Origin of the sequence: Streptomyces sp. NRRL S-337 (genome assembly GCF_000720175.1) — a bacterium.
Taxonomy (GTDB): Bacteria; Actinomycetota; Actinomycetes; order Streptomycetales; family Streptomycetaceae; genus Streptomyces; species Streptomyces siderophoricus.
Genome location: NZ_JOIX01000039.1, coordinates 1 through 55089 on the forward strand (window position 1 = coordinate 1; position 55089 = coordinate 55089).

Annotated in this window: 54 protein-coding genes and 1 other RNA gene (1 of these 55 only partly in view); 25 read left to right on the forward strand and 30 right to left on the reverse strand. The window is 72.4% G+C overall.

Features of this window, described 5'->3' with window-relative positions:
• Positions 1-496 precede the first annotated feature (496 nt).
• The 6 genes from npdG to IG62_RS0124870 all read right to left on the reverse strand — a co-directional run bounded on the left by npdG (position 497) and on the right by IG62_RS0124870 (position 5687).
• On the reverse strand, positions 497-1228 hold the full coding sequence (npdG, locus tag IG62_RS0124845; RefSeq protein WP_030807405.1) for an NADPH-dependent F420 reductase: 732 nt from the start codon (positions 1226-1228) through the stop codon (positions 497-499).
• 78 nt (positions 1229-1306) lie between these two features.
• Complete coding sequence (locus IG62_RS0124850; RefSeq protein WP_030807408.1) at positions 1307-2182, reverse strand: carbohydrate ABC transporter permease; 876 nt, start codon at positions 2180-2182, stop codon at positions 1307-1309.
• Entirely contained in the window at positions 2179-3165 is a 987-nt protein-coding gene (locus IG62_RS0124855; protein ID WP_030807411.1) for a carbohydrate ABC transporter permease, read from the reverse strand. Before IG62_RS0124855 ends, IG62_RS0124850 begins: the two co-directional genes overlap by 4 nt.
• Positions 3162-4514 carry an ABC transporter substrate-binding protein gene (locus tag IG62_RS0124860; RefSeq protein WP_030807414.1) on the reverse strand — a complete coding sequence of 451 codons (1353 nt, stop codon included), beginning with the start codon at positions 4512-4514 and terminating at the stop codon, positions 3162-3164. The genes IG62_RS0124855 and IG62_RS0124860 overlap by 4 nt, the downstream gene beginning before the upstream one ends.
• Positions 4511-4795: a sialidase family protein gene (locus IG62_RS0124865; RefSeq protein WP_030807416.1), complete on the reverse strand. Its 285-nt coding sequence runs from the start codon at positions 4793-4795 to the stop codon at positions 4511-4513. Before IG62_RS0124865 ends, IG62_RS0124860 begins: the two co-directional genes overlap by 4 nt.
• 208 nt (positions 4796-5003) lie before the next feature.
• Positions 5004-5687 carry a FadR/GntR family transcriptional regulator gene (locus IG62_RS0124870; protein WP_030807419.1) on the reverse strand — a complete coding sequence of 228 codons (684 nt, stop codon included), beginning with the start codon at positions 5685-5687 and terminating at the stop codon, positions 5004-5006.
• A gap of 195 nt (positions 5688-5882) precedes the next feature.
• Between IG62_RS0124870 and IG62_RS0124875 the strand changes: the two genes are divergently transcribed.
• Both IG62_RS0124875 and IG62_RS0124880 read left to right on the forward strand, forming a co-directional pair.
• Positions 5883-6896 (forward strand): dihydrodipicolinate synthase family protein, encoded by a 1014-nt coding sequence (locus IG62_RS0124875; RefSeq protein ID WP_051798536.1) that lies wholly within the window; start codon positions 5883-5885, stop codon positions 6894-6896.
• Positions 6897-6938: 42 nt separating this feature from the next.
• The gene (locus IG62_RS0124880; protein ID WP_030807425.1) at positions 6939-7622 is read left to right on the forward strand and encodes a hypothetical protein; all 684 of its coding nucleotides are present in this window, start codon (positions 6939-6941) and stop codon (positions 7620-7622) included.
• A 267-nt stretch (positions 7623-7889) separates the two neighbouring features.
• Here the strand turns inward: IG62_RS0124880 and IG62_RS0124885 are convergent, their stop codons facing one another.
• The gene (locus IG62_RS0124885) at positions 7890-8123 is read right to left on the reverse strand and encodes a hypothetical protein (protein ID WP_030807428.1); all 234 of its coding nucleotides are present in this window, start codon (positions 8121-8123) and stop codon (positions 7890-7892) included.
• A 66-nt stretch (positions 8124-8189) separates the two neighbouring features.
• Between IG62_RS0124885 and map the strand changes: the two genes are divergently transcribed.
• Together map and IG62_RS0124895 are read left to right on the forward strand one after the other, a co-directional pair.
• Positions 8190-9047, forward strand: coding sequence for a type I methionyl aminopeptidase (gene map, locus IG62_RS0124890; protein WP_030807431.1), 858 nt, complete (start codon positions 8190-8192; stop codon positions 9045-9047).
• 170 nt (positions 9048-9217) lie between these two features.
• A complete protein-coding gene (locus tag IG62_RS0124895) occupies positions 9218-9916 on the forward strand; it encodes a heme oxygenase (biliverdin-producing) (RefSeq protein WP_030807434.1) in 699 nt (232 codons plus the stop codon).
• 30 nt (positions 9917-9946) lie between these two features.
• Here IG62_RS0124895 and IG62_RS0124900 read toward each other — a convergent pair whose 3' ends face one another.
• Positions 9947-10612: a PhzF family phenazine biosynthesis protein gene (locus IG62_RS0124900; RefSeq protein WP_030807437.1), complete on the reverse strand. Its 666-nt coding sequence runs from the start codon at positions 10610-10612 to the stop codon at positions 9947-9949.
• Between the two features lie 436 nt (positions 10613-11048).
• Here IG62_RS0124900 and efeO point away from each other — a divergent pair, with 436 nt between their 5' ends.
• From efeO to IG62_RS0124920, 4 genes are all read left to right on the forward strand, one after another.
• Positions 11049-12200, forward strand: a complete 1152-nt coding sequence (gene efeO, locus IG62_RS0124905; RefSeq protein ID WP_030807440.1) for an iron uptake system protein EfeO — start codon at positions 11049-11051, stop codon at positions 12198-12200.
• Positions 12201-12246: 46 nt separating this feature from the next.
• Entirely contained in the window at positions 12247-13572 is a 1326-nt protein-coding gene (efeB, locus tag IG62_RS0124910) for an iron uptake transporter deferrochelatase/peroxidase subunit (protein ID WP_051798544.1), read from the forward strand.
• Positions 13573-13639: 67 nt separating this feature from the next.
• Positions 13640-14632: an iron uptake transporter permease EfeU gene (efeU, locus tag IG62_RS0124915; protein ID WP_030807446.1), complete on the forward strand. Its 993-nt coding sequence runs from the start codon at positions 13640-13642 to the stop codon at positions 14630-14632.
• Positions 14583-15494, forward strand: coding sequence for a hypothetical protein (locus IG62_RS0124920; protein WP_030807450.1), 912 nt, complete (start codon positions 14583-14585; stop codon positions 15492-15494). The genes efeU and IG62_RS0124920 overlap by 50 nt, the downstream gene beginning before the upstream one ends.
• Before the next feature lie 116 nt (positions 15495-15610).
• On the opposite strand, the gene IG62_RS0124925 is transcribed toward IG62_RS0124920, so the two are convergent.
• Positions 15611-16363 carry a bifunctional DNA primase/polymerase gene (locus IG62_RS0124925; protein WP_030807453.1) on the reverse strand — a complete coding sequence of 251 codons (753 nt, stop codon included), beginning with the start codon at positions 16361-16363 and terminating at the stop codon, positions 15611-15613.
• A 163-nt stretch (positions 16364-16526) separates the two neighbouring features.
• Complete coding sequence (locus IG62_RS0124930; protein WP_030807455.1) at positions 16527-17144, reverse strand: TetR/AcrR family transcriptional regulator; 618 nt, start codon at positions 17142-17144, stop codon at positions 16527-16529.
• A gap of 125 nt (positions 17145-17269) precedes the next feature.
• On the opposite strand from IG62_RS0124930, the gene IG62_RS0124935 reads away from it, so the two are divergent.
• Entirely contained in the window at positions 17270-17449 is a 180-nt protein-coding gene (locus tag IG62_RS0124935; protein ID WP_030807458.1) for a DUF6243 family protein, read from the forward strand.
• 21 nt (positions 17450-17470) lie between these two features.
• Here the strand turns inward: IG62_RS0124935 and IG62_RS0124940 are convergent, their stop codons facing one another.
• The 4 genes from IG62_RS0124940 to IG62_RS0124955 form a co-directional block, all read right to left on the reverse strand.
• On the reverse strand, positions 17471-18427 hold the full coding sequence (locus IG62_RS0124940) for a small ribosomal subunit Rsm22 family protein (protein WP_030807460.1): 957 nt from the start codon (positions 18425-18427) through the stop codon (positions 17471-17473).
• A 364-nt stretch (positions 18428-18791) separates the two neighbouring features.
• On the reverse strand, positions 18792-19838 hold the full coding sequence (locus IG62_RS0124945) for a serine hydrolase (RefSeq protein ID WP_030807462.1): 1047 nt from the start codon (positions 19836-19838) through the stop codon (positions 18792-18794).
• A gap of 77 nt (positions 19839-19915) precedes the next feature.
• Positions 19916-21235, reverse strand: coding sequence for a multidrug effflux MFS transporter (locus IG62_RS0124950; RefSeq protein ID WP_037839246.1), 1320 nt, complete (start codon positions 21233-21235; stop codon positions 19916-19918).
• A 103-nt stretch (positions 21236-21338) separates the two neighbouring features.
• Positions 21339-22970 (reverse strand): alkaline phosphatase D family protein, encoded by a 1632-nt coding sequence (locus IG62_RS0124955; RefSeq protein ID WP_030807466.1) that lies wholly within the window; start codon positions 22968-22970, stop codon positions 21339-21341.
• 175 nt (positions 22971-23145) lie between these two features.
• Between IG62_RS0124955 and IG62_RS0124960 the strand changes: the two genes are divergently transcribed.
• The 3 genes from IG62_RS0124960 to IG62_RS0124970 all read left to right on the forward strand — a co-directional run bounded on the left by IG62_RS0124960 (position 23146) and on the right by IG62_RS0124970 (position 26310).
• Positions 23146-24072 (forward strand): DUF4429 domain-containing protein, encoded by a 927-nt coding sequence (locus IG62_RS0124960; RefSeq protein ID WP_030807468.1) that lies wholly within the window; start codon positions 23146-23148, stop codon positions 24070-24072.
• 52 nt (positions 24073-24124) lie between these two features.
• Entirely contained in the window at positions 24125-25060 is a 936-nt protein-coding gene (locus IG62_RS0124965) for an SDR family oxidoreductase (protein WP_078872222.1), read from the forward strand.
• A gap of 221 nt (positions 25061-25281) precedes the next feature.
• Positions 25282-26310, forward strand: coding sequence for a trypsin-like serine peptidase (locus IG62_RS0124970; RefSeq protein WP_234326723.1), 1029 nt, complete (start codon positions 25282-25284; stop codon positions 26308-26310).
• 19 nt (positions 26311-26329) lie between these two features.
• Here IG62_RS0124970 and IG62_RS0124975 read toward each other — a convergent pair whose 3' ends face one another.
• Positions 26330-26632, reverse strand: coding sequence for a hypothetical protein (locus IG62_RS0124975; protein ID WP_158795099.1), 303 nt, complete (start codon positions 26630-26632; stop codon positions 26330-26332).
• Between the two features lie 111 nt (positions 26633-26743).
• A complete protein-coding gene (locus IG62_RS0124980) occupies positions 26744-28318 on the reverse strand; it encodes a S53 family peptidase (protein WP_030807477.1) in 1575 nt (524 codons plus the stop codon).
• Positions 28319-28466: 148 nt separating this feature from the next.
• Between IG62_RS0124980 and IG62_RS0124985 the strand changes: the two genes are divergently transcribed.
• Positions 28467-29045: a dihydrofolate reductase family protein gene (locus IG62_RS0124985; RefSeq protein WP_030807480.1), complete on the forward strand. Its 579-nt coding sequence runs from the start codon at positions 28467-28469 to the stop codon at positions 29043-29045.
• Between the two features lie 22 nt (positions 29046-29067).
• Here IG62_RS0124985 and IG62_RS0124990 read toward each other — a convergent pair whose 3' ends face one another.
• The 5 genes from IG62_RS0124990 to rnpB all read right to left on the reverse strand — a co-directional run bounded on the left by IG62_RS0124990 (position 29068) and on the right by rnpB (position 33231).
• Complete coding sequence (locus IG62_RS0124990) at positions 29068-29898, reverse strand: transporter substrate-binding domain-containing protein (protein ID WP_037839249.1); 831 nt, start codon at positions 29896-29898, stop codon at positions 29068-29070.
• 199 nt (positions 29899-30097) lie between these two features.
• Entirely contained in the window at positions 30098-30826 is a 729-nt protein-coding gene (locus tag IG62_RS0124995; protein ID WP_030807486.1) for a hypothetical protein, read from the reverse strand.
• A complete protein-coding gene (locus IG62_RS0125000; protein ID WP_030807489.1) occupies positions 30823-31317 on the reverse strand; it encodes a hypothetical protein in 495 nt (164 codons plus the stop codon). The genes IG62_RS0124995 and IG62_RS0125000 overlap by 4 nt, the downstream gene beginning before the upstream one ends.
• 199 nt (positions 31318-31516) lie before the next feature.
• Positions 31517-32206 carry a DUF429 domain-containing protein gene (locus IG62_RS0125005; RefSeq protein WP_030807492.1) on the reverse strand — a complete coding sequence of 230 codons (690 nt, stop codon included), beginning with the start codon at positions 32204-32206 and terminating at the stop codon, positions 31517-31519.
• Between the two features lie 622 nt (positions 32207-32828).
• Positions 32829-33231, reverse strand: an RNA gene (rnpB, locus tag IG62_RS43390) — RNase P RNA component class A.
• Positions 33232-33391: 160 nt separating this feature from the next.
• Here rnpB and IG62_RS0125015 point away from each other — a divergent pair.
• Both IG62_RS0125015 and IG62_RS0125020 read left to right on the forward strand, forming a co-directional pair.
• Positions 33392-34201 (forward strand): MerR family transcriptional regulator, encoded by an 810-nt coding sequence (locus IG62_RS0125015; RefSeq protein WP_030807498.1) that lies wholly within the window; start codon positions 33392-33394, stop codon positions 34199-34201.
• Entirely contained in the window at positions 34198-34887 is a 690-nt protein-coding gene (locus tag IG62_RS0125020) for a hypothetical protein (RefSeq protein ID WP_234326724.1), read from the forward strand. The genes IG62_RS0125015 and IG62_RS0125020 overlap by 4 nt, the downstream gene beginning before the upstream one ends.
• A 50-nt stretch (positions 34888-34937) precedes the next feature.
• Here the strand turns inward: IG62_RS0125020 and IG62_RS0125025 are convergent, their stop codons facing one another.
• Entirely contained in the window at positions 34938-36422 is a 1485-nt protein-coding gene (locus IG62_RS0125025) for an RNB domain-containing ribonuclease (protein WP_030807504.1), read from the reverse strand.
• Positions 36423-36693: 271 nt separating this feature from the next.
• Here IG62_RS0125025 and yaaA point away from each other — a divergent pair, with 271 nt between their 5' ends.
• Entirely contained in the window at positions 36694-37491 is a 798-nt protein-coding gene (gene yaaA / locus IG62_RS0125030; RefSeq protein WP_030807505.1) for a peroxide stress protein YaaA, read from the forward strand.
• Between the two features lie 128 nt (positions 37492-37619).
• Positions 37620-38276, forward strand: a complete 657-nt coding sequence (gene eda / locus IG62_RS0125035) for a bifunctional 4-hydroxy-2-oxoglutarate aldolase/2-dehydro-3-deoxy-phosphogluconate aldolase (protein ID WP_030807508.1) — start codon at positions 37620-37622, stop codon at positions 38274-38276.
• Positions 38277-38394: 118 nt separating this feature from the next.
• Here the strand turns inward: eda and IG62_RS0125040 are convergent, their stop codons facing one another.
• Genes IG62_RS0125040 through IG62_RS45085 form a run of 3 tightly spaced genes read right to left on the reverse strand, consistent with a single transcriptional unit; the run spans position 38395 to position 41261 of the window.
• Entirely contained in the window at positions 38395-39639 is a 1245-nt protein-coding gene (locus IG62_RS0125040) for a bifunctional RNase H/acid phosphatase (protein WP_030807511.1), read from the reverse strand.
• A 3-nt stretch (positions 39640-39642) separates the two neighbouring features.
• Positions 39643-40386, reverse strand: coding sequence for a zinc ribbon domain-containing protein (locus tag IG62_RS0125045; RefSeq protein WP_199812525.1), 744 nt, complete (start codon positions 40384-40386; stop codon positions 39643-39645).
• The gene (locus tag IG62_RS45085) at positions 40383-41261 is read right to left on the reverse strand and encodes a Nif3-like dinuclear metal center hexameric protein (RefSeq protein WP_030807518.1); all 879 of its coding nucleotides are present in this window, start codon (positions 41259-41261) and stop codon (positions 40383-40385) included. The genes IG62_RS0125045 and IG62_RS45085 overlap by 4 nt, the downstream gene beginning before the upstream one ends.
• A gap of 231 nt (positions 41262-41492) precedes the next feature.
• On the opposite strand from IG62_RS45085, the gene IG62_RS42235 reads away from it, so the two are divergent.
• Complete coding sequence (locus tag IG62_RS42235) at positions 41493-42839, forward strand: hypothetical protein (protein WP_037839251.1); 1347 nt, start codon at positions 41493-41495, stop codon at positions 42837-42839.
• Positions 42840-43000: 161 nt separating this feature from the next.
• A complete protein-coding gene (locus IG62_RS47915; RefSeq protein ID WP_199812521.1) occupies positions 43001-43168 on the forward strand; it encodes a hypothetical protein in 168 nt (55 codons plus the stop codon).
• A 76-nt stretch (positions 43169-43244) separates the two neighbouring features.
• On the opposite strand, the gene IG62_RS0125065 is transcribed toward IG62_RS47915, so the two are convergent.
• From IG62_RS0125065 to IG62_RS0125075, 3 genes are all read right to left on the reverse strand, one after another.
• Positions 43245-44189, reverse strand: a complete 945-nt coding sequence (locus IG62_RS0125065; RefSeq protein WP_030807525.1) for a 3-oxoacyl-ACP reductase — start codon at positions 44187-44189, stop codon at positions 43245-43247.
• 104 nt (positions 44190-44293) lie between these two features.
• On the reverse strand, positions 44294-45370 hold the full coding sequence (locus IG62_RS0125070; protein WP_030807528.1) for a Zn-dependent alcohol dehydrogenase: 1077 nt from the start codon (positions 45368-45370) through the stop codon (positions 44294-44296).
• Positions 45371-45546: 176 nt separating this feature from the next.
• A complete protein-coding gene (locus IG62_RS0125075; protein ID WP_030807531.1) occupies positions 45547-46422 on the reverse strand; it encodes a MaoC/PaaZ C-terminal domain-containing protein in 876 nt (291 codons plus the stop codon).
• A gap of 556 nt (positions 46423-46978) precedes the next feature.
• On the opposite strand from IG62_RS0125075, the gene IG62_RS0125080 reads away from it, so the two are divergent.
• From IG62_RS0125080 to IG62_RS0125090, 3 genes are read left to right on the forward strand one after another with little or no spacing between them, the layout of a single operon-like run.
• Positions 46979-47926 carry an ABC transporter ATP-binding protein gene (locus IG62_RS0125080; protein ID WP_234326725.1) on the forward strand — a complete coding sequence of 316 codons (948 nt, stop codon included), beginning with the start codon at positions 46979-46981 and terminating at the stop codon, positions 47924-47926.
• Positions 47926-48654 carry an ABC transporter permease gene (locus IG62_RS0125085; RefSeq protein WP_030807537.1) on the forward strand — a complete coding sequence of 243 codons (729 nt, stop codon included), beginning with the start codon at positions 47926-47928 and terminating at the stop codon, positions 48652-48654. The genes IG62_RS0125080 and IG62_RS0125085 overlap by 1 nt, the downstream gene beginning before the upstream one ends.
• A 24-nt stretch (positions 48655-48678) precedes the next feature.
• On the forward strand, positions 48679-50061 hold the full coding sequence (locus tag IG62_RS0125090; RefSeq protein WP_030807540.1) for a sensor histidine kinase: 1383 nt from the start codon (positions 48679-48681) through the stop codon (positions 50059-50061).
• A gap of 1437 nt (positions 50062-51498) precedes the next feature.
• On the opposite strand, the gene IG62_RS0125100 is transcribed toward IG62_RS0125090, so the two are convergent.
• The gene (locus tag IG62_RS0125100; RefSeq protein ID WP_030807543.1) at positions 51499-52605 is read right to left on the reverse strand and encodes a helix-turn-helix domain-containing protein; all 1107 of its coding nucleotides are present in this window, start codon (positions 52603-52605) and stop codon (positions 51499-51501) included.
• Positions 52606-52721: 116 nt separating this feature from the next.
• Between IG62_RS0125100 and IG62_RS0125105 the strand changes: the two genes are divergently transcribed.
• The 3 genes from IG62_RS0125105 to IG62_RS0125110 all read left to right on the forward strand — a co-directional run bounded on the left by IG62_RS0125105 (position 52722) and on the right by IG62_RS0125110 (position 54065).
• Positions 52722-52931, forward strand: a complete 210-nt coding sequence (locus IG62_RS0125105; protein ID WP_030807546.1) for a hypothetical protein — start codon at positions 52722-52724, stop codon at positions 52929-52931.
• Positions 52928-53161 (forward strand): hypothetical protein, encoded by a 234-nt coding sequence (locus IG62_RS47375; protein WP_158795101.1) that lies wholly within the window; start codon positions 52928-52930, stop codon positions 53159-53161. Before IG62_RS0125105 ends, IG62_RS47375 begins: the two co-directional genes overlap by 4 nt.
• Before the next feature lie 265 nt (positions 53162-53426).
• Positions 53427-54065: a response regulator transcription factor gene (locus tag IG62_RS0125110; RefSeq protein ID WP_051798538.1), complete on the forward strand. Its 639-nt coding sequence runs from the start codon at positions 53427-53429 to the stop codon at positions 54063-54065.
• A gap of 27 nt (positions 54066-54092) precedes the next feature.
• On the opposite strand, the gene IG62_RS0125115 is transcribed toward IG62_RS0125110, so the two are convergent.
• Positions 54093-55089 carry the 3' portion of an MFS transporter gene (locus tag IG62_RS0125115; protein ID WP_030807552.1) on the reverse strand. It continues 452 nt past the right edge of the window, so the window shows 997 of its 1449 coding nt (coding positions 453-1449); its start codon lies off the right edge, out of view — the gene reads right to left on this strand; the stop codon is at positions 54093-54095.

Sequence of the window (55089 nt, forward strand, 5' to 3'; positions counted from 1 at the left end):
TGTTTGGGACTGCTGTCGCTTTACGTCCCAAACACCGGCCCCTCCGGCCCGTCCCCTCCCGTTGGGGGAGGGGGAAGAGGTGGGTGGGGGTGGGCGTTGGGGGTACAAGGGGGTCTGCGGACCCGTAGGGGTGGGTCGAACAGATCCCGTAAGGGTCGCGAGGGCCCCCTGCGGGGCCACAACTGGGCGCGCCGGGGAAGCTATTCCCGCTGACCGGCGACGGTCAGGTGTACGCGGCACAACGCGCGCCCCCACTTAGCCGCACACTCCCCCTACCGGGAGGGGACGGGCCGGAGGGGCCGGTTGTGTGGACGTAGAGCGTCAGCAGTCCACACAACCGGCCCCGGAGGCCCGTCACCGCACCCACAACAAACCCAGCCCACCGCAGGCGCAACGGCGAACAACACCCGCGGCGGGACGGCCAGCAACGTACGCGGCGCCGCAAAGCGCAACGGCGACCAAGCCCCGCGGCGGGAAAGCCAACTACGTGGGGGGATCAAACATCCGTAAGGCGGACCCCCGCATGCGCCTTGTAGCGGCGGTTCACCGAGATCAGGTTCGCCACCAGCGACTCCACCTGGTGTGCGTTGCGCAGCCGGCCCGCGAAGACGCCGCGCATGCCGGGGATGCGGGCGGCCAGGGCCTGGACCAGGTTCGTGTCGGCGCGGGACTCGCCGAGGACCATCACGTCGGTGTCGATCTGCTCGACCTCGGGGTCCTGGAGCAGCACCGCGGACAGGTGGTGGAAGGCCGCGGTGACCCGGGAGTCCGGCAGCAGCGCGGCGGCCTGTTCGGCCGCGCTGCCTTCCTCCGGCTTCAGCGCGTAGGCGCCCTTCTTGTCGAAGCCCAGCGGGTTGACGCAGTCGATCACGAGCTTGCCGGCCAGCGGCTCGCGCAGGGCCTGGAGCGTCTTGGCGTGGCCCTCCCACGGCACGGCGACGATCACCACGTCGCTGCGGCGCGCGCACTCCGCGTTCGCCGCGCCCTCGATGCCGAGGCCGAGTTCCGAGGCGGCGGTCTGTGCGCGCTCGGCGGCGCGGGAGCCGATGATCACCTTCTGGCCGGCCTTGGCGAGCCGGTAGGCCAGGCCGCGGCCCTGGTCACCGGTGCCGCCGAGGACACCGACCACGAGACCGGACACGTCCGGGAGGTCCCACGGGTCGCGCTGGAGGGCGGCCTTGGCGCGGGTCGCGGCGTTCGGGGACTGGGCATCGTCAGGAGTAGTCATGACAGCGATCCTGTCACGCGGGTGCGGCCGGGCGCGGGCCGGTGAGCGGGTGGTGCCGCGGTCGCCGGCCCGCCCGCGTCACGCCTTGACGCTGCCCTCCGTCAGCCCCGTGCGCCAGTACCGCTGCAGGACGGTCATCAGCACCATCAGCGGCACCACGGAGAGGAACGCGCCGCCCACTGTGTACTGGTAGAGCACCGGCTGCCGGTCCGCGTAGCCGGTCCAGCTGGTCAGGCCCAGCTGGATCGGGTAGAGGTCGGAGTCGGAGAGCATGACCAGCGGCAGGAAGTAGTTGTTCCAGATGTGGACGAACTGGAAGAGGAAGACGGTGACCAGGGCCGGGGTCATCAGCCGCAGGCCCACGCCCGCGAAGATCCGGGCCTCTCCCGCGCCGTCGATCCGGGCCGCCTCCAGCAGCGAGTCGGGGACCGCGGCGGTCGCGTAGATCCGGCAGAGATAGACGCCGAACGGGCTGACCACGCTCGGGATCAGCACCGCCCAGTAGGTGTCGGCCAGGCCCATCGCGCTGAAGAGGAAGTAGAGCGGGAGGGCGAGCGCGGTGCCGGGGATGAGGACGCCGGCGAGGACGAGGTTGAAGACCGCCTCCCGGCCGGGGAAGGGGAATTTGGCCAGCGCGTAGCCGGCCGCGGCGGACAGCAGGGTGGCGCAGACCGCGCCGATCCCGGCGTAGAGCAGGGAGTTGGCGAACCAGCGGGCGTAGATGCCGTGGTCGTAGGTGAGGACGTCGGCGAGGTGGCCGAGGGGGTCGGGGTGGCCGGCGAACCAGAAGCCGAAGGTGCCGAAGAGTTCGGCGCTGTTCTTGGTGGTGGAGACGACCAGCCAGTAGACGGGCACCAGGAAGTACAGCGCGGCGACGGTCAGCAGGGAGGCGGTGATGATCCGGTAGCGGACCGGCGGCAGGGTCGTCCGGGAGCGGACGGTGGGCCGGGTCATCGGCGTCGCTCCTTCGCCCGTCCGCCGACCAGCCGCAGGAAGCCGAACGACAGCACGCACGCCACCAGCGCGAGCAGCACCGACTCGGCCGCCGCCACGTGCGGGTTGTTGCCGACGAACGCCTCGCTGTAGGCGTGCAGGTTGGGGGTGAAGCCGGAGTCGATGGACGAGGCGAGCGGGCGCAGCACCATCGGCTCGGCGAACAGCTGGAGGGTGCCGATGATGCTGAAGACGGTGGTGAGGACGAGCGCGGGGCGGATGAGCGGGAGCTTGACGTGCCGGGCGACCTGCCAGGCGGAGGCGCCGTCGATCCGGGCCGCTTCGTACAGCTCGCCGGGTACGGACTTCAGCTGGGCGATCAGCACCAGCATGTTGTAGCCGGTGAACTGCCAGGTGACGATGTTGGCGATGGACCACAGGACGGTGCCGCGGGAGAGGAAGTCGACGTCCCAGCCGGCCGCGTCGGCGATCTTCACCAGCGGGCTGATGCCGGGGACGTAGAGGAAGCCCCAGAGGATCGAGGCGATCACGCCGGGCACGCCGTAGGGCAGGAAGAAGGCGCTGCGGAAGAAGGCGATGCCGCGGGCGCCGGCGCTCTCCAGGAGCAGTGCGAGGGCGGTGGCGAGGGCGATCATCAGCGGGATCTGTACGGCGCCGAAGAGCAGCACCCGGCCGAAGCCGGCCAGGAACCGCTCGTCGGCGAGGGCGTGCGCGTAGTTGGCGAGGCCGGCGAACGCCTCGTGTTCGTTGCCGCCGAGGCCGAGCGGGCCGGTGCGTTCGGTGCGGTGCAGGCTCTGCTGGACGGCGTAGCCGATGGGCGCGACGAAGCAGAGGCCGAAGAGGGCGAGGAAGGGCAGGACGAAGGCGGCGGCGGCGCGGGCGTTGCGGGTCTCGGTGCGGGAGATCCGGCGTCGGCGGCGGCCGGGCGGGTCCGGCCGCCGGGCGGTGTCCGGCGCGGTGCGGCCCAGGGTGTCCCGGCTCACCCGCCGCTCTCCACCTTCAGGCCCTTGCCCTGGAGGTCGGACAGCGTCTGGCGCTGCACCTTGGTGAGGGCCGCGCGGAACGAGCTGCCGTCGGCGAGGGCGTCGGTGAAGGCGTCGCCGAGCCGCTGGTAGAGGGTGTCCACGCCGGGGCCCCACCGCCAGCTGGTGTCGACGTGCGCACCGGCGTCGGCGAAGACCTTGCTGTACGCCTGGCCGCCGAAGAAGGCCCGGTCGGCGTCGAGGGCGTCGGTGGCGTAGCCCTGTTTGGCGCTGGGGAAGCCGTAGCCGCCGGCGATCAGGAGGGCGATCGACTCGGGGTCGGTGTTGAGCCAGATCGCGAAGTCGAGGGCGTCCTTGGGGTAGCTCGCCTTGGCGAAGACGGCGGTGGTGGAGCCGCCCCAGTTGGCGAAGACCCGTTCGCCGGCCTTCCACTGGGGCAGCGGCGCGGCCCGCCATTTCCCCTTGGTGCCCGGTGCGTTGCCGACCAGCAGGGCGTCGCCCCAACTGGCGCCCACCCAGGCGGTGATGGCGCCGGTCTGAAGGTCCTTGTACCAGGCGTTCTGGCGGTCCGGGATGGTCTTGACGAGCTTCTGCTTGACCAGGGACTCCCAGTAGTCGGCGACCCGGCGGGTGGGTTCGTCATCGATGTGCACGATCCAGGTGTCGCCGTGGGTCGCGTACCACTTGGCGCCGGCCTGCCAGGCGAGGCCGGCGAAGCGGTTGCCGTTGGTGGGGGCGAAGGTCTCGATCCAGGCGCCCTTCTTGCGGATCACCTTGGCGGCGGCCTCGTACTCGTCCCACGTCCCAGGAGCCTTCAGGCCCCATTTGTCGAAGAGGTCCTGGCGGACGAACAGGCCCATCGGGCCGGAGGCCTGCGGGATGGCGTAGATGCCCTTGCCGAAGACGGACTGCTGCCACTGCCAGCCGAAGAACTTGTCCTTGTGGCGGGCGGCGCCGAGCGGGGCGAGGTCGAGCAGCCCGTTGTCGAGCAGGAAGCTGGGGACGACGGGGAACTCGATCTGGCCGAGGTCGGGCGGGTTGCCGGCCTTGACGGCGGCGTGCATCTTGGCGTACTGCTCCCCGTTGACGGCCGACACCTTCTCGACCTTGATCTGGACGTCGGGGTTCTTGCGGTTCCACAGGTCGACGGGTTTGTCGATGCCCGGCACCCAGGACCAGAAGGTCAGCGTGATCTTCTGGCCCTTCTTGCGCTCCCGGGGCGCGTCGGCGTCGCCGTCCCCGCCGTCGCCGCAGCCGGCGAGTGCGAGACCGGCGGCGAGCGCGGCCGCCCCGCCGAGGACCGTTCTGCGGGGCGTACGGGGCAGATGGGGCACGGGGTTGCGGGTCATGCCGGCTCCTCCACGGGGATGCGGCGGAAGGTGATCGTCGAGTACGCGCTGAAGTCGCCGGTCTCGTGGAGCAGTCCGGCGGTGTTTTGGTCCGGCGCGCGCCGGGTCATCAGGCGTTCGACCTGGTCGGTGGGGGCGCGGGGCGGGTTCCAGGTCGCGCCGTCGTCGTCGCCGTGCCGGAGCCGTACGCGGCGGCCGTCGGCGGGCGGGTCAGCGGGGATCCGGAAGCTGGTGTACCGCTCGGTCCCGGCCCGGTACGGCACCGAGCTCTCGTACGCCATGGGTCACCCCCAGAGGGCAGGGACGTAGGATGTCCCTTGTCCTGGGGACCATAGGGAGCGCCCAACTGACCGTCAAGGCAGCGCACATGACGCTTTTCCGTGTCGGCGACGGAACGGCTGACGGGGCGTGACATCGCGGTGAACGGGCGGGCCCGGGACGGCGTCCCGCGTCGCCCGCCCGCACCACCGGGCCGGGCCCGCGCCTTCGCTACTCGGCCAGGCGGCGCCGGATGCCGTCGAAGTGCCGGTGCATGGCCTCCACGGCACGGTCGCCGTCACCGGCCTCCAACGCGTCGACGATCTCCTTGTGCTGGCGGTAGGTGAGCTCCGGGTCCGGGCGGTCGTCGGAGAGGTCCTCGCGCACCCGGCGCAGCGCCGCCCAGAAGGCGTCCAGCACCTCGCTCAGCAGGTGGTTGCCCATCGAGCGGTACAGGGCGAGGTGGAAGGCCCGGTCGGTGGCGCTTTGCACCATGCCACCGCGCGCCTCCTCCGCCATCCGCTGCACCAGGCCCTTGAGGACGGTGAGGTCCTCGGCGGGCAGCCGGCGGGCGACGGCGGCGATCAGGCCGGCCTCCAGCGCCTCGCGGACCTCCATCAGCTCGTACAGGCTCGGTTCGCCCTGGTGGTGGCGGACCGCGGCGCGGAAGGCGACCCCCTCGACGAACGGCTCCAGGGTGAGCGGGCCGACGTAGGTGCCGAAGCCGTGCCGGATCTCGACGATGCGCATGGCCTGCAGCGCCTTGAGCGCCTCGCGCACCGAGTTGCGGCTGACGTCGAGCAGGCCGACCAGTTCGGCCTCGGTGGGCAGCGGATCGCCCGGGACCAGTCTGCGGCGCAGGATCAACTGCTTGATCCGTCCCTGCACTTCCTCGGACATCGTCCCTCGTGCCATGGCATTTCTCCCTCTCCCGCACGCACCGCTGCCGCGCCGCCGCCCCTCCCCCACGCTCTTGGGGAGCAGGGGGACCCCGTCCCGCCCGCCCCCGCCGGGGCCGCGGATCCTTCCGACCGCCTGTGAACAGGTCTATTGTGCTCCGACATAGGACATCCCACGTCCTATGTGTTTCACGACCACCCGGAGCCCGCCATGGCCCTGCCCACCCCCCTCCACGGCCCTCTCCACGGACCCCTCCACGGACCCCTTCGCGGCGTGATTCCCCCGGTCTGCACCCCGCTCGACCGGCGGGGCGAGGTCGACACCGCCTCCCTGACGCGCCTGGTGCACCACCTCCTCGCCGCCGGGGTGCACGGACTCTTCGCCCTCGGCTCCACCGGCGAGGTCGCCTACCTCACCGACCACCAACGGGCCACCGCCCTGGAGACCGTCATCAAGGCCGCGGACGGCCGGGTCCCGGTCCTCGCCGGCGTCATCGACACCACCACCCCCCGGGTCCTTGACCACGCCCGCGCCGCCGCCGCGCTCGGCGCCGATGCCCTGGTCGCCACCGCGCCCTTCTACACCCGCACCCACCCCCGGGAGATCGCCGCCCACTTCCGCCATCTGCGCACGGCCGTGGACCGCCCGCTGTTCGCCTACGACATCCCGATGGCCGTGCCCAGCAGGCTCACCCCCACCGTGGTGCGCGAGCTGGCCGAGGACGGCACGCTGACCGGGCTGAAGGACAGCAGCGGCGACGAGGGCGCGCTGCGCCGGCTGCTCGTCGCACTCGGCGGCCGCGCCGGCCGGCACACCGGCCCGGCCCCCGGCTTCATCCTCCTCACCGGCTCCGAACTGACCGTGGACGGCGCCCTGTTGGCGGGCGCGGACGGCGTCGTCCCGGGGCTCGGCAACGTCGATCCGGCCGGCTACGTACGCCTCTACGAGGCGGCGCGGGCCGGCGACTGGGAGCGCGCGGCCGCCGAACAGGAGCGCCTGGTCGCGCTGTTCGGGATGGTCGACGCCGGCCCGGAGGCCGAGATGGGCCGCAGTTCCTCGGCGCTCGGCGCCTTCAAGGCGGCACTGCGGCTCCTGGGCGTCATCGAGCACGGCGCCACCGCCTTCCCCCAGCTGCCGTTGAGCGAGGAGTCCGTCCGGGAGGTAGGACGTCGGCTGACGGTCGCCGGTCTGGAACCGGTGGCCCGTACGGGTGACATCGGTTGAAAGAACAACGAGGTGCCGGGGCGCTGCGGCAGGATCCTGGCCATGGATGCCGTACGGGTCGCCCTGCTGCGTGAGGTGCTCGCCGGGACCGAGTGGATCCAGGCCACCCGGCGGTTCGCGGGGTCACTGCGCACCGCCGTCGCCCCGCACGGCGGCGGACTGCTGCTGGTCGGCGGTGCGGGGTACGAGCCCTGGCATCTGGCCGCCCATCTGGACGACGAGGCCGCCTGGTCGGGGCTGCCGGAGCTGTCGCCGACCCTGGTGCGGCACCGCGTTCCCGCCGGCGCCCCGGCCCATCTGGCCGTCGGGCCGGGCCGGCTGGCCGCGGCCGGGCGGGGCGAGACCCTGCTGGTCGTCGCGCCCGAGCAGCCGGGCGCCGAGCTGCTGGAACGGGTGCACGACGCCCGCCGCAACGGTGCCACGGTGCTCGCCCTGGACGGCGGCGACCGCGATCTGCACGCGCTCGCGCACGACGCCCTGACCGCGTCGGCGCCCCCGCCCGACGTCGACCCCGACAGCGACCCCGACGGCACCCCCGGCACCGGCCCCGGCCCCGATCCCGAGGACGTCGCCTCCCAGGGCCTCGACCTCGATACGGTCCAGCACCTGGTGAGCGCGGCCGCCGGCGAGAACAGCCTGCCCGCACCCCGCGGCCGCCGCCGCTTCCGGGACCGCCTGGCCCGGCTCGCCGACGAACTGACCGCTCCCCCGCCACCGCGCTGGTAGCCGGGCGGGTACGCAGGCGGCGGCCCTCCGCCCTCCGTGGGCCGGCCCCCTGCGCCCACCCGCTCCGCCGCCGAAAATCGGGCGGGCCCGTCCTGGGCGTACGGCGTCGACGCGGCCACCTACGCCGGCTCGCTCCTGCTCTCCGTGCGGCTGGCCCGTCGCCCGCCGCGCACGACGCTGGTACGACGCCCGAACCGACGAGCACGCCCGCCGTACACGGGGGCGGCGGGGCCCTCACCGTCCAGCGGCTCACACCTGGAGGACCGGCTAGTCCTCTTCGCGGTCCCCGCCCTTGCCCATGTCGTGCCACTTGGGGTCGGTCTCCCACTCCAGGTTCCGCTCGCGGGCGGTCTCCATGGCGTGCGCGGCCTCCTCGCGGGTGTCGTAGGGGCCGAAGCGGTCGGCGGCGCGGCACTGGGGGCCTTCCTCGACCGTGCCGTGCTTGAGGCAGTAGAACCACTCGCCCGGCTTTCCGACCGTCCGCCTCTTGAAGAGCGCCATCGCCGCCTCCTGTGGGGTGCTCCGTGCCACCATCCTGCCCGACGGGCCGCGGATACACTCGCTGGCATGTCTGGCCAGTCGCTTCTTGTCCCGGGGAAGATCTCCCCCACCCGCCCCGTCCCCGCCTCGATCCCGCGCCCCGAGTACGTCGGGAAGGACGCGCCCACGCCCTACACCGGGCCCGAGGTGCAGGACGCCGAAACGATCGAGCGGATGCGGATCGCCGGCCGGATCGCCGCCCAGGCGATGGCGGAGGCCGCCAAGCACATCCAGCCCGGCGTGACGACCGACGAACTCGACCGGGTGGCCCACGAGTTCATGTGCGACCACGGTGCCTACCCGTCCACGCTCGGCTACCGCGGTTTCCCCAAGTCGCTGTGCTCCTCGCTCAACGAGGTCATCTGCCACGGCATCCCGGACTCCACCGTCCTCAAGGACGGCGACATCGTGAACCTGGACGTGACCGCGTACATCCACGGTGTGCACGGCGACAACAACGCCACGTACCTGTGCGGTGAGGTGGACGAGGAGTCCCGGCTGCTGGTCGAGCGCACGCAGGAGGCGCTCAACCGGGCGATCAAGGCGGTCAAGCCGGGCCGTCAGATCAACATCATCGGCCGGGTCATCGAGTCCTACGCCAAGCGCTTCGGCTACGGCGTGGTCCGTGACTTCACCGGTCACGGCATCAACTCGTCGTTCCACTCCGGTCTGATCGTTCCGCACTACGACAGCCCGCACCACACCACCGACATCAAGCCCGGCATGACGTTCACCATCGAGCCGATGCTGACGCTGGGCACGCACGAGTACGACATGTGGTCGGACGGCTGGACCGTGGTCACCAAGGACCGCAAGCGGACCGCGCAGTTCGAGCACACCCTGGTGGTCACGGAGACCGGCGCGGAGATCCTGACCCTGCCCTGAGCGCGGGTGCGTGGGCGGGGCGGCCCCGGCCTGTGGCCGCCTCGCGCCCGGGGCACGGGCCTGGCAGAATTTTTACCGACAGCACGTCGGAAACGCCCCTACACTGATTTACCGACACCGAGTCGGTAAAGCTGCCGGCCGTTCGCGCCCCTCGGCCCCGGAGGTCCGTCATGGAACCGTCCAGCCCGGCCCCGCACCCCTCGCCCGTCGCACCCGCTCCGTCCACCCCGTTCTCGACGGTGATCCGGACCGCGTCCCACGCGCAGCACACCGAGGCCGAGAACTCCTCGTTCATGAGCGACCTCCTCGGCGGCAGGCTCGGCGTCACGGCGTACCGGCGCTACACCGAGCAGCTGTGGTTCGTCTACCGCGCCCTGGAGGACGCCACCGCGGTGCTCGCCGGCGACCCGGTGGCGGGCCCGTTCCTCCGTCCCGAGCTGGCCCGCACCCCCGAGCTGGAACGCGACCTCGCCCACCTCGGCGGCCCGTCCTGGCGCACGGGCCTGCGGCCGCTGCCGGCCACCGCCGCCTACGCCGCCCGCGTCACGGAATGCGCCCGCACCTGGCCGGCCGGCTATGTGGCGCACCACTACACCCGCTACCTCGGCGACCTCTCCGGCGGCCAGATCATCCGCGGCACCGCCGAGAAGACCTGGGGCTTCGCGCGCAAGGGCGACGGCGTCCGCTTCTACGTCTTCGAGGGCATCGCCAACCCCGCCGCCTTCAAGCGCAGTTACCGCGCCCTGCTGGACGCCCTGCCGGTGGACGAGGTCGAAAAGCAGCGTGTGATCGAGGAATGCCGCCGGGCCTTCCGTCTGAACAGCGCGGTCTTCCACGCACTGGGCGAGGAGTTCCCGCTCAGCGCGTAGGAAGAGCAACGCCCGGGCGGCGGCGCGCCGTTACGCCGCCGGGCGCCGCACCCGGCCGCCGACGGCGAGGGTGCCGTCGGGGTGGACCCGGGTGAAGATCTGCGACGCCGCTCCCTGATGGATCGTCAAGGGGCGGGCCAGTTGGTGGGTGAGGAGCATGGCGGCGGCGCCGGTGGCCTCGTCCTCGGCGATGTTGTCGCCGCGGCGCGGGAAGCCGCGGGCGCGGACCACACCGGCGGGTTCGTCCTGCCAGGCCCAGGCGTAGAGCCAGCCCTCCCCCGGCGGCGGGGCGGGCAGGGCGTCGACCTCGGCGACCGAGGCGAGGCGTTCGGTGCGGCGCGGCGGCACCCATTCCGGGCGGCCGCGGACCCAGGTGAGGTCGTCCTCGAAGCTCACCGTGACCTCGCCGGCCGGCGGGCGGAGGGTGCGCGGCGGCCGGCCCTGTTCGCGCAGGAGCCAGGCCAGGCCGACGAGCGGATGCCCGGCGAACGGGAGCCGGACGCTCGGGGTGTGGATGTCGACGGCGCCCCGGTCAGGGTCGTCGAGGAACACGGTTTCGCTGAAGCCGAGCCGGGCGGCGAGGGCGGCGCGTTCGACGGGACCGGGGAGCGCCGCCCCGTCCCGCACCACCGCCAGTTCATTGCCCCCGGCGCCGTCCGGTCCGCAGAACACCCGGAGTACCTCGTGTGCGGTCATCGGGACATTGAACCGCGGGGCCGGGCGAGACCGCGCGGACCAGGGTCCGGCGCAGTCCGGCGCAGAGCACGCGGGCGCGGGTCACGGTCGGCGGGAACGGCGTCATGGAGCACCCCCGGAGAAAACGACTTCTTAGGTAAGGCTAACCTAATTAGCGCGAGGCAGGATCTTCGCCCCACGGGCGACGAGGGACGAAAAACCCCGGTCACAGGCCGTCTCGACAGTGGGCCCTTACCTTGACCGGCGCATGACCGTTCCGTGATGTGTGGCGGGCCAATCCGTGATGGGGCCGTTGCGTATGAGAGCGGGATCACTGGACAGGGCGGGCAGAAATAGGTAAGCCTCAGATAAGTTAGGGCCGCCTTAGTGGTGGCTCCGGCCATTGTTTACCGTTCCTGTGCACAGTTTCTTCGTCCTAGCCCGCTTGGAGCCCCGTATGCGAGCCCTTCGCTCCTCCGCCGTCGCCGCCCTCGCCGCGGCCACGGCCGTCACCGCCGTCGCCGGCTGCGCCGCGAAGAACGACGGCAAGGGAGGCGGCAAGGGCGCAGTCAAGGTGACCGCGACCGACTCCAGCTGCGAGCTGTCGACCAAGGAGTTCCCGGCCGGGCACGTGCAGTTCTCGGTGGAGAACAAGGGCTCCAAGGTCACCGAGGTGTACGTCTACGCCCCGGGCGACCGGATCGTGACCGAGCGGGAGAACATCGGCCCCGGCACCAACGCCGAGATCACCGCGGAGATCAAGGCCGGTTCGTACGAAATAGCCTGCAAGCCGGGCATGAAGGGCAAGGGCATCCGGCAGAAGGTGACGGTCAGCGGCAAGGGGACGGCCGCCAAGCGCGACCCCAAGCTGGACGCCGCGGTCGCCGCGTACCGCGAGTACGTGCAGGAGCAGGCCGACCAGACGCTGCCGAAGGCCCAGAAGTTCGCCGACGCCGTCAAGGCCGGCGACCTGGAGGCCGCGAAGAAGGCCTATGCGCTGTCCCGGATCGGCTGGGAGCGCACCGAGCCGGTCGCCGAGTCGTTCGGCGACATCGACCCCAAGGTCGACGTGCGGGCCGACGGCCTCACCGGCGGCCAGAAGTGGACCGGCTGGCACAAGCTGGAGAAGTCCCTGTGGGAGGAGAAGAAGATCTCCGGGGACGACAAGAAGCTGGCCGACCAGCTGATCACCGACCTCAAGGACTGGCAGAAGCGGGTCGGCAAGGCCGAGATCACCCCGACCAGCATGGCCAACGGCGCCAAGGAACTGCTCGACGAGGTCGCCACCGGCAAGGTCACCGGTGAGGAAGAGCGCTACAGCCACACCGACCTGGTCGACTTCCAGGGCAACGTCGAGGGCGCCGAGAAGGCGTACCAGCTGCTCAAGCCGGTCGTCGCCAAGCACGAGCCGGCGCTGGCCAAGGAGCTGGACAAGCAGTTCGCGGCGATCCGCGCGCTGCTCGACGACCACCGTGACGACAAGTCCACCGACGGGTTCGTCTCGTACGACACCGTCGGCAAGGGCGACCGCAAGAAGCTCTCGGACGGCGTCAACGCGCTGGCCGAGCCGCTGTCGAAGCTGGCCGCAGCCGTGGCCACCGCCAAGTAGTCCGCCGCCGGGGCAGGGGATCAGGATGACGCAGCACGAGGACGGTATGGCAGACAAGACGGACGAGGCGACCGACGCGGCCGCCGGGGCCCCCGCGGACGGGCAGGCCGCCGGCGGGCGGGCGCCGTCCCGGCGTTCGCTGCTCGGCTGGGGCGGTGCGGGGCTGGCGCTCGGCGCGGTGGCGGCCGGCGGTACGGCCGCGGCGCTGCGGGCCGGCAACGACGTCCAGCCGGCCGGCGCGGACGCCACCGCGGGAGCCGCGGTGGCCTTCCACGGCCCGCACCAGGCCGGTATCGCCACCGCCGTCCAGGACCGGCTGCACTTCGCCGCGTTCGACGTCACCACCGACGACCGGGACGAGCTGATCGCCCTGCTCAAGGAGTGGACGAAGGCCGCCGCGCGGATGACGGCCGGTGACGCGGTCGGTGACGGCGCGGTCGGCGGGCTGGCGGAGGCGCCGCCGGACGACACCGGTGAGGCGCTCGGTCTGCCGCCGTCCCGGCTCACCCTCACCTTCGGCATCGGCCCGACGCTGTTCGAGAAGGACGGCAAGGACCGGTTCGGCATCAAGGACCGGCGGCCCGCGGCGCTGATCGATCTGCCGCAGTTCCCCGGTGACAACCTCGACAAGTCCCGCAGCGGCGGCGACCTGTGCGTCCAGGCGTGCGCGGACGACCCGCAGGTGGCCGTGCACGCCATCCGCAACCTCGCCCGGATCGGCTTCGGCAAGATAGCCATCCGCTGGTCGCAGCTCGGCTTCGGCAAGACGTCCTCGACCACGCCGGACGCCCAGACGCCGCGCAACATGATGGGCTTCAAGGACGGCACCCGGAACATCGCGGGCACCGACACCGCCGCGCTGGACAAGCACGTGTGGGTCGGCGACGGGGACGAGAAGGGCAAGGCCGGCTGGATGGCGGGCGGTTCGTACCTCGTCGCGCGCCGCATACGGATGCACATCGAGACCTGGGACCGCACCTCGCTCAAGGAGCAGGAGGACATCTTCGGCCGCGACAAGGGCGAGGGCGCCCCGGTCGGCCGGAAGAACGAGCGCGACGAGCCGCACCTGAAGTCGATGCTGCCGACCGCGCACGTCCGGCTCGCACACCCCGAGTCCAACGGCGGTATCCGCATCCTGCGCCGCGGCTACTCCTTCACCGACGGCACGGACGGACTGGGCCGGCTGGACGCCGGGCTGTTCTTCCTCGCCTACCAGCGCGACGTACGGCACGGTTTCGTGCCGCTGCAGCAGAAGCTGTCGCAGAACGACGCGCTCAACGAGTACATCCAGCACGTGGGTTCCGCGGTCTTCGCGGTCCCGCCGGGCGTCCGGAAGGCGGGCGACTGGTGGGGCCGGGGGCTGTTCGCCTGACACCGCCGCCACCGAAGAGATCGCCGTCCAAAACGGGCGGCCGCATGAAGGAAGGGAAGGGACCGGCGTGTTCGGCAATTACCTGATCGGACTGCGCGAGGGGCTGGAGGCCAGCCTCGTCGTGTGCATCCTCATCGCCTACCTGGTCAAGACCGGCCGGCGGGAGGCGCTGCGCCCGGTCTGGCTCGGCATCTCGCTCGCAGTGGTGCTGTCGTTCGCGTTCGGGGCGGCGCTGCAGTTCGGCTCGGAGACGCTGACGTTCAAGGCGCAGGAGGCGCTCGGCGGTTCGCTGTCGATCATCGCGGTGGGCCTGGTGACGTGGATGGTCTTCTGGATGCGGCGCACCGCGCGGCACCTGAAGAAGGAACTGCACGGCAAGCTGGACGCGGCGCTGCAGATGGGGACCGTGGCCCTGGTGGTCACCGCGTTCCTGTCGGTGGGCCGCGAGGGCCTGGAGACCGCGCTGTTCATCTGGACCGCCGCGCAGTCCGCCAACGACGGCGTACGGCCGCTGGTCGGGGCGCTGCTGGGGCTGGCGACCGCGGTGGTGCTGGGCTGGCTGTTCTACCGCGGTGCGGTGCGGATCAACCTCGCGAAGTTCTTCACCTGGACCGGCGGGATGCTGGTCGTGGTCGCGGCGGGCGTGCTGGCGTACGGCTTCCACGACCTGCAGGAGGCGGCCGTGCTGCCCGGGCTGGGCTCGCAGGCGTTCGACATCAGCGCGCAGATCCCGGCCGACAGCTGGTACGGCACCCTGCTGAAGGGCGTCTTCAACTTCCAGCCGGACCCGACCGTCCTCCAGGTCACGGTGTGGGCTCTCTATCTGATCCCCACGCTCGGCCTCTTCCTGGCCCCCGGTAGGGTGGCGCCGAATCGTGCCACCCCGGCGGCCACCCGGCCCGCCCCGGTCGCCCCGAAGGAGCCCGAGCCCCATGACACGCAGGTCGCCGTTCCGGGTGCCCGCAACAGTGACGTCGGCAGCGACGGCGCTGGTGATACTGAGCGGCTGCATGACGGTGCACGGCGAGCGGGAGATGCTGCCGGCGGTGACGAAGGCTGACGGCGCCAAGGCGCTGCAGCGCTTCGCGGCCGGCTTCAACAAGGCCAAGCGGCAGCTCGATCCGGAGCTCAACCCCTCGTTCGAGGGCGGCGCACTGCTCGCCCTCGACCAGGCGGGGATAAAGGCGGCGCACGCGCTGAAGCCGCAGGGCGACCCGGCCTACCCCGCCCTGGCGTTCAAGGACGCGCACTTCACGATCCCCAAGCAGGTGGGCTGGCCGAAGTACTTCATCGCCGACGCGGCCAGCAACCGCAAGGCGGCCGACGGTTCGTACAGCCGCTGGTTCCTGGTCTTCAGCCGCAACGGCATCAAGGAGAAGTGGCGGGCGGTCTACCTGGCGGAGTTCGCCGGCAACAAGGCGCCGGAGCTGAAGACTGACCAGGACGGCTTCGCCGAGGCGGTGCCGGCCGGTGCGAAGTCCGGGCTGACGGTCGATCCGGGCAAGCTGAGCCGGACGTACGCCGACTACCTCAACACCGGCAAGGGCAGCACCTTCGCGTCCGGCCCGAACACCGACGGCTGGCGGGCCCGCCGTGCGCGGGACACCAACCAGCCGGGCGCCCGCATCCTGTGGGAGGACACCGCCGCCGATTACCCGCCGGTGGCGCTGCGGACCACGGACGGCGGCGCGCTGGTGTTCTTCTCGACCTTCTACCACCAGCAGAAGACGGTCTCCACGGGGTCGGTGATCACAGTGCCGGCCCAGTTGCAGGGCCTGATGGACGGGCCGACGAAGAAGACCAACCGGATGGCCTTCACCACCGTCTCCGCGCAGGCGGTGACGGTGCCGGCGAAGGGCTCCGGGGGCAAGGTCACGGTGCTGAACCGGCGCGAGGCCAAGACGTCGGTCAAGCCGCTGTAGGCCGGCCGGGATCCGGACGACGGATCCGCCGCACGGATACGGACAAGGGGCCGCCGGGGTGTTTCCGGCGGCCCCTTGTCCGTACGGCGGGGGTCGTGAAGGAGGAGGCGCGGCGGTCAGCGGCCGATCGGCCAGGCCGCGGTCTCGTGGTAGTGCTCGCGGTCGGCGCGCTCGTTGAACTCCGCGCAGGCGTCGGTGAGCGACTCCAGCAGCGTCAGCGGGTCGGGGAGCGGGAGTTCCGGGCCGCGCAGCCAGGTCACCGCGGGCTGGTCGCCGGGGAGGGTCGAGGGCGGCAGGAGGACGTAGCTGCCGCGGCAGTGCCAGCGCAGGCCGGGATGCTCGTCCATGGTCTCGGGGTGGCAGTCCAGCTCGCAGGGCCACCACTCGTCCTCGTCGTCCGGGGTGCCGCGGGTGGCGGTGAAGAACAGCATCCGGCCGTCGCCGAAGCCGGCGCCGCTGAGGGTGATCGGGCCGACCTCGATGCCGGCCGCCTCCAGGCGTCCGAGGGCGCTGCGGCCGGCCTCGACGGGCACGTCCAGGACGTCGTGGGCGATGCCGGTGGCGGTGATGAAGTTGGCCTGCGGGAGGGTCCGGATCCAGGCGGCGACCTTGTCGCGGTCGGTGGTGGCGACGGTCTGCCAGCCGAAGGAGATGGGGTGGCGTCCGGGGGTGGGACAGCCGATCCGCTCACAGGAACAGCCGTAGCCGGAGGGGTGCGCCGCCGGGGCGATCGGGAAGCCCGCATCGGCCGCGGCCAGCAGCAGGTCCTCGCGGCCGCGCGCGGCAACCGATCCCGTGTCCGTATCGCCGCCGTCCGATCCGCTCTTCGGCCGGCGCAGCCACTGGGAGAACCTGCTCTTGCGTTCCATCTATCCCCTCACTTCGAGCGGTGGTCTGGGATCAATGCTGCCACCATCCTGCGCCCGGGGTGACCGGTGTGCGGATCCGGGGTGAACAGAAGGAGTGCGAATACCGGCATTTCCAGCCATCCCCGACAGGTCGCCGCGCTCGACCGGCGCTCGGCCGGCCGGGTCAGTCCCGCGGCCGCAGACCACGCAATGCCTGGTCGACGAGGGTGTCGACGAAGGCGTGGGTCAATGCGCCGGTGCGCATCAGCCAGCGCTGTGAGAAGGGACTCAGCACCATCTCGGCGGCCACCCGCAGGTCGGTGTCCGCGGCCACCTCGCCGGCCTCCTGGGCCCGCCGCAGCCGGTCGACGTAGACCTGGATGCCGGGCTCCATCAGCCGGGCGACGAAGTTCCGGGAGAGTTCCTCGTCGTTCGCGCCGGCCGCGGCGAGGGCGCGGTAGGGGGCCTGCCAGGCGTGGTCGTTGAATTCGTCGGCGGTCGCACGGAGCACGGTCTTCAGGTCGGCGGCGAGATCACCGGTGTCCGGGAGGCCCTTGTCGTAGTCCTCGCCGGCGCCGGCGGTGAAGGCGTCCAGGAGGACCGCGGCCTTGGAGGGCCACCAGCGGTAGATGGTCTGTTTGCCGACCCCGGCCCGGGAGGCGATGCCCTCGATCGTGAGCTTGTCGTAGCCCACCTCGCCGACCAGCGTGAGCGCGGCGTCGAAGATCGCCTGCCGGGAGCGCTCGCTGCGGCGGGAGGAGTCGGGGGCTTTGGCGGTGGAGCGGGCTGAGGTGTCGGCCATGCGGCGAGTGTAGCGACAACTAGGCGAGACGTTTCGTCTTGACGAGACGACGCGTCTCGTACATGCTGGAACCCGTTACGCGAGACGGATCGTCTCGCTTCATCGGTGCGACGGAGGAGGAACCCATGAGCAAGGGCAACGGAGACGGCATGCTCGGCGTCGGTGGCACCCGCAGCAAGCTGTCGCGCGGAGCGCTGCGCGGCGGCGCCGGCGGCGGCCGGGGCGGCACGGACCGCGCCCGGACGCAGGCCCAACGACAGGAGCTGTTGCGCAAATTCCAGGAACGAGCGGCCGGAAAGGAATGAGACCGCCCGGGCCCGGCGTGATCAGGCGCCGGGCCAGGTGTCTCCCCAGGCGGCGTCCCGGGCCTCGCGGTACTGCGCGCCGTGCCGCTTGGTGACGGTGGTGCGCCGCAACCCCTCGTCCGTGGTGCACAGGTCGAGGAGGACCTGGCCCTTGCGGAGCTGCGGTTTGCGGACGATCCGGGCGGGGGCGGGCTCGGCCGGCAGGGCGGTCGCCGCGATGTAGGAGAACTTCTCGTCCTCGTACGGGAGCGCGCCGCCCTTGACCTGGCGGTGGAGGGAGGAGCGGCTGACCCGGGCGGAGAAGTGGCACCAGTCCTCGCCGACGACGATGGGGCAGGTCCCGGCGTGCGGGCAGGGGGCGACGATCCGCAGGCCGGCCTCGATGAGCTGGTCGCGGGCCTCGCGGATGCGGAGGTAGCCGTCGGGGGTGCCCGGTTCGATCAGGACGACGGCGGTGGCGGTGGCGGCCGCGGCGACCACCGCGCGGCGGTCCTCGGGGCGGAGTTCGCCGAGCACGTAGGAGACCGTGACCAGGTCCGTGCCCTCGGGGACGGTCAGGCCGGCGCCGATGGTGCCGCGGCGCCAGGTGGTGTCCGGGAGGGTGCCGGCGGCGAGTTCGGCGCCGAGGTCCAGGGCCGGCTGGGCCCAGTCCAGGACGGTGCTGTGGTGGCCCTGCCAGAGGGCGGCGGTGGCCCAGGTCGCGGCCCCGGTGCCGCCGCCGATGTCGAGGTGGGTGGCCGGGGACCAGTCCGGAACGCGGGCGGCGAACGCGGTCAGCGCGGCCCGGACCGCCTCGAAGGTGGCCGGCATCCGGTAGGCGGCATAGGCGGCCACGTCCGCGCGGTCGCGCAGGACCGGGGCGTCGGTGGGGGTACGCCCCCGGTAGTTGGCGATCAGCCGCTCCACGGCCTGCGCGGCCTGCTTGGGCGGCAGACCGTCGAGCAGACCGGCCAGTGCGGCGCGCAATTCGTCGTGCATCGACGAAATTCTACGTACGTTTTCGGCTGACCCGCCGTGGGGGCTGGGGTTCTTCCGCCTTCGGCGGGCGTGGGGGTTTTGGGCCGGGGGAAAAAGATTGGGGCGCTGCCGCGCCTTTGGCGCGGCAGCGCCCCAATCCCATGCCCTCCCCGGGCGGGGGCGCCCCGCCGGCGGGAGGGGGCGGACCGGAGGCGCCTGTGTTGTGGACGTAAAGCGAAGCAGTCCACAACACAGGCGCCGGAGGGCCGAACCCGCAACCACCCACCCACCAGGCGCCCCCGGCCCTAAACCCCACCCCACCCCGCCGAAGGCGGGAAAAGACAGCAACCCCCACGGCGGGAAAGCCGACAACGTACGGCGAACGTCAGCCGACGGCCCGCGCCAGGCACGTACCGGCAGTGGCCCGCGGGCCACTGCCGCCGGTGCGGCGCCGTGGGTGGACCGTATTGGCGAGCAGGATCAGGAACGTGTCGGTGGCGCGGTCCAGGACCAGGCTGGTGCCGGTGAAGCCGGTGTGGCCGGCCGCGCCGCGGCCCGCCAGCTCGCCCATGAAGTACGGCTGGTCCACGACGAAGCCGAGGCCCGGCGGGTCGAGCAGGGCATCGACCGCGGCGGGCCCGAGGATCCGGGTGGTGCCGTACGCGCCACCGTTGAGCAGGGTGCGGCACAGCACGGCCAGGTCCTGGGCGGTGGAGAACAGGCCCGCGTGGCCGGCCACCCCGCCCAGCGCCCAGGCGTTCTCGTCGTGCACCTCGCCGCGGAGCATGCCGCGGTCCGCCTTGGCCCAGGGCCGCCGCTGGTCCTCGGTCGCCGCCACGCCGTGCGGCGGCAGCGGCCCGTAGCGGGTGGAGGTCATGCCGAGCGGGCCGGTGATCTGCTCGCGGACCAGCGCGTCCAGGCGGCGCCCGGTGCGGCGCTCCAGGATCAGCGCCAGGGCGATGAGGTTGAGGTCGGAGTAGCGGTGGCCGGCACCGGTGCCGCCGCTGGGGGCGGCCGCCTCCCGCCACAGCAGCACCAGTTGGGCGGCCCGGTCGGGGTGGTCGTAGAAGGGGAGCTCGGGGGCGAGCCCGGAGGTGTGGGTGAGCAGCTGCCGGACGGTGCACCCGGGGGCGAAGGCCGGCAGATGGACCCGGACCTCGTCGTCGAGGGAGAGGCGGCCGCGTTCGGCCAGCTGGACGGCGGCGATCGCGGTGAAGAGCTTGGTGAGCGAGGCCAGGTCGAAGACGGTGCCGGTCCGCATCGGTTTCCACAGGTCGCGGGGCAGGTCCAGGCCGCGGTCCCGTTCGGGGTCGTACGCCCGGTAGCGGTGCGCCCAGCCGGCGGCCTCCTCGGCGGCCACGACCGGGCCGCGGCCGGCCAGCACCACGACCCCGGGGCTCCACGGCGGCCGGCCCTCGGGCAGCTCCCGCACCCCGCGCACCAGCCGCTCGACCCAGGCGGGGTCCAGTCCCGCCCGGGCCGGGGTGCCAGAGGTGAGTCGCGGTGCGTTCAGAGTGCGGTCCTCCCGCCGGAGCTGCTCTCCCCCTTACGCTGCCACGGACGGCACAGTCCCAGGAAGCTCCCGAGCGCCAAAACGGCGCAGGAGAGCTGGACGAGTGCCATCGGTACGGCCGTGCGCTCGCCCGCGATGCCCACCAGCGGCGAGGCCACCGAGCCGAGGAGGAAGGTCGAGGTGCCCAGCAGGGCGGAGGCGGAGCCGGCCGCGTGCGGGGTGCGCAGCAGCGCCAGGGTGTTGGTGCTCGGCATGACCAGGCCCATGGCGGCCATCAGCACGAACAGTCCGGCGGCCGTCGGGAACAGTCCGACGTGTCCGAAGACGCCGGAGGACATCAGCAGCAGCGCGGCCGCGGCGAGCGCGATCACGGTCAGGCCGGCGCCCAGCACCTTGTCCAGGGCGACCCGGCCGACCAGCACCTTGCCGTTGAGCTGACCGACCGCCACCAGGCCCACGGAGTTGATGCCGAACAGCAGGCTGAAGACCTGCGGGGAGGCGCCGTAGATCTCCTGGACGACGAACGGCGAGGCCGAGATGTACGCGAAGAGGGCGGCGAAGGCGAAGGCGCCGACGAGGAGGTAGCCGGAGAAGACCCGGTCGGCGAGGAGGTCTCGCATGGTGCGCAGGGCCTCGCCGATGCCGCCGGGGTGCCGCCGGGCGGGCGGCAGGGTCTCCGCCAGGCGGCGCCAGACCAGAAGGGTGAGGGCGAGGCCGACGGCGGTGAGGACGACGAAGACGCCGCGCCAGTCGGTGACCTGCAGGATCTGTCCGCCGATGAGCGGGGCGACGACCGGCGCCACCCCGGAGATCAGCATCAGGGTGGAGAAGAACCGCGCCATCGCCACCCCGTCGTAGAGGTCGCGCACCACGGCGCGGGCGATGACGATGCCGGCGGCGCCCGCCAGTCCCTGCAACAGCCGGAAGGCGATGAGGAGTTCGGCGTTGGTGGCGATCACGCACAGGGCGGTGGCCAGGACGTAGACGACCATGCCGGCCAGCAGCGGGCGGCGGCGCCCCCACTTGTCGCTCATCGGGCCGACGATCATCTGGCCCAGCGCCATGCCGGCGAGGCAGGTGGTGAGGGTGAGCTGGACGGTGGCGGCCGGGCTGTGCAGCGCGGCGGTGACCTGCGGCAGGGCCGGCAGGTACATGTCCATGGAGAGCGGCGGGACCGCGGTGAGTCCGCCGAGGACGAGGGTGACGAGGAGGCCGGTGCGGCGGGACGCGGCGGGAGGTGGTGCTGTTGCCGCGTCCCGCCCGGCTATCGCGGGGTTGTCCGAGGTGTCGGCCGGGCTGGTGCCGGGCTCCGTCATGTGCGTCTCCATGGGTACGTGGTGAGTGCAACCATGGTGTCATGCCCAGAGCGGCTCCGGGCCCCTTACCGGGTATGTCATTGGACCTAGGTCCGAGGTCCCCTCAGGCCGGCTTGAGGCCCGGGTCGCCGGCCTCGGTGACGAAGGACGCGGCCGTCCGCACCGGCGCGCCGGGGGTGGTGACGGCGGACACCGTCCGGTAGTCGCCGCGGGCGGTGTCCCGGTCCAGGGTGACCGTCACATAGCCGCGGCGGCCGTTGTAGAACTTCAGGTGCGGGTTGGCGGCCATGTACGTGCCCCAGTTGGCGGGCTTGTCCGCGCCGTCCTTGCCGCTGGCGATCGAGGTGGTGACGAACTCCACGCCCGCGGTGCGCGAGGCGGGGTCCGCGAAGTCCTTCTTGATGTCGAAGGCGTAGTGGACGTGCACGTCGCCGGTGAGCACGACGAGGTTGTCCACGCCGGCCGACTCGGCGCCCGCCAGCACCCGCGCGCGGGAGGCCGGGTAGCCGTCCCAGGCGTCCATGCTGACCTGGTAGCCGGGGCCGGTGGCGTTGCGCCGCTCGGAGAACGCGACCTGCTGCGGCAGCACGTTCCAGCGGGCGGTGGACTGCCGCCAGCCGTCGATCAGCCAGCGCTCCTGGGTGGCGCCGGTCAGGGTCCGCCTCGGGTCGTCGGACTCCGGGCCCGGCGCGTGCCAGCCGTCGCCGTAGGCCTGGTCGGAGCGGTACTGGCGGGTGTCGAGGATGTCGAACTGGGCGAGCTGCCCGTAGTGGAGGCGGCGGTAGAGCCGGGCGTCCGGGCCGTGCGGCCGCTGCGGGCGGCGCAGCGGCTGGTTCTCCCAGTACGCGCGGTAGGCGGCGGCCCGGCGGATGAGGAACTCGGCGGGCGGGAGGTCGTCCTCGCTGATGTCGGAGGCGTAGTTGTTCTCCACCTCGTGGTCGTCCCAGGTGACGATGAAGGGGTGGGCGGCGTGCGCGGCCTGGAGGTCCGGGTCGGACTTGTACAGGGCGTAACGCAGCCGGTAGTCCTCCAGCGTGACCGTCTCGCGGTGGAAGCGGTCGGGCAGCGTGCGGTCGGTGTACCTGCGGGCGCCGCCGGCCGCGTCGACCGGGTACTCGTAGAGGTAGTCGCCGAGGTGGAAGACGACGTCGAGGTCCTCCTCGGCCAGGTGCCGGTAGGCGGTGAAGTAGCCGTCGTGGTAGGCCTGGCAGGAGACCGCGGCGAGCTTCAGCCGGGAGAGGTGGGCGCCGCGGGCCGGCGCGGTGCGGGTGCGGCCGACCGGGCTGATCCAACTGCCGGCCCGGAAGCGGTAGTAGTAGACGCGGTCCGGCGCGAGGCCGGTGGGCTCGATGTGCACGGAGTGGTTGAACTCCGGGTGGGCGTCGGCCCGGCCGCGCCCCGCGAGCCGGGTGAACTTCTCGTCGTACGCGACCTCCCAGCGCACCGGAACTCTGGCGTCCGGCATGCCTCCCCCACCCTCGTAGGGGCGCGGGGCGAGGCGGGTCCACAGCACCACCGAGCCGGGCTGGGGGTCGCCGGAGGCGACGCCGAGGGTGAAGGGGTTCTCGGTGAGCTTCCGGGCGTCGGCCTCGGCGGCCTGCGCGGCGCCCGCGGCCGGGAGGTTGGTGGTGAACGCGAGCGCGGCGGCGGCCCCGGTGACGGTGAGGAAGCGGCGCCGGCCCACGTGTGCTGCGGCGGCCCTGATCTCCTGCTCGTACGGTGCGGTGGGTGTCATCTGACCCTCCCCTGGCGGCGGTTGCTGCCGACGATTGGAAGGCCGTGGGACGGCGGGCCGCTGACCCGGGTACGACGCAGGCATGACAGCTCGATGATGGTTGGTCCGGCACCGGACGTCGCCGGACAATCACGGCACGCGGCACGCACCACCGGCTCTCCGTAGGATCCGGGACATGGCTGAACTGATGGTGCGCGACGGCACCTGGACCTTCGACGGAGAGGGCATACGCATCGTGCCGGGGCGCGAGCGCGGGGTGCACCGACTGCGCCAGGACCTGGGCGAGTTCACGGTCCCGCTGGCCGCGCTGGCCGGCATCGCCCACGAACCGGCCCGCAAGGGCGGCCGGCTCCGGCTGCGGCTGCGGGACGGCGTGGACCCGCTGCTCCAGGTCACCGGCGGCGGGCTGCCGGACGACGCGAATCCGTATCAGGTCGCCTTGGACGCCGCACGGGTGGACGTCGCCGAGTACTTCGTGGACGCGGTCCGGCAGGCCCTGCTGCTGGAGCAGGTGCCGGACGGGCCCTGCGACCGCTATCTGCTGCCGGGTCCCTCGGTGCCGCTGACGGCCGCAGGGGTGGATGGGGTCGCCACCTTCGACGGGGAACGGGTGCACCTGGAATGGCGCTGGAACACCAGTGAGACCAAGCGGCAATGGGGTCCGCAGGACTACGCCCTGACCGACCTCGAAGCGGTGGAGTGGCGTCCGGCGGTCGGCCTGGAGTCCGGCTTCCTGCGCTTCCGTCCGCGCGGCGCGAAGGAACGGCTCTCACCGGATCACGACCCGAACTCCATCGAACTGTGGGGCTTCAAGAAGGAGAGCGGCACCACCGCGCTGCTGGCGGCCGCGGTCACCGCCCGGCTGCCGCACCCCTCGGCGCCCGCGGCCCAGCGCCTTCCCGCGCCCGCTCCGGCCGCACCCGCGGTGGCGGCCGCACCGCCCGCGGCCGCCGCCCCGGCCGCCGCCCCCGCCGACGACCACGACGCGCTGCTGCGCCGGCTGCGCGAACTGGGCGAGCTGCACCGCGACGGCATCCTGACCGACGAGGAGTTCACCGCCACGAAGGCGGCGGTGCTGCGGCGCTTCGACACCGGCGGCTGAGTCGCCGCGGCGGGCGCCCGGTTCGCTCCCCGCCGCCGTTTACGCTGCCGCCATGGCACAGAACACACAGCGGGCAGGGGCAGCACAGGGGACGCCGGTGGCGCGGGCCGGGCACGTGGGCGGCACGGCGACCGCGCCCCGGCCCACCCTGCCGGCGCCGGCCACCCGGGGCGGGCAGACCCCGCAGACCGCGGCGGCGGCCCAGGAGGCACGGGAGGGCGGCGCGGCGCCCCGTAAGGTCGCGGTGGTCACCGGCGCCGGATCCGGCATCGGGCGGGCGGTCGCCCAGGCGCTGATGCGCGCCAACTGGTCGGTGGCGCTGGCCGGCCGGCGCGCCGAGGCACTGGCGGAGACCGCCCGCCTGGCCGGCCTGACCGAGCCGACCAGCCCCGCGGTCGTGACCGTGCCGACCGACGTCACCCGCCCCGAACAGGTCGGCGCGCTGTTCGCGGCGGTCCGCGACCGGTTCGGCCGGGTCGACCTGCTCTTCAACAACGCCGGCACCTTCGGCAAGGCGGTGCCGCTCACCGAGCTCTCGTACGACGACTGGCGCGCGGTGGTCGAGGTCAACCTCACCGGTGCGTTCCTCTGCGCCCAGGCCGCGTTCCGCACCATGCAGGAGCAGGAACCGCAGGGCGGCCGGATCATCAACAACGGCTCGATCTCCGCGCACGTCCCGCGGCCGCACTCCGTCGCGTACACCGCCACCAAGCATGCGATCACCGGGCTGACCAAGTCGCTGTCCCTGGACGGCCGTCCGTACCGCATCGCCTGCGGCCAGATCGACATCGGCAACGCGGCCACCGAGATGACCGGCCGGATGCAGACCGGGATCCTGCAGGCGAACGGGCAGACGGCGGTGGAGCCGGTGATGGACGCCGCGGACGTGGCCCGGACGGTGGTGCACATGGCGGAGCTGCCGCTGGAGGCCAATGTGCAGTTCGCGACGGTGATGGCCACCACCATGCCCTACATCGGCCGGGGCTGACCGGTCGTCGGCCCGGCGGCCGCCACTTCGCCTCCATCGGACCGTTTCCGTCCGACCCCTGCCCTCCGGTGGCTTCCGGTGGCACGCTTACCTCTCACCGCACCACTCGTCTGCCGGACCGCCGCCCGCGGCGGTCCTCCCCCGGGCTCCGAAGGAGCAAGGGGGATCCCCACCCGCGGCCGCGCGCCCGGCGTGCGCGGCCCCCGCAGAAGGAGTTACGCGTGAGACGAAACGACCGTGGCGGAACGGCAGTTGACGGCATAGCGGCGCGGCGTCCGGCGCACGGATCCCGGGCCGCCCTCGGCACCCTGACCGCCGCCGGTACGCTGCTGGCCCTGCTGCTCCCCACCGGCCCGGCCGCCGCCACCCCGCTGAACTCCCACCGCTCCGCCACCTCACAGCGCACCGCCGCCGCCTTCTGGACCGCGGCGCGGATGCGGTCCGCCACCCCGCTCGACCTCGCCGCACCGGCACGGCAGCACCGCACCGCGGTCCCGCGCAGCGCCCCGCTCACCGTACGGCCGACGCTGCCCGCGCTGCCGTCCCTCCCCGTGCCGCGGCCCACCGCCGCGGCCCAGCCGGGCGGGCCGTGGACCGGCGGCGGCGCGGTCACCAAGACCGCCGGCCGGGTGTTCTTCACCTACCAGGGCCGTACCGCCTCCTGTTCCGGCGACGCCGTGACCAGCGCGAACAAGAGCACCGTGGTCACCGCCGGGCACTGCGTGAAGCTGCAGGGCGCCTGGCACACCAACTGGGTCTTCGTGCCCGGCTACCACGACGGCCAGGCCCCGTACGGCAAGTGGCCGGCCGCCAAGACGCTCTCCACCCCGCAGTGGACGGCGAGCGAGGACATCAACTACGACGTCGGCGCGGCGGTCGTCGCCCCGCTCGACGGCAAGAAGCTCACCGACGTCGTCGGCGGGCAGGGCCTGTCCTTCAACTCCGGCTACAACAAGACGATGTACGCCTTCGGCTATCCGGCGGCGGCCCCGTACGACGGCACCAAGCTGATCTACTGCAGCGGCACCACCATGAAGGACCCGCTGTTCTCCCACGACCACGGCCTGTCCTGCAACATGACCGGCGGTTCCAGCGGCGGCCCGTGGTTCACCTCGTTCGACGAGAAGACCGGCACCGGGCTGCAGTCCTCGGTGAACAGCTTCGGCTACCAGTTCCTGCCCAACACCATGTTCGGCCCGTACTTCGGCGACGACGCCAAGAACCTGTACAACACGGCACAGTCGTCCTGACCGGCGGGGCGGGCGGGGTCTACTCCCCGTCCGCCACCCCGGTCGTCACCGCCCGGCCGACGTCCTCGTAGCCGCCGGCGACCAGTGCCGAGGCCACCACGACGAGCGCGACCAGGGCGCCGAAAATCAGGAACGGGCGTGCTCCGTAAAGGAGTTGGCGGCTGCGCCCGGGTCCCCGCCCGGCGCGCGTCCGCCGCCGTTGCGGTCCCAGCGCCCCCGGGCCCATACCGCGCCGCCACCCCAGGGACCGGCTGATCCGCCGCTTCCAATACACCAGCCGGTAGTAGTGCTTGAGCACCGCAGCCCCCACCCGTACACCCATGCCGTACACCCATTCGAGGAAAATCCCCCCGAGGGTACCGGCCGCGGAACCGCTCCACCGCACGATCGGGCAAGGCGGTGGAGCGGCCGGGCGGGTCAGTGGGTCAGGGGGTCAGTGGGTCACCATCTCCCGCAGGGAGGCGAGGAGTTCGACGCCGTTCGGGACACCCAGACCGGTACAGGGGTCCCAGCCGGGGGCGGCGTCGAAGTCACCGTTGGTGCCGTCGGTGACGTCACGGAAGCCGCGGGCGGTGTGCCCGGGGGTCGCACCGGCGTAGAGCAGCGGGTGCAGCATGCCGAGCGGGCGGCCGAGCGCCTCGACCAGACGGCAGGTCAGCGCCGCCCACAGCGGGGCGACGGCACTGGTGCCGCCGATCACCGAGCGGTGGCCGTCCACCAGCACCTCGTAGCCGGTGGCCGGGTCGGCGACACCGGAGACGTCCGGCAGGCCACGGCCCGGACCGCTGCCGTTGTGCGGCACACCGGCCGTGGCCTGCCAGGGCGGCAGCGGGAACGCCTCGCTGACGCCGCCGCCGGTGGCGCCCCCACCGTCGCCGCCCCACACCACTTCGCTGCGCACCAGACCGGAGTCCGGGTCGGCGTCCAGCCGGGTGCCGCCGCAGGCCAGGGCGTGCGGGCTGGAGGCCGGGAAGTCGGTGTGCGGCCGGCCGTCACCGACGCCGTCACCGCTGCCGTCGTCGCCGGCCGCGGCACACACCGTCACGCCCAGCGCCGCCGCGTCCGCCAGCGCCTCGTCGAAGACGGCGCGGGCCTGGTCGGTCCAGAACGGCTCCGCGGCGCCCCAGCTGATGCTCAGCGCGGCCGGGGTCGGGGTGTCGTGGACGGCCTGGGTCACCGCGTTGACGAAGCCCTGGTCGGTGTTGTGCGCGAAGTACACCTTCTGCTCGGCGCCGGGCGCCAGCGCACCGGCGACCTCGATGTCCAGCAGCACCTCACCGTCGGCGCTCTGCGGGTCCCCGGCCGGCCGGTTCTGGGCGGTGCCGACGCTGATCGCCGTCACCTTGGGCATCTTCGGCAGCCCGAGGGACCGGAAGTACTCCGCCAGCTCCTCCTGGTTGAACCCGCCGCCGAGTTCGACGATCGCCAGCGTCTGCCCGCTGCCGTCGGTGTCCGGCGGGAACTGGTACACGCCGGCCAGCTGTGAGGGCTTGTACGAGGTGTGGCGGGCCCGGGCCCGGGCGTGCCGGATGTGGGGCCGCGCCTGCGGGCGGTCGTCCAGGCCGAGCACCGCCACGACCACGCCGTCCAGCTCGGCGGGCAGCTGCAGCGGGCCCTCGCGGTGCCGGTGCTCGACGAGCTCGCCGTGGGTGGGGTCGGGGCTGGCCACCCGGGACAGCTGGGTCCCGAACGCGGCCGCCATCTGGTCCGCGGTGCCGGACACCTTCATGCGCCTGGACGCCAGGTCGACCTCGTTCACGTCGACGCCGTGGCGGCCCAGCACCTCGCGTACGCGGTCGGCGTCGGCCTGGTCGGCGCCGTACCGCTGCGCCAGCTCGGCCCGCGAGATGGTGTCCGGCCCGGTGATCAGGTCCCGGGGCACCTCGGCCCGCCGGCGCAGCATGATCGTCGCGTGTACGGGCGTGGATCCGTCGAGCGGACCGGCCGGGCGCGCCTTGGGCGCGGCAGCCCGCTCACTGCCAGGTATGGGTACAAATCGTTCATTCATAGCACAAAGTATCGACCCGATCACGCCACGTTCGCATGTCGAGCGGGGTCAGGTCCGGTCGGGTGGCGCGGGCCCGGTCGGGTGGCGCGGGGCGCGGGTCGGGGCCACCGCTGCCGGTCCGGCGTAGGGTGCCGCCGGGAGGACCGCCATGCGAAAGATCGTCCTGATGATGTCGATGTCCCTCGACGGCTTCATCGAGGGGCCGGACCACGACATCGACTGGCACGTGGTCGACGACGAGCTGCACCAGCACTTCAACGACCAGCTCAGAACGATGGGCGGCCTCCTGGCCGGCCGCGTCACCCATGAGCTGATGGCCGGTTACTGGCCGACCGCCGACGCCGATCCGGACGCGAGCGGGCCGGAGGCGGAGTTCGCCGGGATCTGGCGGGAGATGCCCAAGTTCGTGTTCTCCCGGACGCTGGAGCGGGCCGACTGGAACACCACGATCGTGCGGGAGGTCACGGCCCCGCGGATCAGGGAGCTGACGGCGCAGCCGGGCGGCGACCTGGTGCTCAGCGGCGCCCACCTCGCCGCGTCCTTCCTGCGGCTCGGCCTGGTCGACGAGTACCGCATCTACGTCCACCCGGTCCTCATCGGCCGCGGCACCCCGCTCTTCCTCGACGCGGACACCAGGACCCGCCTCGACCTCACCGGGACCCGGGCCTTCGGCAACGGCGTCGTACTGCTCCGGTACACCCGCAACGGCGGACCCGAGGAGGCCTGAGGGGCACCTGCCCCCTACGTGATCAGGTCCGCGGGCTGTCCCGGCAGGACAGGGCGTCGATGGTCTCGGCGCGCGGCTTGTAGTCGGTCTCCCAGGTCGGATCCGCCTTCGTGACGGCCCACAGCGACGTCGAGAAGTCGTGGCTCCAGTTGTTGCTGTTGACGTAGTCCCGCAGCGCGTCGCGCAGCCGCAGACAGTCCTCGCGGTGCCCCTTGGCCATCGCGATGCCGTAGTGGTTGACGGCTCCGTAGGTGATGTCCGGGACGACCTTGAGGTCCGGGTTCTCCTGCGTGAAGCCGTACAGGATCATCTGGTCGGTCGAGACCGCGTCGGCCACCTTCTTGACCTTGAGGTCGGTGAGGCAACTCGACGCGTCCGGCCGCTCGTAGACCGCGACCCGGGCGTACTCCGGCCCCTCCAGCGTGGTGGCGGACGTCGTCCCGGGCCAGGTGCAGACGCGCTTGCCGAAGAGGTCCTCGGGCTTGCGGATCCGCTTGTCGTTCTTGCGGACCATGATGCCCTGGTACGTGGACGCGTACGGGCCCGCGAAGTCCAGCGTCTTCATCCGGTCCACGGTGATCGAGAACGTCGCCACGACCAGGTCCTTCTTCTTCTCGGTGAGCACCGCACTGCGGTCCTCCGACGGCACGATCCCGAAGTCCGGCTCGGCGCCGACCGCCTTGAGGATCTGCTGGGCGACGGTGATGTCGAAGCCGGAGAACTTGTAGGTGTGGACGACGCCCGTACCGGGCTGGTCGTTCTTGGCCCCGACCGACACCTTGCCACCCGCGAAGAGCGAGGGCGCCTCCGAGGTTCCACAGGCGGTCGCCGCGAGCGCGGCGAACGCGAGCACTACTGCGCTCGCGGCTCGCGTCGTGCCGGCGGCTCGCGTGCCGCTCGCGGCTCGTGTGGTGCTCGTGCTTCGTGTGGTGCTCGTGCACCGTGTGGTGCTCGTGCTTCGTGTGATTCCCATCGGTCTCCCCCGTTCCGACGTTCGCTGCTTCTTACGGGCCCTGCGTCACTCCCTGACGCAGGGCGGTACTGACGGCACGTCACCGGTCATGCAACACCGCACTCACCGTCCGTACGTCCATCCGGCAGCCGCGGCCGGTGTGCAGCCGGACGGCGATCGTCACCGTGGTGGTCCGTGCCCCGAGGGCGAAGTCGGCGGTGCCGCCGGGCCGGAGGTCCGCGGTCCGGTCCGCGGCGCCCGCGGTGAGCAGCGAGAGCGTGGCGCGGGTGTCCGGCAGGCAGGTCGGGCCGGCCGGGTCGTGGTCGGTGATGGCCAGCGTCAGCCGCAGCGCGTTCCGCGGCTCCGCCAGCGCACGGGCGTCGAGCCGGAGGGTGAGCGTGCGGTGCGCGGCGTCGTCCAGCGGCTGGCTGCCCACCGCACGGACCTGCCCGGTCACATCGATCTCGCCGTGCGTCCGGACGCCCTGGAAGGCCAGCCAGCCACCGACCGTGGCCAGTACGGAGGCCAGGGACAGCACACCGGCCAGCCGGGCGTCGCGCGGGCTGCGGTCGAGGACGCGGGCCGCGGCGGTGAGCACCGACAGGCCGGTGAGCAGGCCCCAGAGGGTGTACTGGCGGGCCGGTCCGTCCGGCCAGTCGGTGCCGGCGATCACCACGGCGGCGCAGGCCAGCAGCAGTGGCAGCCAGCGGGCGCTGGGGTGCATCACCCACTTGATGAAGATGTTCCTGATGTCGTGGGCCGCGATGGAGTGATCGCCGTGCGAGGTCGCGCTGTGGTGGACGTCGCCACGGTCCGCCGGGCGGCTCATGAACCGTTCCGGGTGTCCGCGCTGCCTCCCATGTGGATGTCGCCGTGGATCTCGCCGGCCGCGATCGAGCCCTGGCCGGTCGCGGTGACGTGGTGGTGGACGGTGCGACCGCCCGCGGGCGCGGCGAGCCGGTCGATCTGCCGCAGGAGGTGCGGCCCGTCCCGCCGGTCGGCGGGCTCCGCCAGCCAGACGGCCACCGCCTCGGCCAGCAACCGCCGCTCGTCGTCATCGAGGGCCGCCAGCTGCCGGTCGAGCGCATCCGCCCGCTCCTGGTCCAGAACCACCCGCCCGTCCCCGCCGACCGGCCCCCCGTCGGCCCCGTCCACCCCGCCTCCGCGGCGCAGCAGCCGACGGAAGAACCCCTCGCCGGCCGTCACCGTGCGCTCGGCGATCCGCTGCTGCGCAGCGCTGATCACGGACGTACCGAGGCTGTTCGCCGCCATGGTCAGATAAGGCGCGATCTCGGCCGATACCGTGGCCAGGTCGGACATCCGGCTCTCCCCCACTCAGAAGTCACGACCCCCCGCCGCAACACCCCTTACGGGAAAGGGGTGTTACCCATGTGAGAGCTGGTCCACACCCATACGGATGAGGGGTTTTCACCCTCTGGGGACACGACCTACGGGACGGATCGACGCGCCTGCACACGGGCAGACACAGGAGCCGGACGGCTGCCCGGTCGGGACAGCATCAGTACCAGATGGCAATCGGGCGCCCGTCGGCATCGTGCTCGGGCGGGTCCGGGAGGGAGTGCGCACGGCCGTGGGCGATCCGGTGGGCCGTCCATGCGGCCGCGGCCGCGTCCAGTACGTCGTCCGGCGGGGTGCGCCCCGCGGCCCCCAGGTCGTCCGGGAGGGCGATGCCGGCCGTGGCGAGGAGCGAGCGCCGCGCCATCTGCCCCGCCCAGCTCTTCTTACGGGCAAGCAGCGACGTTCCGCCCGCCAGGGCCCGGAACGACACCTCCGGGTGCACCTCGAAGAGCCGCTCGCCCCCGGGTTCCGCCAAGCAGGCGTTCGCCTCACGGAGTTTGGCCGCGAGCCCCCAGCTCTGGCGGCTCAGCCCGGCCCCGGTCAGTTCACGGCACCGGCCCCGCGCATCGTCGTACGTCTCCTCCTGCCACACCGCGCGCGGCGGCACCCGGAAGACGCTCCCCCTGAGCGGCCCGAGCAGGGCCGCCGCCTCGCTGTCCGCCCGCCGCCACCCGGTGTCGAGCAGCCCCAGCGGCATGTCCACAGCCACGACCGCGACCCCGCCGGCCGCAGCGACGGGCAGGAGGGACCGCAACGTCGCACCAACCCGCGCCTCCGCGAAGCGGCCGTCACGGAGCTCGACCGCCAGCCAACCTCCCGGACAGGCGTCGACACCGAGGACTGTCACCATGTCAGCCAGTGTCCTGGAACGGGACCGTTGGGGAATACCCGTACTCGCCGTAGAGGCGGACGAAATGAGCGAGGACGACGGTCCGGTGGAACCCGGCCCCCCGCGCCCAGGGTTGCACCTCTATGAGCAGGAGGTACACGACCTTGTGCCACGTGCTCGTACGCAGCCGGTGAGGCTGGAAGCGCATGGCGCGGCAAAAGAACGCCAATCGACGTATCCCTCATCTGAATGCACATGCCGCCCGGCAGTATCTGCGCTCGACGCATCACGTCGTTTCAGCGTCCCCTCGTTCCCACGTCTCCGCCGAAAGTACGAACCCGCGGCTACGCCTGCTCAGTTCTGCGTCGCGGTTTCCGTCGCGCACAGCAGACGGGCTCGCCCTCGTCGGGCGGCATCGCGCCGAGCGCGTTGTTCCACCCCGGTCTCGCCCACGTAGTTGCCCCGGAAATCACCTGTGAGTGCCTGAGCACTCTGACGGCGCCGGCACGCGGCCACACCCCAGTGCACAACCCATGCACACCCTGACGGGAACTCCCGGGAAACCGCAGGTCAGGATGGGAAGCCAGCCGGGGACGCAAAACGGCCCCGACCAGGGCATTCCCCCAGGTCAGAGCCGTGATGGCGGACGAGTCGGCCTGTACGCCGGGTTCTGTCGCCCCCGGTCCTTGCGGGCCGGGGGGAGACGGCCATCCATCTAGGGCTGCCGTTGCCGACAGCCTCGTGCGGTCTACCCGCGGACTCGGGCGGGCAGCCCTCGGTCGTCCGCGCAGGGGCATCGTCGATGCCCCCTCTTGACCTTGCTCCGGGTGGGGTTTACCTAGCCCTCCGAGTCACCTCGGAGGCTGGTGGTCTCTTACACCACCGTTTCACCCTTACCGGAGGCCGAAGCCTCCGGCGGTTTGCTTTCTGTGGCACTGTCCCGCGGGTCACCCCGGGTGGGTGTTACCCACCACCCTGCCCTGTGGAGCCCGGACGTTCCTCGGGAGGATCGTTGCCGATCCCCACGCGGCCGTCCGGCCGGCTCGTCCGCCGTGGCGACCATGCTACCCGGCGCGGAACCGGCCCCGCGTCCCGGCACCGTTCCCGTGAGAAGGCGCACTTTCCTCTGAGGAGGCGCCCGGCCCGCCGAGGATGCGCCCGGTCCTCGCTTGACCTTGTCGCAGCGGCAACGTTTCTACTGGCGGCATGAGAATCGGTGAGCTCGCAGGTCTCGTCGGCGTCAGTACGCGTGCCGTCCGGCATTACCACCACCTCGGACTGCTGCCCGAGCCGGAACGCCGGGCCAACGGCTACCGGGAGTACGGGCTGCGCGACGCCGTCGCGCTCGCCCGGCTGCGCCGGCTGACGGAGCTGGGCCTCGGACTGGAGGAGGTCCGGGACGTCCTCGCCGACGACTCCGGGCGCGAGCTGCACGAGGTACTGGCCGAACTGGACGCCGACCTGGCGCGCCAGGAGGAGGAGATCCGGACGCGGCGGGCCCGGCTGGCCGCGCTGCGGCAGCAGGCGGAGGAGCACGGCGGGCTGCCGGCGGAGGGTCCGGTGTCGGACGAACTGGCCGCGATGTTCCGGGAGATGGCCCGTACCTCGGCGACGCTGCCCGGTCCCGAGCCCGCGGTGGCGGCGAAGGAACGGGAGGTGCTGGCGCTGCTGGAGTCGGCGGGCGACGGGGCGGGCGAGCGGGTCGCCGGCCTGCTCGGGGACTTCACCGCGGCGCCGGGGGCGATGGAGCGGGCGTACGAGGTGTATGGGCTGCTGGACGCGCTGGCGACGGTCGCGCCGGACGATCCGCAGGTGGAACGGGTCGCACAGGCGGTCGCCGACTGCATTCCGGACACCATGGTCGCCGAGGTCGACGCGGAGCAATGGGCGCGTGCGGCCGATGCGGGCCGGGAGACGGACGGCGGCTTCATGGCGGCGTACTACGCGCACTTCCCGCCCGCGCAGGCCGAGGCCATGCGCCGGGCGATCCGGCTGGTCGCGGAGCGTGCCCGGTGATCTGGGGCGAGGCAGGCCGGAAGAACGGGACGGTGCGGCGGTTGCTGGCGCATGAGGGGCGGTGGCTGGCGAGTCTGGTGTGGTGGGTGGCGCGGCGGCGGTTCGGGGTGGCAGCGGGCGAGCGGGCCCTGCCGTACGCGGCGGCACAGTCGGCGCTGGTCTACGGGCTGACGTTCGTGTGCGTGGTGGAGACGGCCGGGGTGCATGCGATGCTCGCCGACGTTCCGGTGGCGCGGGCGGTGATGCTGGTCGTGGACGTCTATACCGTGCTGATGCTGGTGGGCTTCCAGGCGGCCGCGGTCACCCGTCCGCATGTGCTCGGCGCGGACCATCTGCTGCTCCGGGACGGCGCCCGGCGGGAAATCCGCATTCCGCTGGAGCGGATCGCCTCCGTCCGGTACGACCTCCGCTTCCCCAGGGACGGGAAGGACGGGGAGGACAGAAAGGCGACGGGCAGCGGTGGGGTGTGGGCGCTGGGCGTGGGTGGGCAGACGTCGGTGACCGTCGAGTTGACCGTTCCGGTCGTCGGGGTACGGCTGTCGGGGCGTCGGGACGAGGTGCGGACGGTGCGGTTCCACGCCGACGAGGCACGGGGCGCGGTGGCGGCCGTACGGGCGGCGAGGGCGGCGGCGGATGGGCGGACCCCTGCGGTGGATGGGCGGCCGCCGGTCGCGGGGGCCGCGTAGAAGCCGCGTGGAGGGTCGTACAGGGTGCGGGTCCTGGGCCGGGAAAGGCGTCAGACCGGCGTGAAGCGGACCGGTTCGAGGCCCGGGTCGGCCTCCGCGAGGCGGACCTGGATGCGCTGGCCGAGGGGCAGCGCGGGGCCCTCCGGGGCGGCCTCGACGGGGCCGATGACGGCCGGTTCGTAGAGGTGGACGGTGCCCCGGGTGGGGTCCTGCTCCTGGATGTCGACGACCAGGGCCTCGAAGGTCTCGCCGACCCGGTCGCGCAGCAGCGCGGCCTCGACGAGGTCGATGCAGGCCCGCTCGACCTGGTTGGCGCGCTGGGAGCCGGTCTCCATCTCGTGCGGCAGCGCGGGCAGCGCACTGCGCACCCAGTCCGCCGGCTCGTGGCCGGCGAACGCGGCCAGGCACAGCTCGGAGGTGTAGCGGTCGACGAGCCGGCGCAGCGGTGCGGTGGCGTGCGCGTACGGGGCGGCGACCGCGGCGTGCAGCGCTTCGGAGGCACTGGGCGGGGTTCCGTCGAAGGCGGTGTAACCGGCGCCGCGCAGCAGTGCCGTGCACTCCTGGAGGAACGCGGCGTGCCGGGCGCAGTGCGGATCGAGACCGCGGATCAGCGCGGAGTACGAGGTGTGGTGCGGCCAGTCGACGCCGAGCGCCCGGGCGGTCAGCCGGAGCCGGGCGACCGAGCCGTCCGGGGCGGTAGGCAGGGTCCGCAGGATGCCGGTGCCGGCCGCCAGCATCAGTTCGGCCGCGGCCATTCCGGTGAGCAGGGAGATCTGCGCGTTCCAGCCGTACGCCGGCAGGGGCGCGCGGTACTCCAGGCGGTAGCGGCCGTTCCGCTCGACGATCTCCTGCTCGGGAACGTGCAGCGAGATCGCGCCACGGGCGACCTCCAGCTCCTCGCGCAGCAGGCCGATCTCCCGGAGCAGGTCGAGCGGCTCCTCGGCCGTCCCCTCGTCGATGGCCCGCTGGACGCCCGCGTAATCGAGGCGGGCGCGGGAGCGGACCAGGGCCCGGCGGACGGAGGTGGCGACCAGGACGCCCTCGGGGTCGAGGTCGAGCTGCCAGAGGACGGCCGGGCGGTCCTGGTCGGGCAGCAGGCTGGCGGCGCCCTCGCTCAGCGCGTACGGGTAGAGCGGGATGCGCTCGTCGGGGAAGTACAGCGTGGTCACGCGGTGGTGGGCTTCGGCGTCCAGCGCACCGCCCGGCGTCACGAAGGAGGCGACGTCGGCGATGGCGTAGTGGATGCGGAAGCTGCCGTCGGGGCGGCGGGAGAGGAACATCGCCTGGTCGAGGTCGCGGGCACCGGGCGGGTCGATGGTGAAGAGGGGCAGGTCGGTGGCGTCGTCCAGGGCGTGCTCGGTCGCCACCGCGCCGTCGGCGGCCGGGATCCGCGGGGCCCGGGCCGCGCTGTCCGCCTCGGCCTGGGCCGTCGGCGGGAAGTGGTCCGGGACCTCCAGGTCGATCCGCAGCTCCCGCAGCGCGGCGCGCAGCGGGGCCTCGGCTGCGTCGGTCACATGCATATGGCGACGGGGCATGAAACCGAGCGTATGACCGGATGGCGGAGGTGGCGCGCGGGGCGATCGGGGCGGGGAGCGCACCTGGCGCCGGTGGCGTGCGGGCGATAGGGGTGGGAGGTCCGCCCGGCGGGCGCAGCTCGGGGCCGGCCACGGTTAGCGGGCCTTGGCCACGGCTCTCGGGCCTTGGCCGCGGTTCGCGGGCCTGGCCGCGGTTCTCGGGGCGGGTGCCGCAGGCCATACGCTTTCCGGGGGCCGCACCCCCGCCCGTACCGCCGTGAAGGAGAACACCGTGCTCGTGCTGTTGCCGCCGTCCGAAGGCAAGGCCCCGGGAGCGGCCGGGGCGCCGCTGGACACCGGCGCGCTGTCGCTGCCCGGGCTGACCACCGCACGTGAGACGGTGCTCGGCGAGCTCACCGAACTGTGCGCGGCGGACGAGACCAAGGCCCAGGAGGTGCTCGGGCTCAGCGACGGCCTCAAGGGCGAGATCGCCAAGAACGCGGAGCTGCGGACGGCCGGGGCGCGGCCGGCCGGCGAGATCTACACCGGTGTGCTCTACGACGCGCTGGGCCTCGCGTCCCTGGACGCCCCGGCCCGGGAGCTCGCCGAGCGGTCGCTGCTGGTGTTCTCCGGGCTGTGGGGCGCCGTCCGCATCACCGACCGGATTCCGTCGTACCGCTGCTCGATGGGCGTGAAGCTGCCGGGGCTCGGCGCGCTGGGCGCGTACTGGCGGGCGCCGATGGCGGAGGTGCTGCCGGCGGCGGCCGGTACGGGCCTGGTGCTCGACCTGCGGTCGGCGGCGTACGCGACGGCGTGGAAGCCCAAGGGCGAGGTGGCCGGGCGGACCGCGTCGGTGCGGGTGCTCCAGTCGAAGACCGTGAACGGCGTGGAGAAGCGCACGGTGGTCAGCCACTTCAACAAGGCGACCAAGGGCCGGCTGGTCCGCGACCTGCTGTCGGCGGGCCTGACGCCGCAGGGCCCGGCGGAGCTGGTGGAGGCCCTGCGCGAGCTGGGGTACGCGGTGGAGGCCGAGGCCCCGGCGAAGGGCGGCAAGCCGTGGGCGCTCGATGTGATCGTGACGGAGCTCTGAAACCGGTACCGCGACAGTTGAGGGGTTGATTGCACCCTGCGCAACGGTCGTTGCGCAGGGTGCCCAGTGGGCGCAGTATGGGCGGCGTGACCAGCGCCGCCTCCTCCCCCGCGTCCGGCTCGTCCCCCATGCCCGTCGCCTCCCCCGCGTCCGACTCCGGCCCCTCGCACCCGTCGGTCCTCGGGCTCGCCCCCGTCATCCCGGTCGTCGTGCTGGAGGACGCCGCTGACGCGGTCCCGCTCGCCCGGGCGCTGGTTGCCGGCGGGCTGTCGGCGATCGAGGTGACCCTGCGGACGCCCGCCGCGCTGGACGCCATTCGGGCGATCGCCGACGAGGTCCCGGACGCGGTGGTCGGCGCGGGCACCCTGCTCAACCCCGAGCAGGTCGCCGCGGCCCGTGCGGCCGGCGCCCGTTTCCTGGTCAGCCCCGGCTGGTCGCCGCGGCTGCTGGGCGCGCTGCGGGACTCCGGCCTGCCCTTCCTGCCGGGCGTCTCGACGGCCTCGGAGGTGGTGACCCTGCTGGACGAGGGCGTCACCGAGCTGAAGTTCTTCCCGGCGGCGGCGGCCGGCGGGACGGCCTATCTGAAGGCGCTGGCGGCCCCGCTGCCACAGGCCCGTTTCTGCCCGACCGGCGGGATCACCCTGGCGTCCGCGCCCGGGTACCTCGCACTGCCCAACGTCGGCTGTGTGGGCGGGACGTGGATGCTGCCGGCCGACGCACTGACCGCCAAGGACTGGGCGCGGATCGAGCGGCTGGCCCATGAGGCGGCGGCCCTCCGCGACTGACCCTCAGGGCCACGCCGCCCCGAGGCCCGTCAGCCAGGTTCCACAGCGAACTCCGATCACCGCACACCGCAGCGTCAGCCGCGCAGCGCACCGCACGCCGCAGCGCCCGGCGCACCGCTCAGCGCAGGTGCGACGTGTCGTTGAGCAGCCGCAGTGAGGCGTTGCCGTCGGAGTAGTACGCGACCGCGGACAGCGAGGCGGCGGAGAGTTCCATCCGGAACAGCGACTCCGGCGGGGCGCCCAGCGCCAGCCGGACCAGGGTCTTGATCGGCGTGACGTGGGTGACCAGCAGGACCGTCCGGCCGGCGTACCGGGCCAGCAGCTTGTCGCGGGTGACCGCGATCCGGCGGGCGACCGACGCGAAGGATTCGCCGCCCCCGGTGGGCGCCGCCTTCGAGGAGTGCAGCCAGGCGTCGAGGTCCTCGGGGTAGCGCTCGCGCACCTCGGCGAAGGTCAGCCCCTCCCAGGCGCCGAAGTCGGTCTCGCGCAGGCCGTCTTCGACCCGTACGTCCAGGCCGAGCCGGTCGGCGACCGCCTGGGCGGTCTCCCGGCAGCGCCGCAGCGGTGAGCTGACCACGGCCTGGATCGTGCCGCGGGCGGCCAGCGCGGCCGCAGTGGCCTGGGCCTGGTGGTGGCCGGCGGCGGAGAGTTCGGGGTCGGTGCCGCCGCTGCCGGAGAACCGCTTCTCGGGGGTCAGTGCCGTCTCGCCGTGCCGCAGCAGCACGAACGTGGCGGGGACGCCGAGGTCCGGGGCGCCCCAGCCGACCGGCGGGGCGGCCACCGCCTCGGGGGCCGCGGCTGACTCTGCTCGCTCCGCTCCGGCCGCTGCGCGCTCCGCTTCGGTCTCCGCGCGTTCCGCGGCCTCGTCGGCGGCCCGGGCGGCGGCGCTGCGGGCGGGTGCGGCGGCGGTGGCCAGCGCGGCCCGGGAGTCCCGCGGCTCCCACTGCTTGCCGATCTTCCCGGCGTCCATCGCCTCGTTGGCGAGCCGGTCGGCGTGCTTGTTCTTGGCGCGCGGGATCCACTCGTAGGTGACCCGGTCGGCCGGGAAGACCGACCTGGCCTCGGCGGCCAGCGGCTTCATGCCCGGGTGCTTGATCTGCCAGCGCCCGGACATCTGCTCGACGACCAGCTTGGAGTCCATCCGGACCTGGATGCGGGCCTCCGGGTCCAGCGCGTGCGCGGCCCGCAGCCCGGCCACCAGGCCCTTGTACTCGGCGACGTTGTTGGTCGCGGTGCCGATGAACTCGGCGGCCTCGGCGAGCGCCTCGCCCGTTTCCGGGTCGAGGACGACCGCGCCGTAGCCGGCCGGCCCCGGGTTGCCCCGGGACCCGCCGTCCGCCTCGACGATCAGCGTGCGCGGCACGGCCTACAGGCCCGAGTCCGGCGTGCGGACCAGGATCCGGCCGCAGTTCTCGCAGCGCAGGACGGCGTCGGCGGCGGCCGCCCGGACGTCGTTCAGCTCGGTGATGTTCAGCTCCAGGCGGCAGCCCTCGCAGCGGCGCTGGTAGAGGCGGGCCGCGCCGACGCCGCCCTCCTTGGTGCGGATGCGGTCGTAGAGCTTGAGCAGGTCGTCCGGGATGTCGGCGACGGTCAGCTCGCGCTCCTTGGTGATCGAGGCGACCTCGGCGTCGATCTCGCTGCTGGCGGCGTTGCGGCGGGCGACGGCGTCGTCGACCTTGGCCTGGATGGCCTCGACCCGGGAGGTCAGCTCGGCGACCCGCTCCTGGGCGGCCTCGCGGCGCTCCATGACCTCCAGGACGACGTCCTCCAGGTCGCCCTGGCGCTTGGCGAGCGAGGCGATCTCGTGCTGGAGGTTCTCCAGGTCCTTGGGGGAGGTGACGGCGCCGGAGTCCAGCCGCTTCTGGTCGCGGGCGGCGCGCTGGCGCACCTGGTCCACGTCCTGCTCGGCCTTGGTCTGCTCGCGGCTGGTGTCGCTCTCCTCGGTCTGCGCGGCGACGAGCAGGTCGCGCTGCTGGGTGAGGTCGGCCTCCAGGGTCTGCAGCTCGGCCAGCTCGGGGAGGTTCTTGCGCCGGTGCGCGAGCTGGGAGAGCCGGACGTCGAGGTCCTGGACGTCGAGAAGGCGGATCTGATCGGCGGGCGCGGCGTTCAGCGGGGGGCTCCTGTGGTGTGCGTCGGGGTGAAGATCGGGGTGGACGCCGCGTGGGCGGTCCAGGGGTCGGTGACCGTACGGGAGACGTGCGTGCGCAGTCCCCAGTCGTGCCGGTCGGAGACCGCGTCGAGCTGGGCCGCGGCCTGCTCGCACCACGGCCATTCGGTGGCCCAGTGGGCCGCGTCGAGCAGCGCCGGCGGGCTGGTCCGTCCGGTGGTCTGGGTGGCCTCGGACGCCGGGTGGTGGCGCAGGTCGGCGGTGAGGAAGGCATCCACACCGGCCGCCCGGACGTCGTCGAAGAGGCTGTCGCCGGAGCCGCCGGAGACCGCGACGGTGCGGATCTCGCGGTCCGGGTCGCCGGCCGCCCGGATGCCCTGCGCGGTGGCCGGCAGGTGCGCGGCCGCGTACGCGGCGAATTCGACCAGGGGCATCGGGTGCGTCAGCTCGCAGATCCGGCCCAGGCCGCGTCGGCCCGCCGGGTCGCTCGGGTCCGGCACCAGGGGGCCGAGGACGCGGAGGTCCAGGGCGCCGGCCAGGGCGTCGGAGACGCCGGGGTCGGCGGTGTCGGCGTTGGTGTGCGCGACGTGCAGGGCGATGTCGTGCTTGATGAGCGTGTGCACGACCTTGCCCTTGAACGTCGAGGCCGCGACCGTCGTCGTCCCGCGCAGGTAGAGCGGGTGATGGGTGACGAGCAGGTCGGCGCCGAGCCGTACCGCCTCGTCGGCGATCTCCTGGACGGGATCGACGGCGAACAGCACGCGGCGGACCTCGGCGTCCGGATCTCCGCAGACCGTGCCGACGGCGTCCCACCCTTCGGCCCGCTCGGGGGGCCAGAGGGCGTCGAGCGCGGTGAGGACTTCAGACAGTACGGGCACGGGTGGAAGGTTACCTCCCGGGCGGGAACCCGCACCGCCGCCGCCCGCGCGCGGGCGCACCGGTGAACCCCGCCCGGGGCGGCCCGCCGTGGAAGCAGGAAGCACAACCACCCCATCCGGTACCGGCGAACCGGACATCCGCCACCCTTATGCGTGAAGTGCCGCAACTCGCGGTGATCGGCCGGAAGTGCGAAAACTAGCGTCGGTCTGCCGACTGGAGGTGACCACTTCATGACGATCTGCGCCACTGAGGACGCCACGGCACTCGACGGCCCGCACCGCGCGGCCCTGACGATCGCCGCCGACGGCTCGTACGCCGCCCGGCTCGCCCGGCACGACGACGCCGACCGGAGCTGGTTCCCGGAGCGCTGGACGCTGAGCGGCCCGGAGCCGTACGCGGTGCCGCTGCCCGGCAGCCAGCCCGAGGAGCCGGACAGCGAACTGCTGCCGCTCGCGGACGGCCGGGTGCTGATCCTGCGCCGGGTCGCCGACCGCTTCGCCCTCTCTCTCCTCTACCCGACCGGCCCCGGGACCGGTGAACTCCTGCTGGGCACCGTGGAAGCGGCGGAACTGACCCTGCTCCCGCCGACACCGGGCGGCACCGACGCGTACGCCCTGGCACCGGCGGGCGGGCACACCGCGCTGTGGCGGGTGCCCGGCGACGCCGGCGGGCCCGAGCGGATCGTGGAGATTCCCGGGCGCTGTACGGGCGGCGCGTGGCTGGACCGTGGCGGGCGGCTGCTGGCCCTGGACCGGGAGCTGAACGGCCGGACGAAGACCGTGCTGGTCGATCTGGCGCGGGGCGGCGAGACCGGGCTGCTGCTGCAGATCACCGAGGAGAGCAACGACCGGCTGCTGCTGGCCGATCCGGACAGCGGGCTGCTGCTGGTCCGCTCGGACGCGCCGGGCCACGACCGGCTGGGCTGGGGCGTGCTGGGCAGCAGTCTGCCGGTGCGGTTCCCGGAGTGCCTGCGGCCGGCCGATGCCGCGGTGACGCCGTTCGCCGTGCAGCCGGGGCAGATGCTGGCGCCGGAGAGCTGTGCAGTGGCGTTCCGGGTGGACGCGGCGCACGGCACCCGGCTGGGGATCTGGCGTCCCTGGGACCGGCGGCTGCGGCAACTGCCCGTACCGGACGGGTGGCTGGCGGGGGCCGGACTGTGGACGGCCGACGGCGAACTGCTGCTGCCGTGCGCGACGGACGCGGAGCCGTGCGGGCTGGCGAGGATGGCCATACCGCTGGAGCCGGTGGGACCGAGGGGACCGGTGGGGCCGGTGGAGGCCAGGATGCCGGTGGGCTCGGTGGGACTGGCAGGATCGGTGGAGCGAGCGGGGCTGGTGGGGCCGACGGGTTCGGGGAGGCTGGTGGGGTCGGCGGGACCGGTGGGGGCCGTACGGACGGTGGCAGCCGGGGAGGCCGTACGCGGCGGGGGGATTGTCCCGGATGCAGGGGATGCCACCAACCACTCCACAGCATCTGCACAACCGAAGGCCGCCGTCACGGAACCGCGGCACTCCCCCGCACATCCCCATATGCGCAGGCCAGTTCCCCTGCAACAGGCGCCTCTGGGGTCCCGCTAGGCCCGGTGGAGCGTGATTTCCCGCCCCGTTAAACTTTCGGGTGGGGGCTACGCAGCCGGTTGACCGGCCACCGATCACGCCGCTCGGGGTACGGCCCCGCGGCGGTCGGGCGGGGTCCCGACGCGTACAGCAGCAAGCGATCCGACGGAGTGACTCTTCCCATGTCCGAAGCCCGAACCGACACGACCCAGGCGCGCCCCCAGGAGGCATCCGCCCAGGCCGCCGCGGCTGCAAGCTCCGGCAAGCACCGTGGCCCGGCCGCCACGGAGGAGTCCGGCTCCACCCCGCACGGCCGGCACCGCCGGGACAAGCAGCCGCAGGACGCATAGGCCCGCCGGCCCCACAGGATCCGGGGCCCGCGTCTCAGAAATCGCGTCTCAGGAACCGCGCCCCGGAAGCCGTGCTTCAGGAGCCGTGTTTGAGAGCCAGCACCTCGCCCGCCGCGAACGTCTCGTGCGGCGGGCGCTGTGCGTAGTAGGGCGTCAGCAGCTCGTCCAGCTCCTCGAAGGTGAAGAGTTCCTTCGCGGTGTCGAACTTGGCGGCGATCCGGGGACGTTCGGCGATCGCGACCATGCCGCCGTGGACGACGAGCAGCTGACCGTTGACCCGGGCCGCGGCCGGGGCGGCCAGATAGCCGACGAGCGGGGCGACGTGCTCGGGGGCCAGCGGGTCGAGCCGGCCGTCGGCCGGTTCTCCGAAGCCGGCGAAGACGTCCTCGGTCATCCGGGTGCGGGCGCGCGGGCAGATCGCGTTGGCCGTCACGCCGTATTTGGCCAGGGCCAGCGCCGTGGAGGTGGTCAGGCCGACGATGCCCCCCTTGGCGGCGGCGTAGTTGGGCTGGCCGGCCGAGCCGGCGAGGAACGCCTCCGAGGAGGTGTTGATGATCCGGCCGTGCACCAAGCCGCCGGCTGCCTTGGACCGCTCGCGCCAGTGGGCCGCGGCGAAGCGGGTGGTGTTGAAGTGACCCTTGAGGTGCACCCGAATGACCGTGTCCCATTCGTCCTCGGTCATCGAGAACACCATCCGGTCCCGGAGGATGCCCGCGTTGTTGACCAGGATGTCGAGCCGGCCGTAGGTATCGATCGCCAACTGGACGAGTCCGCCCGCCTGTTGGTGGTCGGCGACGTCACCGACATGGGCCACCGCCTGGCCGCCCGCCGCACGGATCTCCGCGGCGACGTCCTCGGCGGGGCCCGCGGAGGCGGCGCCCGAACCATCGCGCCCGGACTGCCCGTAGTCGTTGACCACGACCCGCGCGCCGAGCCGGGCGAGTTCGAGGGCCTCGGCGCGGCCCAGTCCGCGGCCGGCCCCGGTGACGATCGCGGTCAGGCCCTCAAGTGGCTGTGCCATCTGGCGTTCCCGTCCTCTCGGTCTGCCGGCCGGATCGGGCTCCCGTCACCGGCCGGTCGGATCTCTTGGCGGTCAGGTCTCTTGGCGGTCGGACCTCTTGGTGGTCAGATCTCTATGCAGGTGCGCAGTGCCGTACCGGAGCGCATCTGGTCGAGGGCGTCGTTGATCTCCGGGAGCCGGACGCGGTGCGTGATCAGCCCTTCGAGGTCGATCCGGCCGGCCCGCCACAGGGCGATGGCCCGCTCGTAGGAGCGCAGCACGTCCCCGCCGCCGTAGAGGGAGGGCAGGATCCGCTTCTCGTCGAAGAACAGCTCGAACATGTTGACCCGGAAGGGGTCGTCCATGGCGCCGGCGCCGACCACGCACAGGGTGCCGCCGCGCCGGGTCGTCTCGTACGCGGTGCGGGCGGTGGCGGACCTGCCGACCACCTCGAAGACGTAGTCGAAGCCCTCGCCCCCGGTGAACTCGGCCTTGGCGCCGTCGAGTTCCTCCGGGGCGACGGCCTCGGTGGCGCCGAAGCGCAGTGCCGCCTCGCGCCGTGCGGGCACCGGGTCGACGGCGACGATCCGGGCCGCGCCGCAGACCCGCGCGCCCTGGATGACGGAGATGCCGACCCCGCCGCAACCGATGACCGCGACCGAGGAGCCGGCCGCCACCTGCGCCGTGTTGAGCGCCGCGCCGAGCCCGGTGGTGACGCCGCAGCCGATCAACGCGGCGATCTCGTACGGGACGTCGTCCGGGATGGGGACCGCGCAGTTGGCGGCGACCACGACCTCCTCGGCGAAGGTGCCGGTGCCGGCGAAGCCGAAGACGTCCCCGCCGGGCCGCCGGAAGTTGGGCGTACCGGCGTTCATGAACCCGGCCAGACAGAGGTGGGTCTGGCCGCGTTTGCAGGACGGACAGCTGCCGCAGGCGGGCAGCCAGCACATCAGCACCCGGTCGCCCGCCGCCAGGCCGGTGACGCCGTCGCCGACGTCGACGACCTCCCCGGCGCCCTCGTGGCCGGGGACGAAGGGCACGGGCTGCGGCAGCACCCCGTTCATCGCCGAGAGGTCGGAGTGGCACAGTCCGGTCGCCCGGATGCGGATCCTGACCTTGCCGGGCCCGAACCCCACCGCCTCGACGTCGTCGAGGACCTCCAGCTTGTCCTGCCCGGTCTCGTGCTGTACGGCTGCGCGCATCTCACGGCTCCCCTCGGAGACGACAACTGGAGGCAACAACTCGGCGGTGGCGACTCGGCAGTTACCACCGGAACTCGGCGGCCACCAACCGGAATTCAGCGGCTACCGCCCCGACAAAGCGACATCGGAGCGACGGCGAGCGACGGCTGGCGACGGCCGGCGACAGTGAGCGGCGACTAGCCGTGCTCGACGACGGTGTCCGCCAGCACCGCCGCCTCGTCCCGCTCCGGTGCCGTCACCGACACCTGGATCCGGCCGGGTTCGCGCCAGAGCCGGATGCGGAGCGTCTCGCCCGGGAAGACCACCCCGGCGAAGCGCGTGCGGTACGACCGGACCCGGGAGACATCGCCGTCCAGCAGGGTGTCCACGACCGCCTTGAGCGTGACCCCGTAGGTGCACAGCCCGTGCAGGATCGGCCGGTCGAAGCCGGCGAGCTTGGCGAACTCGGGGTCGGCGTGCAGCGGGTTCCAGTCTCCGGAAAGGCGGTAGAGCAGCGCCTGGTCGGCGCGGATCTGCCGTTCGGTGGTCAGGTCGGGGGCACGGTCGGGGAGTTCGAGGCGGGCGGAGGGGCCTCGGTCGCCACCGAAGCCGCCCTCACCGCGGACGAAGATCTCGGTGTCGCAGGTCCACAACGGGCCGTCGGCGTCGGTGATTTCGGAGCGCAGCACGATGACGGCGGCCTTGCCCTTGTCGTACACGGCGGGGACGGTCGAGGTCTGGGTGGCGCGGCCGCGCACCGGCAGGGGGCGGTGCACGGTGACGGCCTGCCCGCCGTGCAGGACGGCGGCGAGGTCGACGTCGATGCCGGGGGCGGAGAGTCCGCCGGCCAGCGCCATGCCCCCGCCGGCGACGGTGGCGAAGCTGGGCAGGACGTGCAGCGCGCTCTCCAGGGTGTAGCGCAGTTCGTCCGGGTCGGTGGCGGCCTGCGGTTTCTCCGGGGTGACCGCGCCGGCGCCGATGCCGAGGTGGTAGAGCTGGACGTCCTTGTGGTCCCAGGCGAGCTCGGTGTTCCGCGGTTCGGCGGAGGTGGCCTTGGCGACGTCGATGGGCATGGGGCGGTTGCTCCTTCACCACGGTGGAGTGCGTCGGAAGACCCCGGCCCGGCCGTCCGCACCGTCGACCCGGCCGGGGTCGTCTCTGGTCGGCGCGGACCGCGCAGGGGGCGGCGGTGCCGCACGGGACACCGCCCCGGCGCGGACCGCGGCCGGGCGACGGCGCCGCACGGGACGCCGCCCCACTTCTAGAACGCGTTCTAGCCGATGGCCTTCATGTATAGCCGATCCGCCCGGCACCGGGAAGCCCTCTGACGGTTTGTCAGAAACGCGTCGCGGCCGGGGTGGGCCCTGAGTCGTTGCCGCGGTCCGCGCCCACGAGTCCTTGCCCGGTCCGCGCCCATGACATTTGTCAGGGGTCATCACCCACATTCGCCCCTGCCCCGGCCCGCCCACGCTCCGTAACGTCATGGACAGGAAACGACCGAAGGGGGCGGACATGGCACCGGGTACGACATCGGGCAGGGCACCGGATACGACACCGGAGACGACACCAGGCAGGGCACGGACGACGGCGCACGGGGGCCCGGTGGGGCGGGGCGGCGGCGGGACGGCCGTGGCGTTCTCCGGTGTCACCCGGAGTTACGGCACGGTGCGGGCCGTGGACGGCATCGACCTGCGGATCGCCGCCGGCGAAACGGTGGCGCTGCTCGGCCGCAACGGCGCCGGCAAGTCCACCACCCTGAACATGCTGCTGGGCCTGCTGCCGCCCTCCTCGGGCACGGTGCGGCTGTTCGGCGGCGAGCCGGAGAGCGCCGTACGAGCCGGCCGGGTCGGGGCGATGCTGCAGGACGGCAAGGCCATCCCCCGGGTTACCGTCCGCGAGCTGGTCGGCTTCGTGGCCGCCACCTACCCGCGGCCGATGGACGTCACCGAGGCGCTGGAGCTGGCGGGCCTGGCCGAGTTCGCCGGGCGGCGGGTGGACCGGCTCTCCGGCGGCCAGGCCCAGCGCGTCCGGTTCGCGGTGGCGCTGGCCGGCAACCCCGACCTGCTGGTCCTCGACGAGCCGACCGCGGCCCTGGACGTGGAGGCCCGCCGGACGTTCTGGCGCGCGATGCGGGCGTACGCCCGGCGGGGCAACACCATCGTCTTCTCCACCCACTACCTGGAGGAGGCGGACGACCACGCCGACCGGATCGTGGTGATCGACCGGGGCCGGGTGGTCGCCGACGGCAGCGGCGAGGCGATCAAGCGGCGGGCCGGCGGGTCGCTGGTCTCCTTCGACCTCGCGGGCGCGCCGACCGCGCCGCTGTCCGCACTGCCCGGCGTACACACCGTGGAGATCCGCGGCGACCGCGCCCTGCTGCGGACGGCGGACTCCGACGCCACGGTCCTGGCACTGGCGGAACGGGGCCTGATCCGCGGCCTGGAGGTCACCGCCGCGAGCCTGGAGGACGCCTTCCTCGCCCTCACCTCCCCCGACCGCGCGGACTCCGACGCCCCGCACCACGACGTCGCGAACCCCGACGCCCCGACCCACGACGCCCTGAAGGAGACCGCGTGATGCTCGCCTACCTCCGTCTCGAAGTCCGCCGTACGCTGCGCGACCGGGGCTTCGTGATCTTCGGCATCGGCATGCCGGTGCTGATGTACGTCCTGATGACCAACATCGGCACCGGCACCGGCGGTGCCGACATGGGCTGGCGGACCGCCTCGATGGTCGGGATGGCCGCGTACGGCGCGCTGGGCGCGGCGATCGGCACCGGCACCGGCGTCGCCGAGGACAAGCAACTGGGCTGGCTGCGGCAGCTGCGGATCACCCCGATGGGGCCGCTGCGGGCCGTGGTGGGCCGCGGACTGACCGGGTCGGTGACGGTGCTGCCGGCCATCGCCGCGGTGCTGCTGGTGGGCGCGCTGGTCAACGGCGTCCGGATGCCGGCCTGGCAGTGGGCCGCGCTGGCGGGCCTGCTGTGGCTCGGCACCGCCCCGTTCACCCTGCTCGGGCTGGGCAACGGCTACCGCCTCTCGGCACAGTCCACCGGGGTGGTGAACACGGGCTGCATGCTGCTGCTCTCGATCATCGGCGGACTGTGGTTCCCGGCCGAGCTGTTCCCCGGCTGGCTGCGCGCCCTGTCGGCCTGGACGCCCGGCAACCGCTTCGCCGAACTGGGCCGCAGCGTCACCGAGGGCGGCGCACCGAGCCTCACGGCAGTGGCGGTGCTGGCCGCCTGGCTGGCAGTCTTCGGCGGTTACGCGGTGTACGCGTACCGGCGGGCCGCACGGACGGTGTGACCCGCGATGGCGCACATGGCACAGATGGCACGGACCGGGGAAGCGACAGTGCAGCGGACGACAGAGCAGGACCCCGCAGGCGGGACGCCCGGCGGGGCGGCGGGGACGGACGGGGTGGCCGGCGGCGGCGCGTCGTGCTCGTCGAAATGGACACCCGGCCGGAAGCCCGACAAGGGCCCGGGCAAATACTCCTTCCTGCCCTGGCTGCTGATGGGGCTCGGCGCCTTCTCCAACATCGTGCAGGGCAAGACCGGCAACCCCTGGCTGGCCGGCCTCGGACTGCTGGCCTTCAACTCCTTCTACCTCACCGTCATCTGGTCGGCCTTCAGCCCCCGGCTCCGGGACACCCGCTACCCGGTCGTGGCCCTGGGCGTGCTCACCGCCATCACGTTCGCCATCGCGCTCGGCTTCGGCGGCAGCTGGTTCCTGTTCTTCCCGCTGCTGTCGCTGGCCTCCGGTACGGTCCGCGCGCTGCGCGGCAGGAAGCTGGCGCTGTGGCTGATCACGCTCAGCGGTACGGCCGGGTTCCTGTCCGGCTGGCAGGCCGGCGACCCCAGCGACGCGTTCGGCGTCGGCTACGGCACGTTCCTCTCCGGCATGGTGACGTCCACGGTGCTGAGCCTGTTCGACACCATCCAGGAACTCCGGGCCACCCGGCAGGAACTGGCCCGCAGCGCCGTGGAGAAGGAGCGGCTGCGCTTCTCCCGGGACCTGCACGATCTGCTGGGACACACGATGTCCCTGGTCGTGGTCAAGGCCGAGGCGGTGCGCCGGCTGGCGCCGCGCGATCTGGACGCGGCGCTCGCCCAGGCCTCGGACATCGAGGCGGTCGGCCGGCAGGCGCTGACCGAGATCCGCGAGGCGGTCACCGGCTACCGCGAGGGCAGCCTCAGCACCGAACTGGACCGGGCCCGATCGGCGTTGGAAGCGGCCGGCATCGAAGCCGTCGTCCGGCAGGCCGGGCCGCCGCTGCCCCCGCAGGCCGGTGCGCTGCTGGGCTGGGTGGTCCGCGAGGGCGTCACCAACGCGGTCCGGCACAGCGGCGCCACCCGCTGCGAGATCGCGGTGCACGCCGACGAGGAACGGGTCCGGCTGACGATCACGGACGACGGCCGGGGTCCCGTAAGCTCCGGTGCGGCCCCGGCGGCCGGCCGGACCTGGTTCCGCGCCCGCGTCCCCGGACCCGACGGCGACGCCGCCGGTACGGACTCCGCGGACGGCGCCGCCACGCCGCCCGGAACGCCGGGCCCGGTCGGCGGCACCGGCCTGAAGGGCCTGACCGAACGGCTGGCAGCGGCCGGCGGCACCCTGAGCAGCGGCCCCGACGGCCGGCGCGGCTTCCGGGTGACGGCCGAACTGCCGGTGGGGACAGGGGAGATGACGGAGACGGAAGGGTTGACCAGGTGATCAAGGTCCTGCTCGCGGAGGAGGAGTAGCCCCTTAGACACCTCACTCTGACCAGCGGATTCCCGGATCGGGAAGCCGCTGCGCTCCAGGTGCTCCGAGCGGATGCCTACTTCAACAGTGACCAGGTGGCCGTACGCGGCACCATGCGCGTCGGGTTCGGCTACCCGCACCCGGCGGCAATCACCAAAGTCACGCTCACCGCGTAGCGCTCTGACTTGGGGGGATACCCCCTCGGTCAGTCACGCCGGACCGCAAGCGTATAGCAGCTCGGATCGTGTACGGGTTCCAAGGTCGTTAGGGGCGAGGGGCAGCATCATCTGACTCCGTCCAGGACCCTGAAAGGTCGGGTAAAGGTCGTATAGAAGACGGGTGGAAAGACGTGTTCATGGCGTGGTCGTCCTCGTTAGCGTCCCAGCCATGGAAATGATGCAAGCTCTTCCCATCTTCAGCTCTGCCCTGTCTGCCGTTGTCTTGGTAGCGGTTGCCCACCCGGATCCGGCTATCCGTGAGCGAGCGGTCCGTGTTCTGTCGCTGGTGTTCGGCAGGCGTCGCTAGGGTCCACACATATGGCGCCCCGGTAGCAACTGACCGGGGCTCCTTTATGCCTGTCCTGTTAAGGAGGTGACACCATGCCGGGCCGTCCCGAAGCGCAGTGACCAGCGCCGGAGGCGCAACAAGAGCGACGGCCCGGACCTGGTGAAGGCCCCCGGCAGGGCGGGGCTGCTCAAGGCAGTGGCAGGAAGGTTCGTCCACCACATGTTCAATGGATTGTCCACCACGCGGCTCCTGCACCGCTGGCAGTGGTGAGGAGCCCCACGACCCATGCGGGGATGCGCTGGATGGTCAAGTGGAGTCCACCACAGCGAAGTTCAAACACGGGTCGAGGTGTGGATTCAGGCATGGCCACTCCAGTTCAAGATTGGGCGCGACCTATCGCGAGGCTGCGATGGCTCGGCGTTGGGTGTATTGGAGCGCCGAACTCTGCCTGATACAAACTCACTAGTCACAGATCTGTGACTAGCTGCCGCCAGCGAGTCACAGATCTGTGAGTAGCTGCCGCCAGCGTCACTGATTTCATCTGGCGGTTTCACAGATATTTGCCTGCCACTTGAAAACGATGTATCGGGTGCTCGTTGGGCTGCATGGGAGGTGGCACTATGCCGGGCCCCGTCCCAAAGCGAAGCGATCAGCGCCGACGGCGTAACAAGAGCGACGGCCCGGAACTGGCGAAGGCTCCCGGTGGCGCGGCCCCTGAGGTTCCGCCGGCCGACGATCCAACGGCTTCGTTTGGCCTGCCGACTGGCGTTGGATCGCTCAGGAGTTCGACACGTAGTCAGTGAGCGCCGCAGATCGCTGGCGGCCTGGCTGCGCCAGCCCGGACTACACACCCCTGTGGCTTCCTCCCTTGCCGGAGTGGTTGCGGGGGCTTTCATCGTTCTATGACGCCTCGACCTCTGCCATCAGTAGCCGGAGCGTCAACGAATGTTTTTCCGGGGGCAGCTCGTCCATCGCGGCCCGCGCGTAGGCGGTGCCTCCAGTCCTGTCTCCGGACCGGGCCAGCATCAGCCCACGGTGCATTTCCAGGTGGGTCGCGAAGCGAGGCAGCGTGGCGGGCAGTTCGCGTCGAGCAGCTTCCTGGGCCTCGACGGCCCCCCGCTCATCCCCAAGCCTGGCGAGCAGCAGCGAGCGGAAGACGTTCACCCGCCACCAGGGAACGGCATAGTCGCTGGTTTGCTCATAGGACCCGGCCTTGTCGAACACCCTCTGCCCCTGCTCGGAGAGCCTGAGCGCCGCCTTATGGTCTCCTCGCAGCGCGGCAGCGTGCGCCTTGCCGTAGATGGCGTTGAGGAGCCCTAGCGACGGTTTATGACTGATGGCCATGGCCTGATCGGCCAACGTGTCAGCTACGCCGAGTGACGCTCCCTCATATCCGAGCGCGATTGCTGCCCGACCGCGTACCCAGACGCGGGCCTGATCGTCTCCGGACTCGTCCGCAGCTTCAGCAGCGAGCCGGTACCAGTTGACCGCCTTGGATCCATCCGAGCCGGGGAACGTCTTGGCGTAAAGGGTCATGAGCCGTGAGGCCACGGACCACAGCCGAGGGTTGTCAAGCTGCTGCTGCACCACCACCAGCTCACCGGATACGCGACGCTGAATGTCGGCGGCACCAAGGCTCATGTACTCAGTGCCGTAGGTGTCTAGTTTGCTCTCCCAGTCGTCTACGGACGGCCCGCCCCGGAGCCGGGCGGCGAAGCCCATGGACAAGAGGTCAGAGGCCACCACGGGCGCTATGGCGGCTCCCGCTGCATCGGTCAGGAAGGTACGTCGCTTCACATCGTCCTCAAGCACAGCTAGGGGAACATCGAGCACTGCGGACAGGCACCGGAGGTAGTACGCCCCCGGCGTTACCTTGCAACGCTCCCAGCGACTGACGTACTCCCGATCAAGGTTCGTTCCAAAGGCGTCGTTGATCGCTGATGCCAGTCGCCCCTGGCTCCATCCGCGTGCCCGGCGTAGATCCCTGATCAGCTCCCCAATGGACATGACCCCATCTTGCCCCTAGCACTGCCACTGGACAGGTCAAGAATGGGGTTTCGTAGGCCACTTGCCACTACAGATGCCACTACGCTGCCCTGCTCACTCTCGGGATTATCGCGGGCATGACCGAGCCGACGAGATACATGACTGCATCAGTAGAACTGCCTTTATGGCTGGAGCTGGAACCCGTGCCGGTAGACGGGTGCGATGTGTGCGGCGCGCTGGCCCGGGAGCGGGAAGCCGCACGGATCGCCGGAGACGGCTCGAAGGTGAGCGACTGCAATGTTGAGATCCGGCGCCACCCGCACGGCAAGAACGAGGCCTGGTCATGAGCGCGAGTGGCGGCATGCCGCGCGGTGAGCATGTCTCGTATCAGGATCCGCTCTCTGTGCCTCGCTCCGGTCTCGCCGACCCTCACGACTGCCCTGGATGCGCCCTGCTGAAAGAGCAATTGAGCGAAATCCTCCAGGAGCAGAACAGCCTCGCCTTGTGGGAGGTTCTCGACAATGTGAAGAAGCACAAGAAATACGGGCACCCAGAAGACGCACGCCCGTCCCAGTAGACCGGGGCGGGGCCAGCGTGCCGCATGCGCCGCCCCCGCCCCTTCGACTCCCCCGACCGGACAAGCCTTGAGTAGGGACAGGTCGTGTCCCGTCTGAGCTGACGTGCTCAGACTCTCGCCCCGGTCCGCCCCGTCACGGGGGTGCTGCCCTAGGCAGTGAGGGCAACCGCTTCGGACCTGGGGAAGCCGAAGCCCCCTGTGGCCCTGTCCGGCAACGGCGAGCAACGCCAGCCGGGCAGGGCTTTCTGCTGCGTAGTCTGGCCATATGACTGAGTCCCACGGCGAGCCGCCCGTAAGATGTACAAGAGTCCTCCTCGCCGAGGACCAGGGGATGATGCGGGGCGCGTTGGCGCTGCTGCTCGACCTGGAAGAGGACATGCAGGTCGTGGCGCAGGTCGGGGCGGGCGACCGGATCGTCGCGGCAGCTTTGGAGGCCCGTCCCGACATCGCCCTCCTGGACATCGAACTCCCCGGCCGCAGCGGGCTGGACGCCGCGGCCGATCTGCGCAGCGCGCTGCCGTCGTGCAAGGTCCTGATCGTCACGACCTTCGGGCGGCCCGGCTATCTGCGCCGCGCCATGGAGGCCGGGGCGTCCGGCTTCCTGGTCAAGGACGGCCCGGTGGAGGACCTGGCGGCGGCGATCCGCCGGGTCCTCGCCGGGGAGCGGGTGATCGACCCCGGGCTGGCCGCGGCGGCACTCAGCGCCGGGCCCAATCCACTGACCCAGCGGGAACGGGACGTGCTGACCGCCGCGGTGGACGGCGCCACCGTCTCCGACATCGCCGGCAAGCTCCACCTCTCCCAGGCCACCGTCCGCAACTACCTCTCCGCGGCGATCGGCAAGACCGGGACCCGCAACCGTATGGAGGCGGTCCGGGCGGCGCGGCAGAACGGGTGGCTGTAGGCGGGGCACAGGGGTGACTGCGCGTCCCTAGCCGTTGGTGACGTCCGCGCGGCGTCGCGGCAGGGCGAGCAGCATCAGCACGATGCCGGCCAGCAGCACTCCCGAGCCGACCTGGAAGGCCAGCCCGTAGCCGTCCGCCAGGGCCGCCTTCGCGCCGTGGCCCGCCTCGATGCGGGAGGCGGCGACGGTGGACAGGATCGACAGGCCCAGGGCGCCGCCCATCTGCCGGGAGGTGTTGATCAGGCCGGAGACCAGGCCCTGGTCGGCCGGGTCGGCGCCGGAGGTGGCGATGGCGGCGACCGGGGTGGCGGTCAGACCCGCGCCCAGGGCCATCAGGATGCCGGGACCGAGGATGGTACCGAGGTACGTTCCGTTGACGTCCATCGTGCCCTGCCAGACCATGCCGGACGCGGAGATCACCGCACCGGTGACGGCCAGGGTCTTGGCGCCCAGCCGGTTCATCAGCCGCGGCCCGATCTTGGACCCCAGGACGATGGACAGCGAGTGCGGGATGAAGGAGAGCCCCGCCTGCAGCGGCTTGTAGTCGAGCACGTTCTGGACGTAGAGCGACAGGAAGTACCACATCGAGAACATCGCGGCGCCGGCCAGCACCATCGCCGCGTTCGCCGAGGACACCGAGCGCAGCCGGAACAGCCCCAGCGGCATCAGCGGCGCCTTGGCCCGCGCCTCGACGGCGAGGAAGGCCGCGATCACGAGCAGCCCGGCGGCCAGCGGCAGCAGCGCGGACGCCGACGCCCAGCCGTCCGTCTCGGTCTGCACGATCCCGTACGCGACGAGCCCCAGCCCGCCGGTCACCAGCAGCGCACCGGGCACGTCGAGCCGTCGGGCCGCGCCCTGCCGGCTCTCGGTGAGCCACAGCACCGCGCCGGTCAGCACCAGCGCGCCGACCGGCACGTTGATCAGCAGCACCCAGCGCCAGGACAGGTACTCGGTGAGCACCCCGCCGACCAGGCCGCCCACCGCGCCCCCGCCGGCGCCGACCGCGGTCCAGGTGGCGATCGCG

Excerpts from the sequence above, each read along its gene's own strand:
- eda (WP_030807508.1), top strand. The coding sequence starts at position 37,620 with ATGCCCGTCGCCTCCCCCGCGTCCGACTCCGGCCCCTCGCACCCGTCG.
- IG62_RS0124895 (WP_030807434.1), top strand. The coding sequence starts at position 9,218 with ATGGAACCGTCCAGCCCGGCCCCGCACCCCTCGCCCGTCGCACCCGCT.
- IG62_RS0124850 (WP_030807408.1), bottom strand. The coding sequence starts at position 2,182 with ATGACCCGGCCCACCGTCCGCTCCCGGACGACCCTGCCGCCGGTCCGC.
- IG62_RS0124930 (WP_030807455.1), bottom strand. The coding sequence starts at position 17,144 with ATGGCCGACACCTCAGCCCGCTCCACCGCCAAAGCCCCCGACTCCTCC.
- IG62_RS0124920 (WP_030807450.1), top strand. The coding sequence starts at position 14,583 with ATGACGGTGCACGGCGAGCGGGAGATGCTGCCGGCGGTGACGAAGGCT.
- IG62_RS0124975 (WP_158795099.1), bottom strand. The coding sequence starts at position 26,632 with ATGGGTGTACGGGTGGGGGCTGCGGTGCTCAAGCACTACTACCGGCTG.
- IG62_RS0124950 (WP_037839246.1), bottom strand. The coding sequence starts at position 21,235 with ATGACGGAGCCCGGCACCAGCCCGGCCGACACCTCGGACAACCCCGCG.
- IG62_RS0125085 (WP_030807537.1), top strand. The coding sequence starts at position 47,926 with ATGCTCGCCTACCTCCGTCTCGAAGTCCGCCGTACGCTGCGCGACCGG.
- IG62_RS0124935 (WP_030807458.1), top strand. The coding sequence starts at position 17,270 with ATGAGCAAGGGCAACGGAGACGGCATGCTCGGCGTCGGTGGCACCCGC.
- IG62_RS47915 (WP_199812521.1), top strand. The coding sequence starts at position 43,001 with ATGTCCGAAGCCCGAACCGACACGACCCAGGCGCGCCCCCAGGAGGCA.
- IG62_RS0125075 (WP_030807531.1), bottom strand. The coding sequence starts at position 46,422 with ATGCCCATCGACGTCGCCAAGGCCACCTCCGCCGAACCGCGGAACACC.
- IG62_RS0125110 (WP_051798538.1), top strand. The coding sequence starts at position 53,427 with ATGACTGAGTCCCACGGCGAGCCGCCCGTAAGATGTACAAGAGTCCTC.
- IG62_RS0124875 (WP_051798536.1), top strand. The coding sequence starts at position 5,883 with ATGGCCCTGCCCACCCCCCTCCACGGCCCTCTCCACGGACCCCTCCAC.
- IG62_RS0124860 (WP_030807414.1), bottom strand. The coding sequence starts at position 4,514 with ATGACCCGCAACCCCGTGCCCCATCTGCCCCGTACGCCCCGCAGAACG.
- efeO (WP_030807440.1), top strand. The coding sequence starts at position 11,049 with ATGCGAGCCCTTCGCTCCTCCGCCGTCGCCGCCCTCGCCGCGGCCACG.
- IG62_RS47375 (WP_158795101.1), top strand. The coding sequence starts at position 52,928 with ATGAGCGCGAGTGGCGGCATGCCGCGCGGTGAGCATGTCTCGTATCAG.
- IG62_RS0124880 (WP_030807425.1), top strand. The coding sequence starts at position 6,939 with ATGGATGCCGTACGGGTCGCCCTGCTGCGTGAGGTGCTCGCCGGGACC.
- IG62_RS0124955 (WP_030807466.1), bottom strand. The coding sequence starts at position 22,970 with ATGACACCCACCGCACCGTACGAGCAGGAGATCAGGGCCGCCGCAGCA.
- IG62_RS0124980 (WP_030807477.1), bottom strand. The coding sequence starts at position 28,318 with ATGAATGAACGATTTGTACCCATACCTGGCAGTGAGCGGGCTGCCGCG.
- IG62_RS0124995 (WP_030807486.1), bottom strand. The coding sequence starts at position 30,826 with ATGAGCCGCCCGGCGGACCGTGGCGACGTCCACCACAGCGCGACCTCG.
- IG62_RS0125000 (WP_030807489.1), bottom strand. The coding sequence starts at position 31,317 with ATGTCCGACCTGGCCACGGTATCGGCCGAGATCGCGCCTTATCTGACC.
- IG62_RS0124865 (WP_030807416.1), bottom strand. The coding sequence starts at position 4,795 with ATGGCGTACGAGAGCTCGGTGCCGTACCGGGCCGGGACCGAGCGGTAC.
- npdG (WP_030807405.1), bottom strand. The coding sequence starts at position 1,228 with ATGACTACTCCTGACGATGCCCAGTCCCCGAACGCCGCGACCCGCGCC.
- IG62_RS0125070 (WP_030807528.1), bottom strand. The coding sequence starts at position 45,370 with ATGCGCGCAGCCGTACAGCACGAGACCGGGCAGGACAAGCTGGAGGTC.
- IG62_RS0124885 (WP_030807428.1), bottom strand. The coding sequence starts at position 8,123 with ATGGCGCTCTTCAAGAGGCGGACGGTCGGAAAGCCGGGCGAGTGGTTC.
- map (WP_030807431.1), top strand. The coding sequence starts at position 8,190 with ATGTCTGGCCAGTCGCTTCTTGTCCCGGGGAAGATCTCCCCCACCCGC.
- IG62_RS0124900 (WP_030807437.1), bottom strand. The coding sequence starts at position 10,612 with ATGACCGCACACGAGGTACTCCGGGTGTTCTGCGGACCGGACGGCGCC.
- IG62_RS0125025 (WP_030807504.1), bottom strand. The coding sequence starts at position 36,422 with ATGCCCCGTCGCCATATGCATGTGACCGACGCAGCCGAGGCCCCGCTG.
- IG62_RS0125005 (WP_030807492.1), bottom strand. The coding sequence starts at position 32,206 with ATGGTGACAGTCCTCGGTGTCGACGCCTGTCCGGGAGGTTGGCTGGCG.
- IG62_RS0124870 (WP_030807419.1), bottom strand. The coding sequence starts at position 5,687 with ATGGCACGAGGGACGATGTCCGAGGAAGTGCAGGGACGGATCAAGCAG.
- IG62_RS0125065 (WP_030807525.1), bottom strand. The coding sequence starts at position 44,189 with ATGGCACAGCCACTTGAGGGCCTGACCGCGATCGTCACCGGGGCCGGC.
- IG62_RS0125090 (WP_030807540.1), top strand. The coding sequence starts at position 48,679 with ATGGCACGGACCGGGGAAGCGACAGTGCAGCGGACGACAGAGCAGGAC.
- IG62_RS0124965 (WP_078872222.1), top strand. The coding sequence starts at position 24,125 with ATGGCACAGAACACACAGCGGGCAGGGGCAGCACAGGGGACGCCGGTG.
- IG62_RS0124960 (WP_030807468.1), top strand. The coding sequence starts at position 23,146 with ATGGCTGAACTGATGGTGCGCGACGGCACCTGGACCTTCGACGGAGAG.
- IG62_RS0125100 (WP_030807543.1), bottom strand. The coding sequence starts at position 52,605 with ATGTCCATTGGGGAGCTGATCAGGGATCTACGCCGGGCACGCGGATGG.
- IG62_RS0124985 (WP_030807480.1), top strand. The coding sequence starts at position 28,467 with ATGCGAAAGATCGTCCTGATGATGTCGATGTCCCTCGACGGCTTCATC.
- IG62_RS0125105 (WP_030807546.1), top strand. The coding sequence starts at position 52,722 with ATGACCGAGCCGACGAGATACATGACTGCATCAGTAGAACTGCCTTTA.
- IG62_RS0125015 (WP_030807498.1), top strand. The coding sequence starts at position 33,392 with ATGAGAATCGGTGAGCTCGCAGGTCTCGTCGGCGTCAGTACGCGTGCC.
- IG62_RS0124925 (WP_030807453.1), bottom strand. The coding sequence starts at position 16,363 with ATGGAACGCAAGAGCAGGTTCTCCCAGTGGCTGCGCCGGCCGAAGAGC.
- IG62_RS42235 (WP_037839251.1), top strand. The coding sequence starts at position 41,493 with ATGACGATCTGCGCCACTGAGGACGCCACGGCACTCGACGGCCCGCAC.
- efeB (WP_051798544.1), top strand. The coding sequence starts at position 12,247 with ATGGCAGACAAGACGGACGAGGCGACCGACGCGGCCGCCGGGGCCCCC.
- IG62_RS0124940 (WP_030807460.1), bottom strand. The coding sequence starts at position 18,427 with ATGCACGACGAATTGCGCGCCGCACTGGCCGGTCTGCTCGACGGTCTG.